Below are 45,221 nucleotides of genomic sequence, written 5' to 3' on the forward strand. Positions count from 1 at the left end.
AGAGGAGCTTCTCGGCCGGCGGGTCCACGAGCGCGGACAATATTCAGCCACTGTGCTCGGATCACAACCGGTTGAAGTATCGCCGGGAGACCAATCCGGAGCAGTCCGTCTGGCAGGGCCGCCCCTCTCACCGCAACCGGAACAACAACAACGACAAGGGTGGGGGCAAGGATCAGGACGGGGACCCCGACCCAACCCCCACTCCCACCCCCACACCTGAGGAGCGGTAACCCCGCCCGCCAAGGCCCTACCGCCCCACGCCCCCGTGCCCTGGCTCCCCGGCCCTCTTCCGGGGGTTCGCGTTGCACACCATGACCGGCCGCGACACCCTCAACCGGTGTGCTCCGGCGCAGGGGCCCACCCGGCCGCAGGCCGTGCTGTTCAGGGTCCGCAGGGGCGAATGACCGGCCGTGACACCCGGCCCGTAAACGCTCTGGCGGCGTGGCAGGCATCGGCCGCCAGGCCGACCGGGGTTGCCCGGCCGCCAGGCCGACCGGGGTTGCCCGGCCGGAGGCCGGGGCCGCTCGGACCTCAACCACCCGTCCCCCTTTCCCGATAGCCGCCAACCTGCCGTCGTAGCGGAGCGGGTCAAGGTGGAGCGCCGTTGACGCGCGAAGCGCTCGATGGCGTCGACCTTGAGGCGCGTAGCGGAGACGGCCACAATCGGGCGGCGGGAAAGGAGGACACCCCACCCCAGGGAGGACACCCCACCGAAGGAAGGAACCCCGAACGTCCCAAGGCAAACGCCCCAAGCCAACGGTGAAACTGAGAGGTCCTAAAGAAGGGACAGCAAACGCGGCCCCGGGGACTCCGTTGTCCTCAGGGCCGCGTGGCTATGGGGTTCGGTTACACGGGTTCTAGGCGGGCAGCCCGAGCTCCCTCGCGATGAGCATCTTCTGGACCTCGCTCGTACCCTCACCGATCTCGAGGATCTTGGCGTCGCGGTAGAAGCGGCCCACCGGGTAGTCGTTCATGAAGCCGTAGCCGCCGAACACCTGGGTGGCGTCGCGGGAGTTGTCCATCGCGGCGTTGGACGCGATGAGCTTGGCGATCGCCGCCTCCTTCTTGAAGGGCTCTCCGGCGAGCATTCGCGAGGCCGCGTCGTAGTAGGCCAGGCGCGCCGCGTACGTACGGGCCTCCATCTCGGCGATCTTGAACTGGATCGCTTGGTACTGGCCGATGCTGTTGCCGAAGGCCTGCCGCTCGTGGGCGTAGCGGACGCTCTCGTCCACGCAGCCCTGGGCCAGGCCCACGGACAGCGCCGCGATGGCGATGCGGCCCTCGTCGAGGATCCGCAGGAACTGGGCGTAACCGCGCCCGCGCTCGCCCACGAGGTTGGCCTCGGGGACGCGGCAGTCCTCGAAGACCAGCTCGTTGGTGTCCGAGGCGTTCCAGCCGACCTTCGAGTACTTCTGGCCCACGGAGAACCCGGGGGTGCCCTTGGGGACCAGGATCGACGAGATCTCCGGGCGGCCGTCCGCGCGCTTGCCGGTCACGGCGGTCACGGTAACCAGCGCGGTGATGTCGGTGCCGGAGTTGGTGATGAACGATTTCGTCCCGTTGATCACCCACTTGCCGTCCTCGAGACGTGCCGTGGTCTTGGTTCCCCCGGCGTCCGAACCGCCGTCCGGCTCGGTCAGGCCGAAGGCCCCCAGCGCCTCGCCCGAGGTCAGCTTGGGCAGATAGGTCTTCTTCTGCTCCTCGGTGCCGAACCGGTGGATGGGCATTGCGCCAAGGGAAACACCGGCCTCGAGGGTGATCGCCACGGAGGAGTCCACCCGGGCCAGCTCCTCCAGGGCCAGGCACAGGGCGAAGTAGTCGCCGCCCATGCCGCCGTGCTCCTCGGGGAACGGCAGCCCGAACAGGCCCATCTGCCCCATCTTGGCGACGATGTCGTAGGGGAAGGCCTCCCGCTCGTAGAAGTCGCCGATCACCGGCGCGACCTCGGTCCGGGCGAAGGTCTCCACGGCGGCCCGTAGGTCGGCGTGCTCGGTCGAGAGTTCGTGGCGGTTCATCGCTGCTCCTCGGTGGCGGTGGAAGGTGCGTCGGCCGGGTCCTCGGCCGACGCGGAGAGGGGTTCGACGGTGACGAGGGGGGCGTCCATGGGTACCGACGCCCCCGGCCGGACCGACACGGTGGTGACGGTCCCGTCGATCGGGGAGGGCACGGAGTGCTCCATCTTCATGGCCTCGACCACGGCGAGCGCGGTCCCGGCGGTGACCTGCTGGCCGACCTCGACCGGTACGTCGAGCACCGTGCCCGGCATGGGGCTGCGCACGGTCCCGTCGGCGGCCGCGTCGTCCTCGCGCAGCGCGGCGGCCACCGGCTCCTCGTGCAGGCTCCAGGCGGCGCCGCCGACGCCCAGCCACCGGTGCGCGGCGGCGGGGTCGTCGGCGCGGGCGTAGGTACGGGTCCGGCCGCCGTACGCGACGGTGAGCTGGGACCCGTCGGCGGAACGCCGTGCGCGGGCGGCCACCTGGGCGGGCTCGGATCCGGTCGCCTGCGGCCCGTCCGCACCCATCGGTTCGTGCGTGTCCGCTCCCGCAGGGTCCTGCCCGTCCACGGCCACCAGGTAGCGGCCAGCGGCCCCGTCACGCCGCACCCGCACCACGGCCGCGGCCTGCCCGGGCGCCCGCAGCCGCCACGGGGTCCACGCGGGGCCGCCCATCCGCCAGCCGTCGGGGACGGCGAAGCGGTCGGCGTTCGGCGGGCCCTCGAGGTCCAGCTGGTGGTCCAGCGCGGCGGCCGCGTACACCTCCTCGGGTACCCCCTCGGGCGCGGGGGCGGGAGGGTCGGCGGCGATGAGGTCGGTGCTCAGGTCGCCGGCGACCACACGCGGATGGCGCAGCAGCCGGCGCAGGTAGGCGGTATTGGTGACACAGCCGAGCAGCAGGTAGGAGCCGAGCGCCGCGTCCATCCGGTCCAGCGCCTCGGACCGGTCCGAGCCCCAGGTGATGACCTTGGCCAGCATGGGGTCGAAGTCGGAGGTCACCGCGCCGCCCTCGGCGATACCCGAATCCACGCGCACGCCCGGTCCCGCGGGCGCGTGCAGCGCCAGGATCGGCCCGCCCGAGGGCAGGAATCCGCGGTCGGCGTCCTCGGCGTAGATCCGCGACTCCACCGCGTGCCCGGCCCAGGACACCTCGTCCTGGACGAACGGCAGCGCCTCCCCGGCGGCCACGCGGACCTGGAGTTCGACCAGGTCGACGCCGCGCTCGCCGCGGACAGCCACGACCTCCTCGGTGACGGGGTGCTCGACCTGCAGGCGGGTGTTCATCTCCAGGAAGGAGAACGCGACCTCTTCGCCGTCGGTCTCGGCGATGAACTCCACGGTTCCGGCCCCCACGTACCCGCAGGAGCGGGCGGCGGCCACGGCGGCCGCGCCCATGGTGGCGCGCTGTGCGTCGGTGAGCAGCGGCGACGGCGCCTCCTCCACCACCTTCTGGTGGCGGCGCTGCAGGCTGCACTCGCGTTCGCCCAGGTGCAGGACGTTGCCGTGGCCGTCGGCCATGACCTGCACCTCGATATGGCGCGGCCGCTGGACCAGTTTCTCCACGAGCAGGGTGGCGTCGCCGAAGGAGGCCAGGGCCTCGCGGCGGGCGGCCGCGGCGTCGGCGAGCAGGGTGTCGGGGGAGTGGACGGCCCGCATGCCCTTGCCGCCGCCCCCGGCGGAGGGCTTGATGAGCAGCGGATAGCCGGTCTCCTCGGCGGCGCGCCGGAGCTCGTCGTCGGCCAGGGGTTGCCCGGGCTTCTCGGTGAAACCGCCGAGGACGGGAACGCCGGCTGCGGCCACGGTGTCCTTGGCGCGGATCTTGTCGCCCATGGCCTCGATGGCGGAGGCGGGCGGGCCGATGAAGACCAGCCCGGAGTCGGTGCAGTGCCGGGCGAAATCGGCGTTCTCGGACAGGAAGCCGTAGCCGGGGTGGACCGCCGTGGCGCCGCTGTCCAGCGCGGCGGCGACGATCGCGTCGGCGTCCAGGTAGTGCTCCACCCGGAACGCCTCGTCGGCGGCGAGCGTGTGCGGGGCCTCGGAGTCGGCGTCGGTGTGCACCGTGACCGGGCTGATACCCATCCGGCGCAGGGTGCGCATGATCCGGAGCGCGATCTCGCCGCGGTTGGCGACCAGCACGGTCGCCGGTGTACTGCTGCCTGATGAACTGGTGGGCATCGTGGTCAAGGGTTTCCTCACATCCGGAAGACGCCGTAGCCCACCGGGTCCAGCGGCGTGTGGCGGGCGGCGGACAGGGCCATGGCGAGCACGTCGCGGGTGTCGGCGGGGTCGATGACGCCGTCGTCCCACAGGCGGGCGGTGGAGTAGTAGGGGCTGCCCTGCTCCTCGTACTGGTCGCGGATGGGCGCCTTGAAGGCCTCCTCTTCCTCGGCCGACCACTCCTCGCCGCGCGCCTCCTTCTGGTCGCGGCGGACGGTGGAGAGCACTGAGGAGGCCTGTTCGCCGCCCATCACGGAGATGCGGGCGTTGGGCCACATCCACAGGAAGCGGGGCGAGTAGGCGCGGCCGCACATCGAGTAGTTGCCCGCGCCGAAGGAACCGCCGATGACCACGGTGAACTTGGGGACGCGGGCGCAGGCCACGGCGGTGACCATCTTGGCGCCGTGCTTGGCGATGCCGCCCGCCTCGTAGTCGCGGCCGACCATGAACCCGGAGATGTTCTGCAGGAACACGAGCGGGATCGAGCGGCGGTCGCACAACTCGATGAAGTGCGCGCCCTTGAGCGCGGACTCGGCGAACAGGATGCCGTTATTGGCGATGATCCCGACGGGGTGGCCGTTGATGTGCGCGAACCCGGTGACCAGGGTGGTGCCGTACTCGCTCTTGAACTCGGTGAACTCGCTGCCGTCGACGACGCGGCCGATGACCTCGCGCACGTCGTACGGGGTCCGGGTGTCGGCGGGCACCACCCCGTAGAGCTCTTCGGGGTCGAGCTCGGGCGGGCGCGGTTCGCGGACCTCCCAGGCCGGGGGGTCGAGCGGGCCGAGGGTGTCGGCGATCCGGCGCACCTTGGTGAGGGCGTCGGCGTCGTCGTCGGCGAGGTGGTCGGTGACCCCGGAGACCCGGGAGTGCAGGTCGCCGCCGCCCAGGTCCTCGGCGGTGACCTCCTCGCCGGTGGCCGCCTTCACCAGGGGCGGGCCGCCCAGGAAGATGGTGCCCTGTTCGCGGACGATCACGGCCTCGTCGCTCATCGCCGGGACGTAGGCGCCGCCGGCGGTGCACGAGCCCAGGACCGCGGCGATCTGCGGGATGCCGGCCCGGGACATGGTGGCCTGGTTGTAGAAGATGCGGCCGAAGTGCTCCCGGTCGGGGAAGACGTCGTCCTGCATGGGGAGGAAGGCGCCGCCGGAGTCGGCCAGGTACACGCAGGGGAGGCGGTTGTGCAGCGCCACTTCCTGGGCGCGCAGGTGTTTCTTGACCGTCACCGGGTAGTAGCTGCCGCCCTTGACCGTGGCGTCGTTGGCGACCACGACCACCGGCCGACCGGCGACGCGGCCCACCCCGGCGATCATCCCGGCGCCGGGGGCGTCGTGGCCGTCCTTGCCGTAGAGGCCGTACGCGGCCAGCGGTGCGATCTCCAGGAACGGCGAACCGGGGTCGAGGAGGAGGTCGACGCGGTCGCGGGGGAGGAGCTTGCCGCGTTCGACGTGTCGGGCGCGGGTCTTCTCGGGGCCGCCGAGAGCCGCGGTCGCGATCCGCTCCCGCAGCTCCAGCGCGAGCGCACGGTTCGCGGCGTCGTTGGCGGCGAACGCGGGACCGGCGGTGTCCACCGCCGAACCGAGCACAGGTGCCCTGCTCATAGAGTCCTCTCGTGGAGGGATGTTAATGCTCACTAACAACAGTGATGTTAGTAACTACTAACATGGGTGTCCAGAGTCCGGATGGCATGAGTCATCGGACGGGGCCGAGGAGAGGCGGGCGCATGGGCGCGAGACCGGCGAGTCACAGATCGACGGGCCAGTCGACAGGACAGCAGTCGACGGGCCAGTCGACAGGGCAGCAGGGGCAGCATTCTGCGGGCCAGCGGCCGATCGGACAGCGGCGGACCGCGATCCTGGGTGCGGCGGCCGAACTCTTCGCCGCGCGCGGCTACCGGGGCGTGACCATCGACGACCTCGGCCGCGCGGTGGGCACCACGGGCCCGGCGCTCTACCGGCACTTCCCCGGCAAGGAGGCGCTGCTCGGCGAGGTCCTCGTGGACATCAGCGAGCGCCTCGCCGAACAGGGGCGCAGTCTGGTCGGCCGGGCCGACGGCCCCGAAGCGGCCCTGGAGTCCCTGCTGCGCGGACACATCGAGTTCTCGCTGGACGAGCCCGACCTCATCACCGTCCACGACCGGGAGCTGGGCAACCTCACCGACCAGGACCGCCGCCGGGTCCGGCGCCTCCAACGCGGTTACGTGGAGGAGTGGGTCAACGTCCTCGCCGAACTGCGCCCCGAAACCTCACCCGCCGCGCTGCGCGCGTCGGTGCACGCCGCCTTCGGTCTGCTCAACTCCACCCCGCACAGCCGGGGCGACCTGTCCCGCGAGGAGATGGCCGACCTGCTCCTGAGCATGGGCACCGCGGCGCTGCTCGCCGCAGGGCCCGCCCCATCGCCGACATGAACCCCCATTGATCGTCCCTTGAACCGCTCGCGGGTAGGGGGCGCACAGACACCCCGGACCCGACATCCGGGGCGTGCGCGTACACCTACGAGGGGGAAAGTTCCATGGTCGACAACCGACCGGAGTCCCGGGCCACCACCACGAACGCGGGCATCCCCGTGGCCAGTGACGAACACTCGCTGAGCGTGGGCAGGGACGGGCCCCTGGTGCTCCACGACGCCTACCTCATCGAGAAGATGGCCCAGTTCAACCGGGAACGCGTCCCCGAGCGCGTGGTCCACGCCAAGGGCAGCGGCGCCTACGGTGTCTTCCGCGTGACCAACGACGTCAGCCAGTACACCTGCGCGGACGTCTTCCAGCCCGGCCGGGAGACCCCGATGCTGGCCCGGTTCTCCACCGTGGCGGGTGAGATGGGCAGCCCCGACACGTGGCGTGACCCGCGCGGCTTCGCGTTGAAGTTCTACACGCGCGAGGGCAACTACGACATGGTCGGCAACAACACCCCGGTGTTCTTCATGAAGGACCCCCAGAAGTTCCAGGACTTCATCCGGTCCCAGAAGCGCGACCCGCGCACCGGCCTGCGGGACAACACCATGCAGTGGGACTACTGGTCGCTGTCGCCGGAGTCCTCGCACCAGGTGACCTGGCTGATGGGTGACCGGGGCATTCCGAAGACCTGGCGCAACATGGACGGGTTCAGTTCGCACACCTACCAGTGGATCAACGCCAAGGGGCAGCGCTTCTGGGTGAAGTACCACTTCCGGACCGACCAGGGCAACGACTTCCTCACCCAGGAGGAGTCGGACCGGCTGGCCGGTGAGGACGCCGACCACCACCGCAGGGATCTGTTCGAGGCGATCGAGCGCGGCGACCATCCGTCCTGGACGCTGAGCATGCAGATCATGCCGGTCGACGAGGCCGCGAACTACCGGTTCAACCCGTTCGACCTGACCAAGGTGTGGTCCAAGGGCGACTACCCGCTGATCGAGGTCGGCCGGATGACGCTGAACCAGAACCCGGAGAACCACCACATCCACATCGAGCAGGCCGCCTTCGAGCCCTCGAACCTGGTGTCGGGCATCGGCCCGTCGCCGGACAAGATGCTGCTGTCCCGGCTGTTCTCCTACCCCGACACCCACCGCTACCGGATCGGGGTCAACTACACGGAGCTGCCGCCCAACCGGCCGCACGTGCCGGTGCGCTCCTATGCCAAGGACGGGCAGATGCGCCAGTACCCGCCGAACACCGGCGCCGTCTACCACCCGAACTCCTTCGGCGGCCCCAGCGCGGGCAGCGAGGAAGGGGTCGACCAGGCCAGCTGGCAGGTGGAGGCCGCCGACCTGGTGCGCGAGGCCTACACTCAGCACCGCGACGACGACGACGTCACCCAGCCGCGGTCGCTGATCCGCGACGTCATGGACGACGCGGCCCGCGACCGCCTCGTGAACAACGTGGTCGGTCACATCTCCGCCGTCACCGACGACGGCGTCCGGGCACGCGCGGTGAAGTACTGGACCGACATCGACCCGGGGATCGGCGAGCGCGTCTCCGCGGGGCTTAACGGCAGCTGACCGAAGCCGGACCCACCGAGCACACGGTACTCAGCGAACACACAAGGGGGCGGGCGGTCGATGACCGCCCGCCCCCGCCCTGCGGAGTCCGGGTCACGGACCCCGTGCGGGTCAGGTGAGGTCGGTGACGCCACCGACCTCGTCGGTGATCTCGTCGACCGGCGCCTCGACGTCCTCCACCGGCACATCGACGTCGTCGGTGACATCGTCGGTGTCGGCGGGCAGGTCATCGGTGCCGACCGGGAGGTCGAGCTCCTCAAGAGCGCCCAGCGGGTCCTCGAGCTCCAGCAGAGCCTCGAGCGCCTCCAGCGCGTCGGGGTCGCTGAGCAGCTCCACCGCGTCCTCGTCGGCCAGGACTTCCTGTACCTGCGGATCCTCCAGGAGGGCCTCCGCCTCGGGGGACAGCTCCTCGACCGGTTCGGTGACGTCCTCCACCGGCTCCGTGACGTCCCCTTCGGGGTCGGTGACGTCCTCCACGGGCTCCGTGACCTCGTCGACGTGCTCGGTGACGTCGTCCGGCGGGTCGGCGAAGGCGGCCCCCGCCCCGAACACGGTCAATCCTCCGGCCAGCACGGTGGTGGCGGCGATCTTGCTGAACGCACGCATACGCGTTCCTTGCCCCTTTCTGTGACACGGATCAGCACTCTCGGTTCGTGCATGACCACACACAGTTGCCTAGTCTGCGCCAAAAGACACCACTTGGGGGTTTCACGAGCTTGAAATGCCCGTCTACCTTTCCGCTCCGGGACCAACGGGTGACAAAGTCCCAGCTCCGCCCCGCGTGGGGATGCCCGGAATCCGGCCTTCCGCCCGTACATTCGGAAGGGGTGAACGGGGTACGCCCGCGTCCGACGGCCCGCAGACGCGAAGGACGTCCCGCCCCCGACACTGAGAAGGAGCGGTGTACTTATGTCTCGGCCTCGCATCGTGGTGGTCGGAGCCGGTTTCGCCGGACTTCACACCCTGCGCCACCTCGAGCGCCGCATTCCCACGGGCGCTGCTGATATCGCCCTCGTGGCGCCAAACGACTACATGCTCTACAGCCCGCTGCTGCCCCAAGTGGCCTCCGGGATGCTCACGCCGCAGTCGATCGCCATGTCGGTGCACCGGCTCACCCGGCAGACCAGGCTCGTCCCCGGCTACGCGATCGGAGTCGACACCCGGAACCGCACGGTTGTCGTGCGCAAAGCCAGCGGCGAGCTCGCCCCCTGCCCCTACGACCGGCTCGTGCTCGCCCCGGGGTCGATGACCCGCGAGTTCGACATCCCGGGGCTCACCGAACACGCCTACGGGGCCAAGACCCTCGCCGAGGCGGTACTGCTGCGCGACCACGTACTGGGCCAGCTGGAACTGGCCAACGACTCGCGCGACCCGGTCGAACGGGAGGAGCGCTGCCGCTTCGTCGTGGTCGGCGGCGGATACACCGGCGTGGAGACGGCCGCCTCACTGAAACGGCTCTGCGAGGAGGCGGCCAGGCGCTACCCCGAGCTGCGCTCGGTCATCCGCTGGCACCTCGTCGACATCGCGCCAAAGGTACTGCCCGAACTCGGTGACCGTCTCGGCCGCAAGGCCCTCGACCTGCTCCGCAACCTGGGCATCGAGGTGAAACTGAAGGTCACCGTCCGGGAGGTGACCGCTGACAAGGTGGTGCTCACCGACGGGCGGGCCCTGCCCTGCCGGACCCTCATCTGGACGGCGGGGGTCACACCCAGCCCGCTGATGGAGACCCTGGGCAAACCGACCCAGCGGGGGCGCCTGGAGGTCGGCACCGACCTGGCCGTGCCGGGCCAGCCCGACGTCTTCGCGCTCGGCGACGCCGCAGCGGTGCCCGACCTCTCGCAGGGCGACAGCGCCTACTGCCCGCCCACGGCCCAGTACGCCAGCAGGCAGGCCGCCACTGCGGCCCACAACGTGGTCAACTCGGTCCTCGGCAGGCCGCTGCGCGATTTCCAGCACAAGGACCTGGGCCTCGTGGTGGACCTGAGCGGTAAGGACGCGCTGGCCAGGATCATGCAGTTCGACCTGAGCGGGCTGCCGGCGCTGGCCGTCACCCGCGGTTACCACATGATGTCGGTGCCGTCCTCGCCCGCTCGTGCCAGGATCGCCGCCAACTGGGGGATCCGAGCCGTGACCGGGGGAGAGGTCTCCCGCCTGGGGTTCGCCGACCACGGCCGCCCCTCGTCGTTCGTGGCCAACGAGTCGGTCAACTACCTGGACGCGGCGGCCTCCCGGTCGGAGGGTGCGCGCCTGCTGGAGAACGAGCGGGAGCGCTACGGCGACGACTGATCCGCTTCGGCGCCGGCCGCAGAACCGCGTCGGCGCAGGTACATGATGAGGGCGGTCGCCACCGCGATGAGGGTGAGGGCGAGGGCGACCTGCCAGAACCCGAAGCTCTCGGCGAGGTTGGCGAAGAACCGGCGGCTCGCGGAGTCGGGGTCGGCGAGGATGGCCGCGGCGAACGCGAGGGACAGGGCGGTGGTGGCTACCGCCGCCACCGCCCCGCGCGCTCCGGTCAGTCCCATCCGGCGGCGCAGGACGCCGCCCGCCTCGATGATCCGGGTGACCCGGACCAGGCGCAGAGTCGCGGCTACCCGGGCCAGACGAAGCACCTGTGCCGGTCCGAGGGTGAAGATCACGGCGGGAAGGGTCACCGCCGCCACGAACGTGCTCCACTTGTGGGTGCGCAGCCAGCCGAGCTTGTTCTTGGCTAGGGCGATGAGCAGGATCCACTCCGCCCACAGGACCAGCCCCGCCAGCCAGTTGACCAGGTGGCCGATCTCCGACCAGCGTCCCTCACCCCACATGCCGAGGAAGACGGCGGGTACGGATACCACCGCGCAGACCAGGACCGGCAGGGCCAGGCGGCGCTCCAGGTCGCGGGAGAAGCTGTTCGTCTCGGGGGACTCGTCGGTGCGTTCGGGGGACATGTCAGTACGTTAGCCCTGGTCTGGCGTTCGCGGGGCGGGATGGCCGGGGTCGGCCGATCGCTGGGGGAGCCCGGGACCGACCTGGATCAGGACCGGACCAGGCGGGCGATCGCGTCCGAGGCCTCGCGCACCTTCTCCTCGGCTTCCTCGCCTCCGTTGGCCACGGCGTGTGCCACGCAGTGCTTCAGGTGCTCGTCGAGCATAGAGAGGGCGAAGGAACGCAGCGCCTTGTTCACCGCCGAGGTCTGGGTGAGGATGTCGATGCAGTACTGGTCGTCCTCGACCATGCGCTGGAGGCCGCGGATCTGTCCCTCGACGCGGCGGAGTCGGTTGATGTGGCTCTGCTTGTCATTGCTGTAACCGTGGGTCGCCGCCATGCCACCGTTTCCGTGTTGTTCCTGCTCAGCTGCCATCACCATACCCCCTCAAGGTATTAAAGGGCGGAGTTTCGCGGTCTATTCCGCTCTGCCCGCCACCCCGCATGCGAGCGATTCGTCACCAACCCGGCCGTAATAGGAGTTTCCCAGACCGCAAGTGCTGATCGTCCCGCCCGCCCCGGCCATGGCGGTATCAGCGACAGCGCCGAGCAGGGCATCATGTCGACCAACCCCGGTCTGATGGACGAGGAGCACGCGCTCCACTCCGATCCTGGCGGTCTGGACGCGCACGAACGCGGGCGCATGCGAGATCTGGAGGAGGCACTCGACCAGTGCTGGGACCTCCTGCACCAGTGACGGGTCCGCAGTGAGTTCGGCCAGGCCCCGGACTCGGCGCAGTCCCGGTCCGTCAGCGAGGTCGAAGGATATCGTCAACAGCCCCAGATCCGAACCACTCGCCGTGCACGGGCGTCCACTCAGGTGACCGGTGCCGGACCGTAGTCTCGGTTCGGCACCGACCCCTGTCCGGCGCGCTCGAAGGAACCCCCCATGATCGGCACCCTCACCGGCCTTGGTCTGGCCTCCGCGGCCGGGCTCAACGCCTACATTCCCCTGCTCGTAGTGGGGCTGTTGTCCCGCTACACCGAACTGATCCCGCTCGGACCGGCCTGGGAGTGGCTCGAACACCCTGCCACGCTCATCATCCTCGCCGTGCTCCTCGTCGTGGAGTTCGCCGCGGACAAGATCCCCGCGTTGGACAGCCTCAACGACCTCGTGCAGACCGCCGTCCGCCCCACATCCGGGGGGATCACCTTCGGTGCCGGGGCCTCCGCGGTCGAACTGGCCGACATCAGCGGCGAGGCCTCAGCGGCGGTGTCCGCCGACGGGGTCTCTTGGGGCGCGGTCATCGCCGGAGTCGTCGTGGCCCTGCTCTTCCACCTGGCCAAGGCGCTGGCGCGGCCGCTCGTCAACACTTTTACTGTCGGCGCCGGTGCCCCGGTCATGTCCTTCCTCGAGGACGTCGTCAGCGCAGTGTCCTCGCTGCTGGCGGTCCTGCTGCCGGTGCTCATCCTCGTGCTGTTCCCGCTGATGGCCGTGGCCGGGGTATGGGCGGCACGGCGCGGCCGCAGGCTGCGGAAGGAACGGAAGGAACAGAAGAAACAGAAGGCGCGGCGCCGCGGCGGCAACGGTCCCCGCTGGGCGGCCGGGGAGGGCGCTGACCAGCAGCCCGACCCCCGGCACCCGGGCTGAGGTGGCAAAAAACGCATATCGGATCCGGGTCAACCCGTCGTAAAGTGCTCCCAATGGCTGAGAAGACTTCCGAGAATCCGAGCACCCACCACATCGTCTGGGACTGGAACGGCACCCTCCTCGACGACAACCACGCCAACCTCGCCGCGGTCAACGCGGTGTGCTCCCACTTCGGCCGTGAGCCGGTCGGGATGGACTACTGGCGCAGCATCTTCCGCCGCCCCCTCATCCCCTGCTACGAAGACCTCCTTGGGCGGAGCTTCGAGGAGGGCGAGTGGCAGCGGGCCGAGAAGCTCTACGACAGCAGTTACCAGGAGTACCTCCACACCTGCGAACTCGCCGTCGGCGTCCCCGACGTGCTCCACCAGTGGAAGGGTACGGGCGGCAGCCAGTCGCTGCTGTCCATGGCCTCGCACGACCACTTGGTGCCCCTCATCGACGAGCGCGGCCTGACCTCGCACTTCACTCGGGTCGACGGCCGAAAGTTCGACACCGAACACGACTCCAAGGCCGAGCACCTGGTGCACCACCTGAAGCACCAGGACCTCGACCCGGCCGGCGTCGTTCTCATCGGTGACATCGACGACGACGCCCGCGCCGCCCGCGAGGCCGGGGCCCGGGCCATCCTTGTGGCCAGCGGACTCATGGCCCGTGAGCGCCTCGAGGCGACCGGCGCCATGGTTGTGGAGTCACCCGTGGCGGCGGTCGCTGCCCTCCGCGAACTGGGTTAGACCGCCGACGGGAGTCTCCTGGAACTCCCGACCGCGATCCAGGTGGGACGCCCACTCTCGGAAGCCCCTCCGGGAGTGGATGTCCCACACCCCGGTGCGCCCACTGTGACCTGCGTACTTCCCTGAGTGTCGACTGCGCCTCTAGGCCGGACCAGCCGGTGTCCCGCGCCATGATGTGTTGTTAGATGGGGCGCACAGCAACACACAGCCACGCGATTGGGAAGGCGGGCCAATGACGGAGAGCAGCGTGCCCCGTGTGCTCTGGCAGCCCGACGAGGAGCGGATCGAGTCATCCAACATCGTCGCGTTTGCCCGGTGGGCCGCACAGGAGCGCGGAGTGAAGGCCTTCGGTGCGGGCGGCTCGACCGCGGCCGCGGACTTCGACTACGACGCCCTCTGGCGCTGGTCGGTCACCGACATCGACGGTTTCTGGGCGTCGATCTGGGAGTACTACGGCGTCCAGGCCAAGACGCCCTATGAGACTGTCCTCGGCGACCGGAGCATGCCGGGCGCCCAGTGGTTCCCCGGATCCACCCTCAACTATGCCGAACACGTCTTCGAGGGTCGCGACGCCGACGAAGTCGCCATCCGCCACGCCACCGAGCTGCGCGAGCTCGGCGCCTGGACCTGGGGCGAGCTCCGTGAGCGTACCGCCGCGATCGCCGCCGGACTCCGCGAGCTCGGAGTCGGGGAAGGCGACCGGGTCGCCGCGTACCTGCCCAACCTCCCCGAGACCGCGGCCGCGTTCTACGCCGTCGCCTCCCTCGGTGCGATCTGGTCCTCCTGCTCACCGGACTTCGGTGTGCGCAGCGTGATCGACCGCTTCGCCCAGATCGAGCCCAAGGTGCTCCTCGCCGTGGACGGCTACCGCTACGGGGGCAAGGACTTCGACCGCCGTCCGGTGGTGGAAGAATTGCGTGCCGATCTCCCCGGCCTCGAGCACACGGTCCTCCTCGACTACCTCACCCCCGGAGCCGCCCTCGACGGCACCCTGTCCTGGGGCGAGCTCGAGGAGCGCGGTGCGGGCGCCGAACTCACCTTCACGCCCGTCCCCTTCGACCACCCCCTGTGGGTGCTCTACTCCTCCGGCACCACCGGCCTGCCCAAGGCGATCGTGCAGGGCCACGGCGGCATCCTCCTCGAACAGCTCAAGAACCTGAACCTGCACCTGGACGCCCAGGCGCACGACCGGGTCTTCTGGTTCACCACCACCGGCTGGATGATGTGGAACTTCCTGGTCAGCGTCCTGCTGACCAAGGCCTCCATCGTCCTTTACGACGGCAGCCCTGCCCACCCGGCCCCCTCTTCGCCGCCCTCCAACCCGGGCCTGGGGTCGTTGTGGGACCTGACCGCCGAGGCCGGGGTCACTGTCTTCGGCACCAGCGCCGGGTACCTGTCCTCCTGCATGAAGGAGGGCGTCCGCCCGCGCCAGGGCCGCGACCTGTCCGCCCTCAAGGCGATCGGCTCCACGGGTTCCCCGCTCAGCCCCGAGGCCTTCGCCTGGGTGTACGAGGAGTTCGGCGACGACCTCTGGCTGTTCTCCACCAGCGGCGGCACCGACATCTGCAGCTGCCTGGTCGGCGGGACGCCCACCCTGCCCGTGTACGAGGGCGAGATCCAGTCCCGCGGGCTCGGCATGGCTGTGGCCGCCTGGGACCCCGACGGCAAGGAGCTGGTCGGCGAGGTCGGTGAACTCGTGGTCACCGAACCGGCCCCGTCCATGCCGGTCTTCCTCTGGGGCGACACCAGCGGGGAACGCCTGCACGACAGCTACTTCGCGGTCTACCCGGGCATCTGGCGGCACGGCGACTGGATCGAGATCACCGAACGCGGCACCGCCGTCATCTACGGCCGCTCCGACTCCACCATCAACCGCGGTGGCGTGCGCATGGGAACCAGCGAGATCTACCGTGCCGTCCTGGCACTGGACGATGTCGTGGACGCGCTGGTCGTGGACGTTCCCCAGGGCGACGGGACCTCCAAGATCGAACTCTTCACCGTGCTGCGCGAGGGCTCGGACCTCGAGGGCGACCTGCCCAAGGAGATCGCCCGCCGGATCCGTACCGACTGCTCGCCGCGGCACGTCCCGGACCGGGTCCGCGTGATCGAGTCCGTGCCCCGGACCCTCTCCGGCAAGGTGCTGGAGGTCCCGGTCAAGCGCATCCTTATGGGGGAGAGCCCGGAGAAGGTCGCCAGCCGCGACTCCCTCGCCAACCCGGAGGCGCTGGACGTGTTCAGCGACCTGTCCGACTGACCGGGTGCCCTGACTGACCGGGCGTTCTGACTGATCGGACCGGGCCGGGCGCACGTGCCCCGGCCCGGTCGGCGCTCCTCGGCCTGTGGCCGCCTGTGGCCGTCAGGGGTGCGTTAAGGCTTTTGAAGGCCTTGGTGCAGCGGACATAACCTGGCAGACGTGGCACAGAACCAGTCAGACGACACCGGAACGCCTCCCGGCGGAGTAAGCCCGGCCAGGCGCCGTATCGACGGGATCGATGCGGCGCGGGCGCTCGCGGTGTTCGGGATGTTCGCGGTCCATCTCGGGGTCATCTCCTTCGGCCTGCTGCCGGAGGAGCAGGGCTGGGAGCTCCACAGCCTCGTGCGCGGGAACTCCTCCGCCCTCTTCGCCTTCCTCGCCGGGGTCTCCCTGGCGCTCATGACCGGCCGGACCCAGCCGGTGGAGGGCGACGCCCTGCGTACGGCGGTCGTGCGCATCCTGGCGCGCTCGGTCCTCATCGGGCTGCTCGGCGTCTTCCTGGACCTGTTCGCCGTGCCCGTCGCGATCATCCTCACCTACTACGCCGGGTTCTTCGTCCTGGCACTGCCCCTCCTGCGGGCCCGGGCGGCGGTCCTGTGGACGGCCGCGGGCACGCTCGCCCTGGCGGGGCCGGTGGTGTCCTTCCTGCTGCGCGACACCCTGTTCCCCGAGGGTGTCCGGACCGCGGCGCTCACCTCGTTCCGCGAGTTCTTCCTGACCGGCTACTATCCGGCGATCACCTTCATGGCGTTCGTGTTCGCCGGGATGGCGGTCGGCCGGACGGATCTGACCGCCACCGCCGTGCGGATCCGGATGGCGGTCACCGGCGCGGTCCTGGCCGTGATCGGATACGTGGGCTCCTGGACGCTGATGCAGCCCTTGGGCGGCCTGGACCGGTTGACCGAGGCCGACAGCACCTTCCTCAACGGCCGTCCGCTGAGTTCCGTCGACGGGGCCACCGCCGAGGAACTGCGGGCCAACACGGTGGAGGCCTCGCACAGCATCAGCGGGCAGGTCCCCACCGACTCCTGGTGGTGGCTGGCGGTGAACACGCCGCACACCGGGACCACCTTCGAGATCTTCGAGGCGGTGGGGCAGGCGCTCATCGTCCTGGTGGTGTGCATGCTGCTCTCCGAGTGGCTGCCGCGCGTGATGTACCCGCTGAACTCCGTCGGCCGGATGCCCCTGACCGTGTACTCCGGCCACATTCTCGTCATCGCGGTGATCGTGGCGCTGCACCCGGAGAACGCCGCCGGTGGTTACTGGTACCTGGAGATGTTCATCGCGGGGTCGCTGGTCTTCGCGAGCCTGTGGCGGTACGCGGTGGGCCGGGGTCCGTTGGAGCTCGGCCTGGGCAGGTTCGCCGACGGGGTGGTCTCCGTGGTGGAGGAGGCCCGGGCCGAACGCGGCCGCCGCGGGGGCTGACCGCCCGCCTGGCGCCCCGCGGGCCGTCCCGGTTCGGCGCCCGTCGGTTCAGTGCTGGTCGGGCCGGGTGATGTGCGCCGAGGTCCGGTCCTGGTGCGCGAGGGAGTCCGTCGTGGTGCGCGTGTTCTGCCGGATGAGCCTGCGGGCGTCGTCGGCGGCCGACCGCGCCGCCGACGGGCTGGCCACCGGGCGCTCCGACAGCTCGATGTCCTCGGGCAGGCCGATGTCCATCGGCAGCCCGGCCCGGCTGATCACGCGCAGCTGGGCGGACTCCTGGGACTGGGAGGGCCTGATGTCCCCGTCCGGGGTCTTCCAGGCCGCAAGGCGGTGGGCGAACCACCGGGTGCCCCGGTATTCGGGCCCGCTCTCCCAGACCGCGCCGTCCGGGCGCTGGCCCAGGGCGTGCTGGAGGTCGGCCAGGGTCCAACCGGCGGAGAAGAACCGGGCGCTCTCGGCCTTGAGGTAGCGGAAGTCCACCCCGCGCAGGGACGTGTCCTCCCGCCGCAGCAGCTCACAGGCGTCGTGCACGGCGTGCGGGGTGTGCCGCGGGCGGTGCAGAGGATCGGCGTCGGGTTTGCGCATCAGGCCGTCGTCGATCGTCACGATCACCTCGCCCTGGCGGTTGTCCCAGATGCCCACGTCCTCGCGCGCCCATCCCTGGGACTCCGCCAGGGCCGTCGCCAACCTGCGCAGGTCGACCTGCCTGTCGTCACTGCTGATCCGGAACTCCGCCATGCCACCAGGGTAGTTGTACGACGCGTACGGCTCCTACCGCCGATCCGTACGGCCGGTCAGTTCAGACCAGGGGAGTGGTCCGGTCTAGACCGCGGAAGGGCCGGACGGCCAAGAGACCGGGGGCGGCCCCGGTGGGAAAGCTCGGTTCTGCGGGGTTTCCGCCCTTTGGTTGGATGAAAGGACGACAATCCCGGCGGTCCCCTATTGGAGTCTTCTCCAACCTTGGTCGGCGCGGGCCCGAGGGGGACTGACGCCGACCCGGCCCGGGGTTATGGTGACTGCCTGACGGCGGGGAACACCCACCCCGTACCCAGGACACGCCGTTTCCGCTGGCCGCAGCGGACGGCCCCAGTTGAACCGACGAGCTGTAGGTGCCCGTGCCCCACACCGCATTCGCGCCCGAGGCGACGACCAACCACGCGCTCCGGGCCTACCTGCACGGCCTCCCGGGGGTCGACGAGGTCGGCGCCGCTGCCCGCGCCCAGGACCTGTCCACCCGCTCCATCAAGACCACCGCCAAGGCGAACGCCATCGACCTGGCCATCTCCATGGTGGACCTGACCACGCTCGAGGGCGCCGACACACCCGGCAAGGTCCGGTCGCTGTGCGCCAAGGCGGCCGGGCCCGACCCCGCCGACCGCACCGTGCCCCGCGTGGGCGCGGTCTGCGTCTACCCGGACATGGTCGCCACCGCCGTCGAGGCGCTGCGCGGCACCGGGGTCGGGGTGGCCTCGGTCGCCACCGCCTTCCCGTCCGGGCGCGCGCCCATGGAGGTCAAACTCTCCGATACCCGGCGCGCGGTGGCTGACGGGGCGAGCGAGATCGACATGGTCATCGACCGGGGCGCGTTCCTGTCCGGTGACTACCGCAAAGTCTTCGACGAGATCGTCGCGGTCAAGGAGGCCTGCGGTGACGCGCACCTGAAGGTCATCCTGGAGACCGGCGAACTCGTCACCTACGACAACGTGCGCCGTGCCTCCCACCTGGCCATCCAGGCCGGAGGGGACTTCATCAAGACCTCCACGGGCAAGGTGTCCCCGGCCGCCACGCTGCCGGTCACCCTGATCATGCTGGAGGCCGTGCGGGACCACCACGCCGCCACCGGCCGCCACGTGGGCGTCAAACCCGCCGGCGGGATCCGCACCACCAAAGACGCCATCCGCAACCTGGTCCTGGTCAACGAGGTCGCCGGACCCGACTGGCTGACCCCGGACCTGTTCCGTATCGGTGCGTCCAGCCTGCTGAACGACCTGCTCATGCAGCGCACCAGGCTGTCCACCGGCACCTACCCGGGCCCCGACTACTACACGCAGGACTAAAGCCGTGATCTTCGAGTACGCGCCCGCACCGGAGTCCCGCTCCGTCGTCAGCCTGCGCGAGACCTACGACCTGTTCGTCGACGGCGAGTTCGGCCCGGCGGAGGGCGGTGAGTACCTCACCACCCTCAACCCGGCCGACGAGACCAAGCTCGCCCAGGTGGCCGCGGCCGGGGAAGCCGACGTCGACCGCGCCGTCGCCGCCGCCCGCCGCGCCTACGACACCGTGTGGAGCCGCATGAGCGGCGCGGAGCGCGGCAAGTACCTCTTCCGCATCGCCCGGATCATGCAGGAGCGCTCGCGCGAACTGGCCGTCCTGGAGTCGATGGACAACGGTAAGCCCATCAAGGAGGCCCGCGACGTCGACCTGCCGCTGGTCGCAGCGCACTTCTTCTACTACGCGGGCTGGGCCGACAAGCTCAACCACGCCGGGCTGGGCCCGGACCCCCGGCCGCTCGGCGTGGCCGCCCAGGTCATCCCGTGGAACTTCCCGATGCTCATGCTCGCGTGGAAGATCGCCCCGGCTCTGGCCACCGGCAACACCGTGGTGCTCAAGCCCGCCGAGACCACCCCTCTCACCGCGCTGGTCTTCGCCGAGATCTGCCAGGAGGCCGACCTGCCCCCGGGCGTGGTCAACATCCTCACCGGCGCGGGCGAGACCGGCAGGGCCCTGGTCGGGCACCCGGGCACCGACAAGGTCGCCTTCACGGGCTCCACCGGCGTCGGTCGCCAGATCGCCCGCGCGGTCGCCGGGACCGACAAGCGCGTCACCCTGGAGCTGGGTGGCAAGGGCGCCAACATCGTCTACGACGACGCCGCGCTCGACCAGGCCGTGGAGGGCGTGGTCTCGGGCATCTTCTTCAACCAGGGCCACGTCTGCTGCGCCGGTTCGCGGCTGCTCGTCCAGGAGTCCGTCGCGGACGAGTTCCTGCCCCGCCTCAAGGAGCGGATCTCTAAGCTGCGCTTGGGCGACCCGCTGGACAAGAACACCGACATCGGTGCCATCAACTCCGAGGCACAGCTGGCGCGGGTCCGCGAGCTCACCGCCACGGCCGACGAGGAGGGCGTCGAACGCTGGTCGCCCGCATGCGACCTGCCCGAGTCCGGCTACTGGTTCGCGCCCACCGTGCTCACCGGGGTCAGCCAGGCACACCGGGTGGCCCGCGAGGAGATCTTCGGCCCCGTGCTGTCGGTGCTCACCTTCCGCACGCCCGAGGAAGCCGTGGCCAAGGCCAACAACACCCCCTACGGGCTGTCCGCCGGAGTGTGGACCGAGAAGGGATCCCGCATGCTGTGGACCGCCGAGCGCCTGCGCGCCGGCGTCATCTGGTCCAACACGTTCAACAAGTTCGACCCGACCAGCCCCTTCGGCGGCTACAAGGAGTCGGGATACGGCCGCGAGGGCGGGCGACACGGTTTGGAGGCCTACCTTGGCTGAGCGGCGCGGCAGTAAGAAGAGCACGGTGAAGAAGAACGCCGGGGAGAGCGCGGCCAAGGGCGGCGGGAGCACCCATCCGCCGACCCCCGCCCGCCTGGCGGTCCGCAAGACCTACAAGCTCTACCTGGGCGGTGCCTTCCCCCGTTCGGAGTCGGGCAGGAGTTACCCCGTGACCTCAGCGGACGGAACCCACCTGGCCAACGCCTCGCTGGCCTCCCGCAAGGACGCGCGCGACGCCGTCAGCGCCGCCCGCAAGGCCTTCGGCGGCTGGTCCGGGCGGGCCGCCTACAACCGCGGCCAGATCCTGTACCGGGTCGCCGAGGTGATGGAGGGCCGCCGCGGGCAGTTCGCCGCCCAGCTCGTCGACGCGCAGGGCCTGTCCCGGGCAGCGGCGGACCGGATCGTGTCGGCTGCTGTCGACCGCTGGGTGTACTACGCGGGCTGGACGGACAAGTTCGCCCAGGTCCTGGGCGGCGCCAACCCGGTCTCGGGGCCGTTCTACAACCACTCCGCGCCCGAACCCAGCGGCGTGGTGACGGTGTTCGCGCCCCAGAACGCCCCGCTGCTCGGCCTCACCTCGGTGCTCGCCCCGGTCATCGCCACCGGCAACACTGCCGTGCTGGTCACCTCAGAGAAGGCGCCCCTGGCCGCGATCGACCTCGCGGAGGTGCTCGCCACGTCCGACCTGCCCGGAGGCGTGGTCAACCTGCTCACCGGAAAGGTCGGGGAGATCGGCCCGCACCTGGCCTCACACGCTGACGTGAACGCCCTCGACCTGACCGGAACCGGTCACCTGTCGGCGGAGTTCGAGGTGGCGGCGGCGACCACCCTTACCCGGGTGCTCCGCCCCGGTCCCGAGGCAGACGACGGTGAGGACGCCTGGCTCGACACCGACCCCGGCACCTCCCGAATGACGCCCTTCCTGGAGACCAAGACGGTCTGGCACCCGGTCGGGGTGTAAGACTGGCGGCCCGGCCCGTTCCCGCACCCGGGGACGGGTCGGCCCGACAGCCGAGTGGAGGAAGACGGTGCCAGCGAACACCCCCGAACCGGCCGAGACCCACGTTCCCGAACAGCGGCGCGTGCCCGGTCTGCGCTTGGTCCGCCTGGATCGCACCACCCCCGAGGTGGCCCTGCTGCGCGAGATCCTGCCGCGCCAGCGCGTCGCCCCCGACCAGAAGAGGTTCGTCGACGAGGCGGTACACACACTGCCGCGTGCCGACGACGACCCCGAACGCTTCCCGTTCGCGGTCATCCGCAACGACTCCGCCCTGACCGACCGGAGCTCGGCCCTCGAGGCCTGCGTAGGTTTCGGCATCATCGACCGGTGCGTGCCCGTGCTGCGCGACCTGGTCGACGACCCCGAGAACGCGGTCCTGCTACGCGCCTTCTACGTCACCCCCGAACACCAGCGGCAGGGCGTCGGTCGCGCCGCCAGCGCCGCCCCGCTCCTCGACCTGACGGTCGCCGCCATCGCACCCGGCGCCACCAAGATCGTGCTGTGCGTCAACGACGGCAACGACGCCGGTGAGCGCACCTACCGCTCGGCCGGGTTCGTCCCGACCGGACACCGCCACAACGCGGGCGCCAAGGGCTGGCAGCAGGTCATGTCGCGGCCCGTGCAGACCGGCTCCCACCCCGTCCCCCAGCTGCCGGAGAGCCTATGACCCGCTGGCGGGGTTCGAGGAAGAGGGCTGAGGCGGGCTGGGACAGTACACGGGTGCGCCTGCTCCGGTTGGACACGGAGTCCACCGAGACCGCCCTGCTCCGTGAAGCCCTGCTCGAACACGACCTGCCCCCGGAGCAGCTGCGGTTCACCGGCCTGCCGACCCAGACCCTGCCCGACGCCGACAGCGACCCCGAGCGCTTCCCGTACGCGATCGTGGCGCGGGACGAACCGTTGAACGACCTCGACGCGGCCCGGGACGCCTGCGCCGGGTTCGGGGTCCTGGACCGGGCCGTCCGCACCGGGCTGGTCGACTCGCCGGAACACGCCGTACTGCTGCGTGCCTACTACGTCACGCCACAATGGCAGGGCCGGGGAATCGGCCAGACCTCGTGCTCCGCGCCCCTGCTGGACCGCCTGGCCGCGGCGGTCGCGCCGCACGCCGACACGATCGTGCTGTGCGTCAACCAGGCCAACCAGTCGGCGCAGCGCGTCTACAAGGCCGCGGGGTTCGAGTTCGCCGGGCACACCGTTCCCGGCAACGCTGGCCCCCAAGACGTGATGGCGCGCCCCCTGGACACCGGGAACCATCCCGCGCCGCACACGCGGCACCGACGAACGGAGAACAAGCAGTGACTCGCACACCCCAGGCCGCCGCAGAGGAAGCCGCGACCGAACTGCGTTCGCGCACCGGCGTGGACAGCTATGACGTGGCCCTGGTCATGGGTTCGGGTTGGGCCCCTGCCGCGGACCTGCTCGGCGACTCCAAGCACGAACTGGCCTCCGCCGACCTTCCCGGCTTCCTGCCCCCGGCGGTGGAGGGACACAGTGGCACCGTCCGCAGCATCGCCGACGGCGACCGCAACGTGCTCGCCTTCCTGGGCCGCACCCACCTGTACGAGGGCCACGGCACCGACGTGGTCGTGCACGGTGTGCGCACCGCCGTCGCCGCGGGTGCCAAGACCGTCGTGCTCACCAACGCGGCGGGCGGCATCAACGCCGACTACGCCGTGGGCTCGCCGGTACTCATTGCCGACCACCTCAACATGACAGCGCAGTCGCCGCTCAAGGGCGCGACCTTCGTGGACCTCACCGAGACCTACAGCCCCGAGCTGCGCGCGATCGCCCGCGGGGTCGACCCGGACCTGCAGGAAGGCGTCTACGCCGCGATGCCCGGCCCGCACTTCGAGACCCCCGCCGAGATCCGCATGCTCCGGGCCATGGGCGCCGACCTGGTCGGAATGTCCACCGTCCTGGAGGCCATCGCCGCCCGCGAGGCCGGAGCGCAGGTCCTGGGCATGTCCCTGGTCACCAACATCGCCGCCGGACTGCAGGGCGCCAACCTCGACCACGAGGACGTCCTGGCCACCGGACGCGACTCCGCCGCCACCGTGGGCCGCCTGCTCGCCGACATCGTGGCCAAGTTCTAGCGGTGTTCGCCTAGGACCCTGACCGCCTCCCTTCCAGAGAGAGTTCACCGATGACCGACTCCGCCCTCCTCACCCAGGCCAAGGACTGGCTCGACCAGGACCCCGACCCGGTGACCCGGGGAGAACTGGGTGCCCTGCTGGCCCGGGTCGAGGTCGGGGACGGGGAGGCGCTGGCCGACCTCACCGACCGGTTCGCGGCCGGGCTCGAGTTCGGCACGGCGGGACTGCGCGGTGCGCTGGGCGCCGGGCCCAACCGGATGAACCGGGTCGTGGTCATGCGGGCGGCGGCCGGGATCGGGGCGTGGCTCGGGGAGGGCGGCGCGCACGTGGTGATCGGGTACGACGCCCGGCACCGCTCCGCGGACTTCGCCAGGGACAGCGCCGCCGTCCTCACTGGGGCCGGGCACCGGGTCTCCCTGCTGGCCGGTCCGCTGCCCACCCCCGTCCTGGCGTACACCCTGCGGGACCTGGGCGCGGACGCCGGGATCGTGGTGACCGCCAGCCACAACCCTCCCGAGGACAACGGTTACAAGGTCTATGTCGGCGGCGCCGGGGACGACGCGGGAACCCAGATCGTCTCTCCGGTGGACACTGAGATCTCCGCGGCCATCGACGCCGTGGGCCCTGTGGGCGCGCTGCCGTTGGGCGAGGGCTGGACGGTGCTCGGCGACGAGGCGGTGCAGCGATACCTGGCCGCCGTCACCGCGCTGCCGGTGGACGGCGACCGGGACCTCTCGGTCGTCTACACACCCATGCACGGGGTGGGTGGCGAGGTGCTGCTCGAGGCCGCGGAGCGGGCCGGTTTCGACCGACCGGCGGTGGTCGCCGAACAGTTCGACCCCGACCCCGACTTCCCCACGGTGGACTTCCCGAACCCGGAGGAGCCCGGGGCGATGGACCTGGCGGTGGCCCTCGGGGAGTCGGAAGAAGCCGACCTGGTGGTGGCCAACGACCCCGACGCCGACCGGCTGGCGCTCGCCGTGCCCGGACACGGCCTGCTCAACGGGAACGAGGTGGGCGGCCTGCTCGCCGAGTACGTCCTCGACCACACCTCCGGCGACGGCCGGGTCGTCGCGACCTCGATCGTCTCCTCCAGCCTGCTGGGCAAGATCGCCCGGGAGCGGGGCGTGCACTACGAGGAGACCCTGACCGGCTTCAAGTGGCTGGCCCGCGCGGGCGCCACCGGGCAGCGGAGGGTGTTCTCGTATGAGGAGGCCCTGGGTTACTGCGTCGGCGGGGACGGTGGCCGACCCGTGGCCGACAAGGACGGGATCAGCGCCGCGCTCATGGCCCTGTCCCTGGCCGCCCGGGCCAAACGGGAGGGACGCACCCTGGTCGAACTCCTCGACGACCAGGCGCGGAGGTACGGTCTGCACCTCAGCGACCAGTTGTCGGTGCGGGTGACCGAACTTTCGGAGATCTCCGCGGCGATGCGGCGGTTGCGCGCCGAACCGCCCGCCGCGTTCGGTCCCCTGAAGGTGTCGGGGACCGTCGATTTCGCCGGTGGGCACGGGGGTTTGCCACCGACCGACGCGTTGCGTTTCGAGTTGGCGGGCGGTGCGTGGGGGCGGGTGACGCTGCGCCCTTCGGGTACCGAACCCAAGCTGAAGGCCTACGCCGAGGTGGTGTTGAGGGTTGACGGCGACATCGCGGCCATCCGCGCGCGGGGATCGAGACTGCTGTCCGAGCTGATGGCTTCGGTCGCCGAGGTGGTCAGTGAGTGATCCCGGGGACGGTCACTCGCTCTTCTCGGACCGTTCCGAGGGCTCAACGACGGGGCGGTGTACGACCTCGTCGATGACGGTGAGCGTCTGGGTGGACGTCACACCGGGGAGCGACTGAAGCCGGGACAGGATCAGGTCGCGTAGCTGGTTGGTGTTGGCGACGCGGACCAGGAGGACGATGTCCGCCGATCCCACCACGTACCAGCAGTACTCGATCTCCGGGTAGGACGACAGGATCTCCCGGTTGGCCCGCCAGTCGGGTTGGCTGCCCGAGATGAGTACGAGCGCGGTGACGCCGAGCCCCATCTTGGAATGGTCGGTCACCACGGAGTAGCCGCGGATGACCCCCTCGTCGGTGAGCCGCTTGATCCGGTTGTAGGCCGTGGCCCGGGAGACATTGGCCAGTGCGGCGATCTCCGTGATGCCGGTCCGAGCGTCCTTGGCGAGCGCGCTCAGGATGGTCTGGTCGGTCGTGTCCGGCCGCCGGCCGTTCCTACGCTGTTCGCCCATGGCCATGTGCGTGCTCCTCGTGTGCTCTTGTCACAGTGCTCAGCCCTTCGCTGCCGTCATCGACAGGGAGCTAAGGAAGTACCAGGTAAACGTTGTTTTCGTCCATTGGAATCTCAGTCGGCGAGATGCGGTGCGCGTGCCCGTAGGGGTGGGGGTGTCTTGGTAATCGGGGGATTCCGCGCACTGACCTCTCGTACGAACCGACCCACGGTACGTGTGCCGGGGACGTACGACTGTACTCATGGTTGACGCGGTTGATGAGCGGTGGGTTTCCCTGACTGGCCAGTAACTACACCGAACTGTCCAGAATCAGCCAGAAATTCTCGCCTGATCCCTCATTTCGGCCATATTTGTCGTATCCGCAGAGGTATACAGCGACTCTGTGGCTGGGTCCGCTCCGCGCTGGAGGCGACCCCGCGTAGCCGCCATGACACGTAAGGGCGGGGGTCGCGCCTGTCCGTTCGCGACTCCGGATGCCCGGGGGGTGATGGCGATTCGTGATGTTTGGCACGGTGTGTCGTTTTCCCTCGCGGGGGATGGTTGCTACTAGACTATCGCGAACGAAAAAGCCTAGTTCGTTCGCAGATGTATCGACTATTTGGGCTTATCTAGCGAAACTGTCCAGTAGTCCGGAGAATCTAGGTAGGACCTTGACCATCTCCGAGCCCGCGCCGCGCCACCATGCGCGCAGGGCCACGTTGGGAGCCGCTCGACATGCCACCCCAAGAGTCGACGGGCCAGGGCACCATCACCGTGGAGCATCTGCGACCCGAACTCACCCGCGGGCTCTACCGGGACATGCGCACCGCGCGTGACCTGGACACCGAAGCCATCGCCCTCCAACGCCAAGGCGTCTTCCCCGCCTACGTCTCCGTCCGGGGCCAAGAGGCCGCGCAGGTCGGCAGCGCGGCCGCGCTCGACCCCACACGGGACTTCGTTTTCCCCACCTACCGCGAGATGGCCTCCGCCCTCGCCTACGGCGTCGAGATGGTCGGCTACATGGCCACCCACCGCGCACTGTGGCACGGCGGACTCTACGACGTCATGGGTTCCCGCTTCGGAGCCATCAACGCAGTGGTCGGCGGTCCCGTACCCCACGCCGTGGGGTGGGCGGTCGGGGAGAGCCTACGCGGCGACAGCGGTGTGGCCTTGGCCTACTTCGGCGACGGGGCCAGCTCTGAAGGCGACATCCACGAGGCCATGAACTTCGCGGGGGTCTTCACGGCCCCCGTCATCTTCTTCTGCCAGAACAACCAGTGGGCCCTGTCCGTGCCCAATGAGCGCCAGGTCGCCGGCGGTTCCATCGCCGCGCGGGCCGAGGGGTACGGCATGACCGGCGTCCTCGTCGACGGCAACGACGTGGGAGCCGTCCACACCGCCACCGCCAAGGCCGCCGAACGCGCCCGCGAGGGCGGCGGCCCCACGGTCATCGAAGCGCTGACCTACCGCATCGAACCCCACTCCACCTCGGACGACACCGGCCGCTACCGAGACGAGGCCGACGCCGACCGCTGGCGCCGACGCGATCCGCTGGACCTGCTGCGCGCCGCGATGCTCCGAGCCGGGCACGCCGACGAGGAGTACTTCGCCACCGTCGACGCCGAGGCAGCCAAGCGCGCCGAGGAGATCCGGGACGGTGTCGCGGGCGCCCCCGAACCCGACGGATCCGAGCTGTTCACCCACGTCTTCCGGGAGACCACCGAGGAGCTGGCCCGGCAGCGCCGTACCTGGCAGGAAGAGGTCGAGCTGTGACCGAGTTGATCGTACGCACCGACACCTCCACCGACCGCCAGACGGTGGAGGTGTCCATGCAGCAGGCGCTCAACCGGGCCCTGCGCGTCCTGCTCGCCGAGGACCCCGAGGTCCTGCTCTTCGGTGAGGACGTCGGTGCCCTGGGCGGCGTCTTCCGGGTCACCGACGGTCTGCAGAAGGAGTTCGGCGACCAGCGGGTCTTCGACACCCCGTTGGCCGAGTCCGCCATCATGGGTATGGCGGTCGGCCTTGCCATGAACGGCTGGCGGCCCGTCCCCGAGCTCCAGTTCGACGGCTTCGCTTACCCGGCCGTCGACCAGATCATTAACCAGGTGGCGCGCATGAACTACCGCACCCGCGGCGCCGCCCCCATGCCGATCACCTTGCGTCTGCCCTCCTTCGGCGGCATCCAGGCCCCTGAACACCACGGGGAGAGCCTCGAAGCGCTCTTCGCCCACACCCCCGGGCTGAAGGTCGTCGCGCCTTCCGACCCCGGGGAGGCCTACAGCCTGCTGCTGCAGTCCGTGCGCTCCGACGACCCGGTGGTCTTCATGGAGCCCAAGGCCCGCTACTGGGACCGCAGGCCGGTCCAGCTGAGCGAGCCCACCGACCCCATCGGCACCAGCCGCGTGGTCCGTCCCGGCCGCCACGGCACCCTCGTCGCTTGGGGCGCCATGGTGCACAGGTGCCTCCAGGTGGCCGAGCTGGCCGCCGAGGACGGGGTCGAGCTCGAGGTCCTGGACCTGCGCTGGCTCAAGCCCGTCGACGCCGCGGGGCTGGCCGCTTCCGTGGGCCGGACCAAGCGTGCCGTGGTGGTCCACGAGGCGCCGCTCACCGCCGGCCTCGGCGCAGAGGTGGCCACACTCATCACGGACCACTGCTTCCGTGAGCTGGCCGCCCCGGTCCAGCGCGTCACGGGATTCGACGTCCCCTACCCGGCGGGACCGCTGGAGCCCCAGTACCTGCCGACGATCGACCGCATCCTGCTCGCGGTCCAGCGAACCCTGGAGTACTGACCGGACATGGCAGAAGAGAACACTACTTTTACCCTCCCCGACCTGGGAGAAGGGCTGGTCGAGGCGACCGTCCTGGAATGGCAGGTCGCCGTGGGCGAGGAGATCGACCGCAACGATCCGCTGGTGGAGGTGGAGACCACCAAGTCGGCCGTGGTGATCCCCTCACCCAAGGCCGGTCGTGTGATCGAGCTGCACGCCGAGGAGGAGCAGGTCGTTCCGGTGGGCTCGCCTCTGGTCACCTTCGCTGTGGAGGTCGAGGAAAGCGCACCCCAGGCCGGGATCGTCGGAAAGGTGCCCACCGAGGACGCCAAGCCGGCCCGCCGGGTGCGTCTGAAGCCCCCTAGCGACTAGTCCGGTCGGCCAGTCAGGCAACCATTCAGCCAATGGTCCCATGTCTACCGGAGGCCCGTTCGGATGTCGGCACAAACGGAAGGCCCCTTCACGGCTTCCCGTTTATAGAATCATCTGAATGGGCCTCCGTTCTCCTCCATCAAATCCCGACCCCCGCAATAGGACGGAAGGATTCATGACCGCGAATCTCACCGGAGGCGTGACAATGCGCTATGTGGATTTGCCTCCGCAGGAGCCGAAGAGTGCCGTCCCGGTGCTTCTGTTGCACGGTTTCGGGACCAACTTCGGCATGAATTGGCGGGACGCCGGCTGGCCCCGCGTACTCGGCACCGCGGGCCGCCGATTGATCGGCCCGGACCTGCGCGGCCACGGGGCCAGTGACAAACCCACCGAAAGCCGTCTCTACCTGCCCGAACACTTCGTCGCGGACATCCTGTCCGTGCTCGACGAGCTCGGTGTCGACAGGGTCGACGCGGTCGGCTACTCCATGGGTGCCCGCTTGGCTTGGGAGCTCGCTCTCGTCGCCCCGGAACGGGTACGCCGCCTGGTCCTGGGCGGGTTCGGTCCGGGTGACGTCCTCGCCGGACTGGACACGGAGCGGCCGGGGGCCGGAGACAGCTCCTTTGACCAGGTCTACCGAGCGGTGGCCGGGATCCCCGGCAACGACGAGGAGGCCCTCGCCGCCTGTGTCCGGGGCCAGGCCTCCCGGCCCTTCCAAGAGACTCCGCGCCCAGAGGGCATGCCCCTGCTGTTCGTCTCCGGTGCCGGGGACACCGTCGCCGAAGGGGCGGCCGAGCTGGCCGAACGCTGCGGCGGCTCGCACGTGGAGATCCCCGGCCGCGACCACCTCAACGCGGTCTCCTCCAGGGTCTTCAAACAGGCCGTCGTGGACTTCATCGACGGCTAGAGGCCGGGCAGCACAGTGGGTTAGGCCGGTCTAGACCGGGTGGGCGCGACGTGGGATTGTCACCATCGGTGAAGGTCACGGCACTACCGGTCGCATTAACGGGTTTTTCAGGGAGAACGGGAGGTCAAAAACAGCGAATAGGGCCCTGACCGCCACGGCCCGGTGTGCTGTTGGTAACTTCCAGGTAAGGCACCGTGTCACTCTGCTCTCGCCTTCATAACAACTCCGTCCGTTGGTTAGGTGTACTTTCGGCCAGCGGATATCGTCCGGCAGCAGAACTCAGGTCGGTTCCGCACGGAATGCGGGCCCGCTGAGAGGGCGAAGGGGAGAGTTACCGAAGTGAAGCGCAGCAACACAGCCAAGTTCGCCGCGGTCGCCGCGGCGGGCGTGCTGGTACTCACCGCGTGCGACGACGCGGCAGACAACGGCGACAACGGTGGCGGCGGCGCCGAGGAAGCCTCCGACATCAGCGTGGGTCTGGCCTACGACGTCGGCGGTCGCGGCGACCGCTCGTTCAACGACTCCGCCTACCGGGGCCTGGAGCGGGCGGCCGACGAACTCGGCGTGGAGACCCAGGACTTCGAACCCACCGACGGCGAGCCCGAGTCCGCCAAGGAAGAGCGCTTGGCGACCATGGCCGAGGAGGGCTTCGACCTCATCCTCGGTGTCGGCTACGCCTACGCCGAACCCGTCCAGGCCGTCGCGGACGACTACCCGGACGTCCACTTCGCGATCGTGGACTCCGAGATCGAGGACTTCGACAACGTCACCAGCCTGGTCTTCGCGGAGGAAGAGGCCTCCTTCCTGGCGGGTGCGGCCGCGGCGCTGAGCACAGAGGACGACCACGTCGGCTTCGTCGGCGGTGTCGAGGTTCCGCTGATCCTCAAGTTCCAGGCCGGCTTCGAAGCCGGGGTGGAACACATCGACTCCGCCATCGACGTCGAGGTCGACTACCTGAGCCAGCCGCCGGACGACAGCGGCTTCGGTGACCCGGCCCGAGGCCGCGAGGTCGCCCAGGCCCAGCACGACCGCGGCGCAGACGTCATCTACCACGCTGCCGGCGCCTCGGGTAACGGCATCCTCGAGGCCGCCGTCGAAAACGACTTCACCTTCATCGGTGTCGACAGCGACCAGTACGAGAACGCCGATGAGGAGCAGCAGCCGCACGTGCTCACCTCCGCCATCAAGCAGGTGGACGTCTCGGTGTTCGAACTCGTCGGCGACGTCGTCGAGGGCACCCAGGAGGGCGGCCTCCAGCGCTTCGACCTCTCCGACGGCGGTGTCGACTACACCACCTCCAACGAAGAGGCGATCGCCCCGCTCGAGGAGGAGCTCGAGGAGCTCAAGGCGCAGATCGTCGACGGTGAGATCGAGGTTCCGACCCAGCCGTAGCGGGCACGGAGCACCACAGCACCGGAGCGGGCACCGGGCCCGCTCCGGGTCGATCATGAAACGGGGCCGGAGGGAACCGGGGAGAGGACACCCCCGGGAGCTTCGGCCCTGACCCGGTAGCCGCACCGCGACGAAGGCGTCCGGCCGTAGCCGTCCCAGGCCCGTCCGCGCCCCGCCGCACCTTCCCAACGAGGAGTCTGATGAGCAGCACGCCATCGGGCGGCGGGTCGAACGAACCCCCCGCCGTTGAGCTGCGCGGGATCACCAAGCGTTTTCCCGGCGTCGTGGCCAACCACGACATCGATATCACCGTGGCTCCCGGCACCGTGCACGCCATCGTCGGCGAGAACGGTGCGGGCAAGTCCACGCTGATGAAGACCCTGTACGGCATGCACCGGCCGGACGAGGGACACATCTACGTCCGCGGCGTGGAGGTACGCCTCAACTCGCCGTCCGACGCCATCAAGCACGGCATCGGCATGGTGCACCAGCACTTCATGCTGGCCGACAACCTCACGGTCCTGGAGAACGTGGTCCTGGGCGCCGAACGCCGCTTCGGCATCGGCAACCGGGCCCGCGCCCGCATCCGCGAACTGTCCGGCCAGTACGGACTGGGTGTCGACCCCGACCGCCTCATGGAGGATCTCGGTGTCGGTGACCGCCAGCGCGTGGAGATCCTCAAGGTCCTCTACCGCGGCGCGGACACCATCATCCTGGACGAGCCCACCGCCGTCCTCGTCCCGCAGGAGGTCGACGAACTCTTCGACAACCTGCGCGAACTCAAGCGCGAGGGCCTGACGGTCATCTTCATCTCGCACAAGCTCGACGAGGTCCTGTCGGTCGCCGACGAGATCACCGTCATCCGGCGCGGCACCACCGTCGCCACGGCCGACCCGCGCACCACCACCGCGCGGGATCTGGCCACCTTGATGGTCGGCGGCGAGCTGCCCGTCCCGGAGCTGCGCGAGTCCACCGTCACCGACCACGTGGTCCTGTCCCTGGACGGGGTCACCGTGGCCTCCACCGAGGGGCGCCCCGTGGTGGACGGCGTCAGCGTGGACATCCGCCGGGGCGAGATCGTCGGTATCGCCGGGGTCGAGGGCAACGGCCAGTCCGAGCTGATCGAGTCGGTCATGGGTATGCGCCAGCTCGCCTCGGGACGCATCACCCTGGAGGGGGAGGACATCACCTCCTGGTCGACCCTGCGGATCCGCGAGGCAGGGGTGGGTTACATCCCCGAGGACCGGCACCGCCACGGCGTGCTGCTGGAGTCCCCGCTGTGGGAGAACCGCATCCTCGGTCACCAGAGCAAGGCGCCCAGCGTCCGGGGGCCCTGGATCAACCGTCCGGGGGCCCGTGCCGACTCCGAGCGCATCGTCGCAGAGTACGACGTGCGCACCCCCAACATCGATGTCATCGCCGATGCACTGTCCGGTGGTAACCAGCAGAAGTTCATCATCGGCCGGGAGATGAGCGGCAACCCGCGCTTCCTCGTCGCCGCGCACCCCACACGGGGTGTGGACGTGGGCGCGCAGTCCGCGATCTGGGAACAGCTGCGCGAGGCCCGGGCCGCCGGTCTGGCGGTCCTGCTGATCTCCGCGGACCTCGACGAGCTCATCGGCATGTCCGACACGCTGCACGTGATCCTGCGGGGCAGCCTGGTGGCGGAGGCCGACCCGGCCACCGTCACCCCGGAGCAGCTGGGTTCGGCCATGACCGGTGCCGGGCTGGGCGGTGGCACGGACAACGCAAGTGACAGCGGTGCCGAGAAGGGCACCGACCGAGACGAGAACGAGGGCGGCGCATGAGTATCCTCCCCCGCCCCAACACGACCCTGTCGGGCCCCTCTGCCAGCCTGATCGCGGTCGTCCTGGGCACCGGCGTCACTGTGGCGCTCGATCTGGCGCTGCTGTGGTGGGTGGCGCTCATCATCGGTGTGGTCGTGGCCTTCGCCTTCGTGGTCTGGTCCGCGTCCCTGGTTCCCGACGAGAGGCGGGCCGGGGCCGACGGCACCAAGGAGGAGGGGACCGCCCTCCACAACACCCTGGTCGTCCCCACCGCACTGGTGCTGTCCGTGGTCGGCGGCCTGATCATCGCCTGGCTGCTCGACCTCCAGCTGCTCGAGTGGGTGGCGGCCTTGATCGGCGCGGCCGCGGGTTCCGCACTGGCTTTCCTGCTTTTCCACCGCCTGTCGGCGATGCTGGCTCTGTCGTTCGCGGCGGTCGCCACCGCCGGTGTCATCGCAACCGGTGTCACCGCGGCGGTCCTGCACTTCAGCGGCATCCCGCCGCTGGCCACCTTCGACCGCATGGTCGAGTACGGCACCCGGCCCAACAGCCTGGTGCAGATCATCAACGACAGCATCACGTACTACCTGGCCGCAGTGGCGGTGGCGATCGGCTTCAAGATGAAGCTGTTCAACATCGGCGTGGACGGCCAGTACCGGCTCGCGGCACTGATGGCCGCGACGGTCGGTGGCTACGTCATGCTGCCGCCGGTGATCAGCCAGATCCTCGTCATCGCCACCGCCATCGCCGTCGGCGGTCTGTGGGCGGGCATCGCCGGCTACCTCAAGGTGGCCCGCGGTGTCTCCGAGGTGATCTCGACGATCATGCTCAACTCGATCGCCACCGGTATCACCGCCTACCTGCTGACCGAGGGCCGCCTCGCGGTCGAGATCAGCACCAACAACATCGGCACCCCGCCGATCCCCGAGTCCGGCTGGGTCCCCGGCATCCCGGCGACCTTCCTCGGCTCGGAGCAGGAGATCTACGGTCTGGTGCTCCTGGCCGTCGCGGTCGGCATCGGCTACTGGGTCATGCTCAACCGCACCCGCTTCGGCTTCGAGTTGCGGGCCACCGGCCAGTCGCAGACCGCGGCCGAGGCCAGCGGCGTGAACGTCAAGAAGATGGTCTTCCTGTCCATGCTCTTCTCGGGCATGGTCGCCGGCCTGGTGGGCCTGCCCCAGCTGCTCGGCAGTTCGCACTACTACGCGCTCGACTTCCCGGTGGGTCTCGGGTTCATCGGTATCGCCATCGCGCTGCTGGGCCGCAACCACCCGGTGGGCATCGTCTTCGCCTCGCTGTTCTGGGCCTTCCTGAACCAGGCGGCCGGCATCCTGCCCTTCGACGGCATCCCGGAGGAGATCGCGGTCATCGCGCAGGCCACCATCGTCCTCACGGTCGTCGTGGTCTACGAGATCGTGCACCGCTGGGGCCGTCGCTACCAGCAGCAGCAGATCGGCAGTCAGCTCGGTACGACAACAGAGCCCACCCCGGAGCCCGAGGCCGTGTCGCACGGCAGCGGCCCGGACCAGGCTTCCGCCGAGGGCGGCGAGGGTGACGACGGCACCCCCGGCACCGACGGCAAGCGCGGCGGGGAGGCACAGTGAGCCAGGAACTCAACGTGATGGAACCGGTGGAGAAGACTCCACTGCGTCCCAAGGGCTGGGCGCGCTGGCGCGTGCTCACCCTGCTGATGGCGGTGTTCGTGTCCCTGGCGGGCCTGCGGGTCATCACCGGCCAGGACATGCTCACCGACGCGGGCACGGTCCGCACCACGCTGATCTTCGCGGTCCCGATCGGTCTGGCCGCCCTGGGCGGTCTGTGGGCCGAGCGCGCGGGCATCATCAACATCGGCCTCGAAGGCATGATGATCTTCGGGACCTGGTTCGGCGCCTACTTCGCGTGGAGCACCGACAACCCGTGGATCGGCCTGTTGGCCGGAACCCTGGGCGGCATGGTCGGCGGCCTCATGCACGCCGTGGCCACGGTCACCTTCGCCGTGGACCACATCGTGTCCGGTGTGGCGATCAACATCCTCGCCTTGGGCGCGATGCGCTACCTGTCGATCCTCGTGTACGAGGGTGTGCAGGGCGCGGGCGCGGCGCAGTCGCCGACGGCCCCGTCGTTCCCGGTCATCCAAGTCCCCTGGCTGCCCGATGCCTTGTCACCCGTAGCGGACAGCGGGATCTTCCTGGTCAGCGACTTCGCCGCGCTGATCATCGGTCTGACCACGCGCATGTCGGCACTGACGCTCATCGCGATCCTGATGATCCCACTGACCTACCTGGTGCTGTGGCGGACCACCTTCGGCCTGCGCCTGCGCTCGGTCGGTGAGAACCCCAACGCGGCCGAGTCGCTCGGTGTGCCGGTGTACACGTTCAAGTACATCGCCGTGGTCATCTCCGGCGGACTCGCCGGTATGGGCGGCGTGTTCCTCGCGATCGTCGCCTCGCAGATCTACCAGGAGGGGCAGACCGGCGGCCGCGGCTACATCGGCCTGGCCGCGATGATCTTCGGTAACTGGCGGCCCGGCGGGCTGGCGATGGGTGCCGGCCTGTTCGGTTACACCGACGCCCTCCAGGTGCGCGGCGGCGGCGCGGCCATCCACGCCCTGCTGCTGCTCCTGGCCGTGGTCCTGCTGGTGGTGGCCGTGTGGCAGGTCCGCAAGGACCGCAAGGGCATCGCGGTCGCCGGTGCCCTCACCGGGATCCTGCTGCTGGTCTGGTACTTCAGCACCGATTCGCTGCCGCGCGAGCTGGCCACCTACAGCCCCCACATCGCCACGCTGCTCGTCCTGTCGTTGGCCTCCCAACGCCTGCGGCCACCGGCGGCCATCGGTAAGCAGTGGCGGGCGAGCCGGTCATGACCGCGCCCGACGTGAACCGGCCCGACCCGGACAGGGTGGACGCTGCCGGAACAGACGTGGACTGGGCGGCCCTTCGGGAGGCCGCCCGGGAGGCCATGGGCCACGCGTACGCGCCCTACTCGAACTACCCCGTGGGTGCGGCCGCGCTGGTCGACGACGGCAGGACCGTCAGCGGCTGCAACGTGGAGAACGCCTCGTACGGCGTGGGCCTGTGCGCGGAGTGCGGTCTGGTCAGCGCCCTGCACACCTCCGGGGGCGGGCGCCTGGTCGCGTTCAGCTGCGTGGACGGCCGGGGCCAGACCCTGATGCCGTGCGGCCGCTGCCGCCAGCTGCTGTACGAGCACGGCGGGCCGGAGCTGCTGGTGGACACGCCCGAGGGGATCCTCCCCATGGAGCGCGTTCTGCCGCAGGCTTTCGGGCCGCACAACCTCACCTGACGAGCGAAGCACCATCGGGCGTCTCCCCGGTCGCCGGTCCGCGGCGGCCGGGGAGACGTTTCTCCATCCACTTTTCCATCCACGGGAAGGACAATGACATGGACGTCATCGAGATCATCCGGGCCAAGCGCGACGGGGGAGTGCTCACCCCGGAGCAGATCGACTGGGTGATCGGGGCCTACACCCGTGGAGAGGTGGCCGAAGAGCAGATGTCGGCTCTGGCGATGGCGGTCTTCCTGCGCGGTATGGACCGCGGGGAAGTGGGCCGGTGGACCGCGGCGATGCTGTCCTCGGGGGACCGGCTGGACTTCTCCGACCTGGAGCGGCCCACGACCGACAAGCACTCCACCGGCGGGGTCGGCGACAAGATCACCCTGCCGCTCACGCCCACGGTCGCCGCCTGCGGCGCCGCGGTGCCGCAGCTGTCCGGCCGCGGGCTTGGCCACACCGGCGGCACCCTGGACAAGCTGGAGTCGATCCCCGGGTGGCGGGCGTCACTGTCCACCGACGAGATGCGCCGGGTGATCACCGAGACCGGCGGCGTGATCTGCGCGGCCGGGTCCGGCCTGGCCCCGGCCGACCGCAAGCTCTACGCGCTGCGCGACGTCACCGGCACCGTGGAGTCGATCCCGCTCATCGCCGGGTCGATCATGAGCAAGAAGCTCGCCGAGGGCACCGGATCGCTGGTGCTCGACGTCAAGGTGGGTTCGGGCGCGTTCATGAAGGACCGGACCTCCGCCCGGGAACTGGCCCGCACCATGGTGGACATCGGCAACGACTACGGGGTGCGCACGGTCGCGCTGCTCACGGACATGGCCACGCCCCTGGGACGACAGGTGGGCAACGCACTGGAGGTCGCCGAAGCGGTCGAGGTGCTCTCCGGCGGCGGTCCGGCGGACGTCGTGGAGCTCACGGTGGCCCTGGCCGGGGAGATGCTGGCGGCGGCCGGGCTGACTCCCGGTGAGAACGGGGTGAAGGACCCGGCAGAGGCCCTCAAGGACGGCAGTGCCCTGGAGTCCTGGAAGGCGCTGATCCGGGCACAGGGCGGTGACCCGGACGCGCCGCTGCCCGAGGCGGCCGAACGCCGCGTGGTGCTGGCCCCGTCGAGCGGGGTGCTGACCAGGTTGGACGCCTACCAGGTCGGGCTGGCAGCCTGGCGATTGGGCGCGGGTCGGGCCCGCAAGGAGGACGCAGTCTCCTTCGGCGCCGGGGTGACCTTGCATGCCAAGCCGGACGAGGCGGTCAAGACGGGCGAGCCCCTGTTCACGCTGCATACGGACGAGCCGGAACGCTTCGACCAGGCCGCCGAGGCTTTGGAAGGGGCTTTCGACATTGAGGGCGCCGCGGCCGGGAGTGGACGCTCACTGGTCATCGAACGGATCGCCTGACCCACCGCGGTCGGGTAGGGAAACCGCGGTGCTGTGGCCCAGCGCGGAAACGGACATGGGGCGGCATCCGATCCAGCCCCCAAGCTCTGTGTCCAGCCCTTCAGGCGAGGTTCGGGCGAGGCCGTTGGAGTCGGTGCTCAGCAGCGTAAGGATCCCTGGAGCCGCGGGTCATTCCAACGGTTCCGCCGCGGTGAGGGTTCGCCCGGCGGACAGGGCCGCACGCACACTCTCGTCCCTGGTTTCGGCCAGCGCGCGCACATCGAAGGCCGAGCGCAGGTACTCACTGCTGTGCAGGTTCGAGGCCGATTCCCGAACCAGAGCCCCGTAGGCCTCGTCGCGGGTGAGTGTCCGCTGGACCTGGTCCCACTCCCGCTGCCGGGTGACCGCGAGCGCGATCTTGTCCCCGTAATCGCTGATCTCGGCTACCCGCCGTTGTGCGTTGGCCATGGCGGCCCGCACCGCCTCGAACTGTGGTCGCATGGCTTCCAGGACGGTCGACGAGACCGCTTCCTCGGCCCGGAGCCCCAGGTCCTCGCGGAGCGGGGTCTGCTTGCAGAGAAACCGGGCCAGCTGCCACTCCTGCTCGGCGAGGACACGGCGGGCCTGGGCGACGTCGAAGAGGTCGCCGAGTTCGGCGGAGTCCCGCTCCATGTCGTTCCGGACCCGTTGGACCCGCCGGAGCAGCTCTTGCTCCTCGTCGCCGAAGTCCAGGGGTACGAGGTAACGGCCGTGGTGGATCGAGGGTAGGCGGTGGTCGTGATCGCGCAGGGCCAGGAAGGCGGTACTGGCCAGCCCGGCGAGCGCGGTGACGGCCGTGATCACGATGACAACGCCCAAGGGGCCCAGCCAGACCACCGAGGCGATGACTGCGGCCGCCGCGATGAGATACAGCGTCCCCCACACGCCGCCCTTTTCGAGGAAGACGTACACGGCACCGACCCCCAGCAGAGCGAGGCCGGCGAGTGCCAACTGGGGCAGGAAAAGCAGGGCTAGCACGCCGACGCCGGCAGCGACGGCCGCGGTGGCCAGAACGCCGACAACGGCGACCGCCACACGGGAGAGCGTGGTCGGCATGCGTGTGTACTGCGGGACTTCGTCCGAGAGCAGGAGCCGACTGGGGCGGGCTTTGAGCTTCGCTGTGCTCGCAGGGTCGAGAGCGGGGTCGAAGACCGGCGACAGGTCGCCGCCGAAGCTGTGGGGGGCGTCGGCCACGGGGTGCCCTCTCCAAGGCGCTGGCGGGTACTGGACAGTGCGGCTGGATAACCGTTCGTGTCTGAGTCTGCCTTGCCTGGGCCGGAGCGGGAAAGCGGGCGAGGCGCACCTGTGGACAACTCTGCACACGCCGCCCCGCCCTGGGAGCGCCTGAAGCGCACCTCCCAGTGGCGTGGGTGCTTGCGGGCGAAAAAGCGCTAGGGCTCTACTCCATCATGGGCGGCATCATCTGCTCGGCGCCCTCGGGAATCAGGAAGTACGCGACAGCGGCGGCGATCACGAACAGGACACCGACGATCGTCGCCGCGGTGCCCGTCCAGCGGGCCCAGGGACGGGTACCGATGTTGGTCAGGGCGAGGGCCAGGGTCGAGAACAGAACGGTCAGCAGGGCCGCCGCACCGCCCACCATGACCTGGGTCTCGATCTGGGCGACCTGCTCGGGGCCGATGGGCTGGCCGCCGACCAGGATCATGCTGGTGAGGATCTCCAGCAGCTGGCCGGAGAACACGGTCACGGCGAGCATGACCATGGCGACGATGCTCAGGGTCTCGGCGGAGAAGGCGCCGGCCGGCTTGGGCTCGGCCGGAGCGGCCTCGAACTCCTCGAAGTCCAGCTCGGGTTGCCCGTCGGCCGGGGCCTCGGAGCCTTCTGCGGTCTCCGTGTTCTCAGGGGCCTCGGTCGCGACACCCGGCTCGAATTTCGGCTGGGCACCGCCCTCCGGCGATCTCGTGGTGGTCTCGGGACTGGTGTTGTCTTCTGGTGTGGTACTCACGCGGCCAACGTACCCCCGTGATGGAGTAAGCGGGACCTAAGAATCGCCTGATCAGCCCGGGGATGGTCACGGTTCCGTTGGGCAGTGCGCGCCCGGCCCAACGGAACCGCCGTTCAGGTCCGGTCGGTGCTCGACTCGGGGGCGACGGTGCGGCGCTGTGCCCACCGGCGCCCCACGGCCACGAGCATGAGGACGGCGATCACGGCGATGATGCCGCTGGAGACCGGACGGGTGACGAACACGGAGAAGTCACCGCCCGAGATCAGCAGCGACTGCCGCAGCGAAACCTCGAGGATGCCGCCGAGGATGAAGGCCAGCACCAGCGGGCCCACCTCGTATCCGAATTTGCGCATGGCGTATCCCACCAGCCCGAAGACCAGTACCACGACCATGTCGAAGACCCGGTTCTGGACCGTGTACACACCGATCAGCATCACGACCACGGCGACCGTGGACAGGATCGTGATGGGGATGCGCAGGACCTGCACGAAGGCGCCGATGAGCGCGGTGTTGAAGAGCAGGAGGAGCACGTTGCCCACGAACATCGAGGCGATGACACCCCAGAAGACGTCGGGCTGGTTGGTCATCAGGGTCGGCCCGGGGGTGATGCCCTGGATCAGCAGGGCGCCGTACAACAGGGCCAGGACGACGTTCGGCGGGATGCCCAGGGTGAGCAGCGGCACGAATGCTGTGGTGGAGCCGGCGTTGCTGGCCGCCTCGGGTCCCGCCACACCCTCGATCGCACCCTTGCCGAAGCGCGAGGGGTCCTTGGCCCGCCGCTTCTCCAGGACGTACGACGCCATCGACGACACCACGCTGCCTCCGCCCGGGAGGAGCCCCAGGACACTGCCGAGGGCGGTGCCGCGGGCCAGGGCCCCGCGTGCCAGGCCGAAGTCGCTGCGACTGGGGATGATCCGGCCGATCTTGTGCTTGATCCGGGTGCCGGTGGGGCTCTTGTCGATGTTGTAGAGCACCTCGCCCAGCCCGAACAGGCCCATCGCGATCGGGATGAAGTCCAACCCGGCGAGCAGGCTCGTGGTGTCGAAGGTGAACCGGGGCTCCCCGGAGATCGGGTCCAGGCCCACGGCGGTCAGGAACAGGCCCAGGCCCGCGGCGACCAGGGCCCGGCCGATGGAGACGTTGCCCATGTAGGCCACGAGCAGAACCCCGGCCAAGGCGATCAGCGTGTACTCCGGCGGGCCGAAGCTCAGGGCGACCCCCGCGAGCAGGGGCGCGAGCACCACGAGGAAGACGGTCGCGGTCATCCCGCCCGCGAAGGAGCCCAGGGCCGCGATACCCAGGGCCGGCCCGGCCCGTCCCTGCTGTGCCATCGGGTAACCGTCGAAGGTGGTCACCACCGAGGAGGCCTCGCCCGGGATGCGCAACAGGACCGAGGTGATGGTGCCGCCGTAGACCGACCCGTAGTAGATCCCGGCGAGCAGGATGATGGCGGTGGCCGGCTCCAGTACGTAGGTGAGCGGGAGCAGCAGCGCGATCGTCGCGGTCGGGCCCAGCCCTGGGAGGACCCCGATGAGCGTTCCGATGAACACGCCGAGGGCCACGAACAGGAGGTTGGTCGGTTGCAGGGCCACCTGGAAGCCCTGCAGGACGCTGTCGAGGTGCTCCATCAGGGCGTTCCTTCCAGGAGGGCGATGAGGGGGTCGGCGGGCAGGGGGACGTCGAGGCCGTACACCAGGCCGACGGTGAGCGCCGCGGTCACCACCAGCGCCGTCGGGACCGTGGTCACCCAGCGCATCCCGGCCAGGAGGCGGAACCACAGGACGAGGACGGCCAGGACCGGCAGGACCAGCCCGAGGACGGCGAACAGTGCGATGAAGCCCGCGATGCTTGCCAGTGCCAGCAACAGGCGCCCCGGGTTGTGGCTGAACTTCTCCGGGGTGGGCTCGTCTCGGACGGGTGATCGGATGGCGAAGGCGGCGAGCAGGATCAGCGCACCGGCGGCGAGCGGCCAGAAGCCCGGACCTGGCTCCTGCACGGTGCCCGGGTCCAACATGATGGACCCCGCCACCACGAGGCCGCCGAACACGGCCCACACGGTGCGCTGCGGCCAGGCCGCCCAAGCGAGCGGGTGAGCGTGTTCCTCGGTCGCCTCCTTCGGACGGTCGGACTCTTGCTGGTCGGACTCTTGGGTCTCGGGCGGGGACCCGTTCTCCCTGGCGCCCGGTTCCTGGTCGCTGAGTTCCCGGGAAACGGCCCCGTCACCCTTGTGCGTTCCGCTCACGACTCCTCCTCCGTGATCAGGTCGAGGAAGCTCTCGTGCATCTCGTCCATGGTTCGTCGGCTCAGTTCCGAGGAGGTGGGGTGGTCGTTGGAGACGTAGTCCTCGCCCAGAGCCTCCGACAGTTGTGGGGACTCCGCGCAGTCGCGGGTGTGCCCTTCCAGGAGTTCCACGAGGTCCTCAGGGGTGTCGGCGGGCAGGAGCGGGAACCAGTAGGAGTCGGAGAGCGGGAGCCCCTCGTACCCCAGCTCATCGAACGTGGGTGCGTCCGGGATGTGCGGCATACGCTCGCTGCCGGCGGAGGCCGACACCTGTAGGCCGCTCTCCTCCAGCTGTTCCATGACCTCGAGGGAGCTCTCGGTGAAGACCGCGTCGACGTCCCCGGCCCGGAGCGCGTTGATCGCGGGCGCCGAGCCCTCGTAGGGGACCGCGCGTACCGGGGCGCCCATCACGTCCCGGAACAGGTTCAGCGTCTGGTGCGGTGCGCTCAGTGCGCCGGGGGTGGAGACCACGAGGGCCTCGTCCCGGTCCAGGAAACCGGGCTCGACCTCTTCGTGCAGTTCGGGTGGGGTGATGAGGACCGAAGGTGCCATGGAGACCTCGTTCAGCGGGGTGAAGTCGTCCTTGTCGTAGCCCACGGTCGAGACCCTCAGGGGTACGACCACGGGGCCGCTCGTGGTCACCATCGCCATGGTGTGGCCGTCGGCGTCGGCACTGAGCAGGTCGTTGAGGGCGATCGCCTGGCTTCCGCCCGGTTTGTTCTCCACCACGACCTCGCGGTCTAGGGCCTGGCTGAGGCACTGGGCGAAGACCCGGGCGATGGTGTCGGTGCCCCCGCCCGGGGCGAATCCCACGAGCATGGTGATGGGGCGTTCCGGGTAGTCCGCCGCGTCAACGGTGCTCTCGTCTCCGCCACAGGCGGTCGCGGTCAGGGACAGAGCGGCCGCGGCCGCCAAGGCGGTCAGGGCCGGTCGTCGTGTCATCGGTGCGCCTTTCCTGATGACTGGTGTGCGGGGTCGCGCCCACCGCGGGTAGGCGCGTGGCGTGGACCTTGGAGCGGGGTCCATCGGCAGGCCGGAGACGCCCCTTCCTGGGCGTCGTTGTCCGGGAAGGGCTCCGGAGGGTGGAGGCTTCGGAAGGGCAGTAACCTACCGGTGTTAGGTTTATGTGATTCTAAGCACGTGTTCAGTGACGGGGCAAGGGTGGACATCTGCCCCATGAGCACCACCGGATTCATTGAGCACCGGGGTTTGGGGTCCAGGCGCGCCTCATGGCCGCACATTCTGAGGTCGGCCGGGGTGCGGCCCCGGGGCAAAAAATCGGCCCCGCCGTCGGGCGGGGCCGCTGTGGAATCGAGTCGGTCGGCGTCCGGTCAGGGTGCGGACAGCACCACGTACGAGAGCACGGTGAGGATCACGAGTAGAACGCCGACCAGTACCGTCGCCGCGGCCAGGTGGCGGGCCCACGGGCGGGTGCTCTCGCCGGTCCGGACCAGGGCGACGGCCCCGCACACCACGGCCAGGGCGGAGAACAGGCCGGCGCCGGTCAACTGCCCCTGGACCTGGGCGTTGAGGGTGCCCTCGGCGCCGATCAGGGTCTGCTGATTGAAGATCCCGATCAGCTGGGTGGACAGCACCGTCGTAGCCAGAAGCAGGAGCCCGGCGATACTGAAGGTCTCGGGTCCGAAGAGTCCCGAGGGGCGTGGGGCGGGGCGTCCGGAGAGGAAGGCATCGCTCGCCGCGTTGTCTGCCTCGGAGGCCTGAGGGCTCTTCGCGCTACCGGGCTTGTCGGTGCCGTCCGAGGTCTCGGTTTTTCCGGAGGTCTCAATCCTGCCGGAGGCCTCGGTGGTGGGGGAGGGGTCAGGGGTGGGTGCGGTGTCGTCTGAGGAGGTACTCACCCGCGTCAAAATACCGCCCGCTTTTCCCGAATCCGCTGTCTGTAACGGGTTGATTGCGGCCGGTTCCGGCCATCTCGCTCTGAGTGACTGGCGGATATGCGGTGTGCACCATCAGGTGGCGTCCGTGGCCGGTGGTCTTCTAGCGCGTGTTGAACCCGTGGGCTTGGCCGCCCTCGCTGCTCTTGGTGGACTGGGGTGGGGTCGCGTGGGTGGCGAGTCCGCGTGGATGGGGCTCGGGGTGGGTGGGGGTTTGTTGTTGGGCGCGGGTGGTTCCCTGGTGGTGCGGGTGGTTGCCCCGTTTCCTGCCGCTTGATGGTGGCCGTCTCCGCTGCGCGCGTCAAGGTCGTCGCCGTCGAAGCGCTGGCGCGCTATCTCAGGCGCTCCACCTTGACCCGCTTCGCTGCGACGGCGGGTCGGCGGCAGTCAGGAAACGGGGGACGTGTGGTCGGGGCCCTGAAGGGGCCCTTCGGGCCCCGGACCTGCGGCCCGGTAGGCCGGGTGCCCCGGCCCTCCGGCCGTGGCCGGCCGGATTCCTGCCCGTCCGTCTGGCTTCTTCGGCCAGCGCGTCGCAATCCAGTGACCAGCCGGCGACGAAGGACCCGAGCAGGCCGGGCGCATGGCGGAGCGCGTCCCACCGGTCTTTCGGTCAGGGGTGGGCCCCCTTTCCAACGATGATCTTGCCCCTGTCTCAACCCTCGACGGCCGAGGGTGGAGCTCTGGGCAAGATCATCGGGGATGAACCGGTTTCGGAAGCAACGGACACCCCCACCGGGCCGGTTTCGGACACCAGGGCCACCCCGGGGCACCCTCACTACCCCGGTGGAGGCACCCGGGACACCGACCCCCCGCCCAGAAGCACCCGGGGGCCGGTGAGCCCCCTCCCTGGAGGCAATCTCGGCGCCCATAATGCCTCCAACAGGGGGGCTCACCGCCCGACCCACCCCGCACCCGCCCGACCCACCCCGCACCCGGCCGGGCCACCGACCCCCACATGACCAGGCCACCACCGAGCCGCCAGGCCGGTGGGACGCGCCCAGCCACCCAGGCACCTGTTCGGGCTCTTCGTCGCCGGCCGGCCACTGGATTGCGACGCGCCTGCCGACACAACCAGTGAGGGGCCCTGCTGTTTCCGGACAGGCTTTGAACCGCCTGTCTCACGCGGCCAGTCGCATCTCCTGATGCGCCGCGTAAATCTCCGCGGGCGTGTTGTATCCCAACGCGGAATGAAGACGCCTG

39 protein-coding genes and 1 pseudogene are annotated in these 45,221 nt (G+C 69.9%); 26 read left to right on the plus strand and 14 right to left on the minus strand.

Annotated elements, in window-relative coordinates:
- The coding region (locus ACYVDG_RS28250; RefSeq protein ID WP_460760814.1) for an HNH endonuclease signature motif containing protein at nt 1-230 on the plus strand (230 nt) is incomplete at its 5' end.
- A gap of 627 nt (nt 231-857) precedes the next feature.
- Here the strand turns inward: ACYVDG_RS28250 and ACYVDG_RS28255 are convergent.
- Genes ACYVDG_RS28255 through ACYVDG_RS28265 form a run of 3 tightly spaced genes read right to left on the minus strand, consistent with a single transcriptional unit; the run spans nt 858 to nt 5,796 of the window.
- The gene (locus ACYVDG_RS28255; protein ID WP_460760818.1) at nt 858-2,015 is read right to left on the minus strand and encodes an acyl-CoA dehydrogenase family protein; all 1,158 of its coding nucleotides are present in this window, start codon (nt 2,013-2,015) and stop codon (nt 858-860) included.
- Nucleotides 2,012-4,168, minus strand: a complete 2,157-nt coding sequence (locus tag ACYVDG_RS28260) for an acetyl/propionyl/methylcrotonyl-CoA carboxylase subunit alpha (protein WP_460760951.1) — start codon at nt 4,166-4,168, stop codon at nt 2,012-2,014. Before ACYVDG_RS28260 ends, ACYVDG_RS28255 begins: the two co-directional genes overlap by 4 nt.
- A 17-nt stretch (nt 4,169-4,185) precedes the next feature.
- Nucleotides 4,186-5,796: a carboxyl transferase domain-containing protein gene (locus ACYVDG_RS28265; RefSeq protein ID WP_460760955.1), complete on the minus strand. Its 1,611-nt coding sequence runs from the start codon at nt 5,794-5,796 to the stop codon at nt 4,186-4,188.
- A 137-nt stretch (nt 5,797-5,933) separates the two neighbouring features.
- On the opposite strand from ACYVDG_RS28265, the gene ACYVDG_RS28270 reads away from it, so the two are divergent.
- Complete coding sequence (locus tag ACYVDG_RS28270; protein ID WP_460760823.1) at nt 5,934-6,617, plus strand: SACE_7040 family transcriptional regulator; 684 nt, start codon at nt 5,934-5,936, stop codon at nt 6,615-6,617.
- A 104-nt stretch (nt 6,618-6,721) separates the two neighbouring features.
- Nucleotides 6,722-8,188, plus strand: a complete 1,467-nt coding sequence (locus tag ACYVDG_RS28275; protein WP_460760826.1) for a catalase — start codon at nt 6,722-6,724, stop codon at nt 8,186-8,188.
- 111 nt (nt 8,189-8,299) lie between these two features.
- Here the strand turns inward: ACYVDG_RS28275 and ACYVDG_RS28280 are convergent, their stop codons facing one another.
- Nucleotides 8,300-8,794 (minus strand): hypothetical protein, encoded by a 495-nt coding sequence (locus ACYVDG_RS28280; RefSeq protein ID WP_460760831.1) that lies wholly within the window; start codon nt 8,792-8,794, stop codon nt 8,300-8,302.
- 303 nt (nt 8,795-9,097) lie between these two features.
- Between ACYVDG_RS28280 and ACYVDG_RS28285 the strand changes: the two genes are divergently transcribed.
- Entirely contained in the window at nt 9,098-10,474 is a 1,377-nt protein-coding gene (locus tag ACYVDG_RS28285; protein ID WP_460760834.1) for an NAD(P)/FAD-dependent oxidoreductase, read from the plus strand.
- On the opposite strand, the gene ACYVDG_RS28290 is transcribed toward ACYVDG_RS28285, so the two are convergent.
- Nucleotides 10,459-11,115, minus strand: a complete 657-nt coding sequence (locus ACYVDG_RS28290) for a metal-sensitive transcriptional repressor family protein (protein ID WP_460760839.1) — start codon at nt 11,113-11,115, stop codon at nt 10,459-10,461. The two genes, ACYVDG_RS28285 and ACYVDG_RS28290, sit on opposite strands and share 16 nt — an antisense overlap.
- An 86-nt stretch (nt 11,116-11,201) precedes the next feature.
- The gene (locus tag ACYVDG_RS28295; RefSeq protein WP_460760843.1) at nt 11,202-11,492 is read right to left on the minus strand and encodes a metal-sensitive transcriptional regulator; all 291 of its coding nucleotides are present in this window, start codon (nt 11,490-11,492) and stop codon (nt 11,202-11,204) included.
- 192 nt (nt 11,493-11,684) lie between these two features.
- Between ACYVDG_RS28295 and ACYVDG_RS28300 the strand changes: the two are divergent.
- The 5 genes and pseudogenes from ACYVDG_RS28300 to ACYVDG_RS28320 all read left to right on the plus strand — a co-directional run.
- Nucleotides 11,685-11,927: pseudogene (locus ACYVDG_RS28300) on the plus strand (DUF2630 family protein); the annotation flags it as partial.
- Nucleotides 11,928-12,041: 114 nt separating this feature from the next.
- Nucleotides 12,042-12,743 carry a DUF4126 domain-containing protein gene (locus ACYVDG_RS28305; protein ID WP_460760846.1) on the plus strand — a complete coding sequence of 234 codons (702 nt, stop codon included), beginning with the start codon at nt 12,042-12,044 and terminating at the stop codon, nt 12,741-12,743.
- A gap of 53 nt (nt 12,744-12,796) precedes the next feature.
- Nucleotides 12,797-13,474, plus strand: coding sequence for an HAD family hydrolase (locus ACYVDG_RS28310; protein ID WP_460760849.1), 678 nt, complete (start codon nt 12,797-12,799; stop codon nt 13,472-13,474).
- Nucleotides 13,475-13,706: 232 nt separating this feature from the next.
- Nucleotides 13,707-15,728, plus strand: coding sequence for an acetoacetate--CoA ligase (locus ACYVDG_RS28315; protein ID WP_460760852.1), 2,022 nt, complete (start codon nt 13,707-13,709; stop codon nt 15,726-15,728).
- A gap of 159 nt (nt 15,729-15,887) precedes the next feature.
- The gene (locus tag ACYVDG_RS28320; RefSeq protein ID WP_460760855.1) at nt 15,888-17,153 is read left to right on the plus strand and encodes a heparan-alpha-glucosaminide N-acetyltransferase domain-containing protein; all 1,266 of its coding nucleotides are present in this window, start codon (nt 15,888-15,890) and stop codon (nt 17,151-17,153) included.
- A 48-nt stretch (nt 17,154-17,201) separates the two neighbouring features.
- On the opposite strand, the gene ACYVDG_RS28325 is transcribed toward ACYVDG_RS28320, so the two are convergent.
- Complete coding sequence (locus ACYVDG_RS28325; protein WP_460760858.1) at nt 17,202-17,888, minus strand: hypothetical protein; 687 nt, start codon at nt 17,886-17,888, stop codon at nt 17,202-17,204.
- 371 nt (nt 17,889-18,259) lie between these two features.
- Here ACYVDG_RS28325 and deoC point away from each other — a divergent pair, with 371 nt between their 5' ends.
- The 7 genes from deoC (at nt 18,260) to ACYVDG_RS28360 (ending at nt 25,462) form a co-directional block, all read left to right on the plus strand.
- Nucleotides 18,260-19,207: a deoxyribose-phosphate aldolase gene (gene deoC / locus ACYVDG_RS28330; protein WP_460760861.1), complete on the plus strand. Its 948-nt coding sequence runs from the start codon at nt 18,260-18,262 to the stop codon at nt 19,205-19,207.
- A gap of 4 nt (nt 19,208-19,211) precedes the next feature.
- Entirely contained in the window at nt 19,212-20,642 is a 1,431-nt protein-coding gene (locus tag ACYVDG_RS28335; protein WP_460760864.1) for an aldehyde dehydrogenase family protein, read from the plus strand.
- A gap of 25 nt (nt 20,643-20,667) precedes the next feature.
- Nucleotides 20,668-21,603, plus strand: a complete 936-nt coding sequence (locus ACYVDG_RS28340) for an aldehyde dehydrogenase family protein (protein WP_460760960.1) — start codon at nt 20,668-20,670, stop codon at nt 21,601-21,603.
- 67 nt (nt 21,604-21,670) lie between these two features.
- On the plus strand, nt 21,671-22,309 hold the full coding sequence (locus ACYVDG_RS28345; RefSeq protein ID WP_460760867.1) for a GNAT family N-acetyltransferase: 639 nt from the start codon (nt 21,671-21,673) through the stop codon (nt 22,307-22,309).
- Nucleotides 22,306-22,944: a GNAT family N-acetyltransferase gene (locus ACYVDG_RS28350; protein ID WP_460760869.1), complete on the plus strand. Its 639-nt coding sequence runs from the start codon at nt 22,306-22,308 to the stop codon at nt 22,942-22,944. The genes ACYVDG_RS28345 and ACYVDG_RS28350 overlap by 4 nt, the downstream gene beginning before the upstream one ends.
- Nucleotides 22,941-23,738: a purine-nucleoside phosphorylase gene (locus tag ACYVDG_RS28355; RefSeq protein ID WP_460760872.1), complete on the plus strand. Its 798-nt coding sequence runs from the start codon at nt 22,941-22,943 to the stop codon at nt 23,736-23,738. The genes ACYVDG_RS28350 and ACYVDG_RS28355 overlap by 4 nt, the downstream gene beginning before the upstream one ends.
- Before the next feature lie 50 nt (nt 23,739-23,788).
- Nucleotides 23,789-25,462, plus strand: a complete 1,674-nt coding sequence (locus ACYVDG_RS28360; RefSeq protein WP_460760877.1) for a phospho-sugar mutase — start codon at nt 23,789-23,791, stop codon at nt 25,460-25,462.
- A 12-nt stretch (nt 25,463-25,474) separates the two neighbouring features.
- On the opposite strand, the gene ACYVDG_RS28365 is transcribed toward ACYVDG_RS28360, so the two are convergent.
- Nucleotides 25,475-25,978, minus strand: coding sequence for an Lrp/AsnC family transcriptional regulator (locus ACYVDG_RS28365; RefSeq protein ID WP_460760881.1), 504 nt, complete (start codon nt 25,976-25,978; stop codon nt 25,475-25,477).
- Nucleotides 25,979-26,686: 708 nt separating this feature from the next.
- Here ACYVDG_RS28365 and ACYVDG_RS28370 point away from each other — a divergent pair.
- From ACYVDG_RS28370 to ACYVDG_RS28415, 10 genes are all read left to right on the plus strand, one after another.
- Nucleotides 26,687-27,724 (plus strand): thiamine pyrophosphate-dependent dehydrogenase E1 component subunit alpha, encoded by a 1,038-nt coding sequence (locus ACYVDG_RS28370; protein ID WP_460760884.1) that lies wholly within the window; start codon nt 26,687-26,689, stop codon nt 27,722-27,724.
- Entirely contained in the window at nt 27,721-28,740 is a 1,020-nt protein-coding gene (locus ACYVDG_RS28375; protein ID WP_460760888.1) for an alpha-ketoacid dehydrogenase subunit beta, read from the plus strand. Before ACYVDG_RS28370 ends, ACYVDG_RS28375 begins: the two co-directional genes overlap by 4 nt.
- Nucleotides 28,741-28,746: 6 nt before the next feature.
- The gene (locus tag ACYVDG_RS28380; protein WP_460760892.1) at nt 28,747-29,091 is read left to right on the plus strand and encodes a biotin/lipoyl-containing protein; all 345 of its coding nucleotides are present in this window, start codon (nt 28,747-28,749) and stop codon (nt 29,089-29,091) included.
- 175 nt (nt 29,092-29,266) lie between these two features.
- Nucleotides 29,267-29,998, plus strand: a complete 732-nt coding sequence (locus ACYVDG_RS28385) for an alpha/beta fold hydrolase (RefSeq protein ID WP_460760895.1) — start codon at nt 29,267-29,269, stop codon at nt 29,996-29,998.
- A 339-nt stretch (nt 29,999-30,337) separates the two neighbouring features.
- Nucleotides 30,338-31,390: a BMP family lipoprotein gene (locus ACYVDG_RS28390; protein ID WP_460760900.1), complete on the plus strand. Its 1,053-nt coding sequence runs from the start codon at nt 30,338-30,340 to the stop codon at nt 31,388-31,390.
- 200 nt (nt 31,391-31,590) lie between these two features.
- Entirely contained in the window at nt 31,591-33,198 is a 1,608-nt protein-coding gene (locus tag ACYVDG_RS28395) for an ABC transporter ATP-binding protein (RefSeq protein WP_460760905.1), read from the plus strand.
- Nucleotides 33,195-34,781 carry an ABC transporter permease gene (locus ACYVDG_RS28400; protein WP_460760910.1) on the plus strand — a complete coding sequence of 529 codons (1,587 nt, stop codon included), beginning with the start codon at nt 33,195-33,197 and terminating at the stop codon, nt 34,779-34,781. Before ACYVDG_RS28395 ends, ACYVDG_RS28400 begins: the two co-directional genes overlap by 4 nt.
- Entirely contained in the window at nt 34,778-36,040 is a 1,263-nt protein-coding gene (locus tag ACYVDG_RS28405) for an ABC transporter permease (protein ID WP_460760914.1), read from the plus strand. Before ACYVDG_RS28400 ends, ACYVDG_RS28405 begins: the two co-directional genes overlap by 4 nt.
- Nucleotides 36,019-36,477 carry a cytidine deaminase gene (locus tag ACYVDG_RS28410; RefSeq protein WP_460760917.1) on the plus strand — a complete coding sequence of 153 codons (459 nt, stop codon included), beginning with the start codon at nt 36,019-36,021 and terminating at the stop codon, nt 36,475-36,477. Before ACYVDG_RS28405 ends, ACYVDG_RS28410 begins: the two co-directional genes overlap by 22 nt.
- 98 nt (nt 36,478-36,575) lie before the next feature.
- Nucleotides 36,576-37,865 (plus strand): thymidine phosphorylase, encoded by a 1,290-nt coding sequence (locus ACYVDG_RS28415; RefSeq protein WP_460760920.1) that lies wholly within the window; start codon nt 36,576-36,578, stop codon nt 37,863-37,865.
- A 168-nt stretch (nt 37,866-38,033) separates the two neighbouring features.
- Here ACYVDG_RS28415 and ACYVDG_RS28420 read toward each other — a convergent pair whose 3' ends face one another.
- The 6 genes from ACYVDG_RS28420 to ACYVDG_RS28445 form a co-directional block, all read right to left on the minus strand.
- Nucleotides 38,034-39,077 carry a hypothetical protein gene (locus ACYVDG_RS28420; RefSeq protein WP_460760925.1) on the minus strand — a complete coding sequence of 348 codons (1,044 nt, stop codon included), beginning with the start codon at nt 39,075-39,077 and terminating at the stop codon, nt 38,034-38,036.
- 205 nt (nt 39,078-39,282) lie between these two features.
- Nucleotides 39,283-39,849 carry a hypothetical protein gene (locus ACYVDG_RS28425; protein ID WP_460760931.1) on the minus strand — a complete coding sequence of 189 codons (567 nt, stop codon included), beginning with the start codon at nt 39,847-39,849 and terminating at the stop codon, nt 39,283-39,285.
- Between the two features lie 113 nt (nt 39,850-39,962).
- On the minus strand, nt 39,963-41,477 hold the full coding sequence (locus ACYVDG_RS28430; protein WP_460760936.1) for a tripartite tricarboxylate transporter permease: 1,515 nt from the start codon (nt 41,475-41,477) through the stop codon (nt 39,963-39,965).
- Nucleotides 41,477-42,091, minus strand: a complete 615-nt coding sequence (locus tag ACYVDG_RS28435; protein WP_460760941.1) for a tripartite tricarboxylate transporter TctB family protein — start codon at nt 42,089-42,091, stop codon at nt 41,477-41,479. Before ACYVDG_RS28435 ends, ACYVDG_RS28430 begins: the two co-directional genes overlap by 1 nt.
- The gene (locus tag ACYVDG_RS28440) at nt 42,088-43,071 is read right to left on the minus strand and encodes a Bug family tripartite tricarboxylate transporter substrate binding protein (RefSeq protein ID WP_460760945.1); all 984 of its coding nucleotides are present in this window, start codon (nt 43,069-43,071) and stop codon (nt 42,088-42,090) included. Before ACYVDG_RS28440 ends, ACYVDG_RS28435 begins: the two co-directional genes overlap by 4 nt.
- A 389-nt stretch (nt 43,072-43,460) precedes the next feature.
- Complete coding sequence (locus ACYVDG_RS28445; RefSeq protein WP_460760948.1) at nt 43,461-43,985, minus strand: hypothetical protein; 525 nt, start codon at nt 43,983-43,985, stop codon at nt 43,461-43,463.
- Nucleotides 43,986-45,221: the final 1,236 nt, after the last annotated feature.

This window comes from Nocardiopsis oceani (assembly GCF_054777395.1).

Bases quoted from the DNA above. Each gene is read 5' to 3' on its own strand.
- ACYVDG_RS28255 (WP_460760818.1), bottom strand. From the start codon at position 2,015: ATGAACCGCCACGAACTCTCGACCGAGCACGCCGACCTACGGGCCGCC.
- ACYVDG_RS28260 (WP_460760951.1), bottom strand. From the start codon at position 4,168: ATGCCCACCAGTTCATCAGGCAGCAGTACACCGGCGACCGTGCTGGTC.
- ACYVDG_RS28270 (WP_460760823.1), top strand. From the start codon at position 5,934: ATGGGCGCGAGACCGGCGAGTCACAGATCGACGGGCCAGTCGACAGGA.
- ACYVDG_RS28275 (WP_460760826.1), top strand. From the start codon at position 6,722: ATGGTCGACAACCGACCGGAGTCCCGGGCCACCACCACGAACGCGGGC.
- ACYVDG_RS28280 (WP_460760831.1), bottom strand. From the start codon at position 8,794: ATGCGTGCGTTCAGCAAGATCGCCGCCACCACCGTGCTGGCCGGAGGA.
- ACYVDG_RS28285 (WP_460760834.1), top strand. From the start codon at position 9,098: ATGTCTCGGCCTCGCATCGTGGTGGTCGGAGCCGGTTTCGCCGGACTT.
- ACYVDG_RS28290 (WP_460760839.1), bottom strand. From the start codon at position 11,115: ATGTCCCCCGAACGCACCGACGAGTCCCCCGAGACGAACAGCTTCTCC.
- ACYVDG_RS28295 (WP_460760843.1), bottom strand. From the start codon at position 11,492: ATGGCGGCGACCCACGGTTACAGCAATGACAAGCAGAGCCACATCAAC.
- ACYVDG_RS28305 (WP_460760846.1), top strand. From the start codon at position 12,042: ATGATCGGCACCCTCACCGGCCTTGGTCTGGCCTCCGCGGCCGGGCTC.
- ACYVDG_RS28310 (WP_460760849.1), top strand. From the start codon at position 12,797: ATGGCTGAGAAGACTTCCGAGAATCCGAGCACCCACCACATCGTCTGG.
- ACYVDG_RS28315 (WP_460760852.1), top strand. From the start codon at position 13,707: ATGACGGAGAGCAGCGTGCCCCGTGTGCTCTGGCAGCCCGACGAGGAG.
- ACYVDG_RS28325 (WP_460760858.1), bottom strand. From the start codon at position 17,888: ATGGCGGAGTTCCGGATCAGCAGTGACGACAGGCAGGTCGACCTGCGC.
- ACYVDG_RS28350 (WP_460760869.1), top strand. From the start codon at position 22,306: ATGACCCGCTGGCGGGGTTCGAGGAAGAGGGCTGAGGCGGGCTGGGAC.
- ACYVDG_RS28360 (WP_460760877.1), top strand. From the start codon at position 23,789: ATGACCGACTCCGCCCTCCTCACCCAGGCCAAGGACTGGCTCGACCAG.
- ACYVDG_RS28365 (WP_460760881.1), bottom strand. From the start codon at position 25,978: ATGGCCATGGGCGAACAGCGTAGGAACGGCCGGCGGCCGGACACGACC.
- ACYVDG_RS28370 (WP_460760884.1), top strand. From the start codon at position 26,687: ATGCCACCCCAAGAGTCGACGGGCCAGGGCACCATCACCGTGGAGCAT.
- ACYVDG_RS28380 (WP_460760892.1), top strand. From the start codon at position 28,747: ATGGCAGAAGAGAACACTACTTTTACCCTCCCCGACCTGGGAGAAGGG.
- ACYVDG_RS28385 (WP_460760895.1), top strand. From the start codon at position 29,267: ATGACCGCGAATCTCACCGGAGGCGTGACAATGCGCTATGTGGATTTG.
- ACYVDG_RS28395 (WP_460760905.1), top strand. From the start codon at position 31,591: ATGAGCAGCACGCCATCGGGCGGCGGGTCGAACGAACCCCCCGCCGTT.
- ACYVDG_RS28400 (WP_460760910.1), top strand. From the start codon at position 33,195: ATGAGTATCCTCCCCCGCCCCAACACGACCCTGTCGGGCCCCTCTGCC.
- ACYVDG_RS28415 (WP_460760920.1), top strand. From the start codon at position 36,576: ATGGACGTCATCGAGATCATCCGGGCCAAGCGCGACGGGGGAGTGCTC.
- ACYVDG_RS28430 (WP_460760936.1), bottom strand. From the start codon at position 41,477: ATGGAGCACCTCGACAGCGTCCTGCAGGGCTTCCAGGTGGCCCTGCAA.
- ACYVDG_RS28440 (WP_460760945.1), bottom strand. From the start codon at position 43,071: ATGACACGACGACCGGCCCTGACCGCCTTGGCGGCCGCGGCCGCTCTG.